Origin of the sequence: Prauserella sp. PE36 (genome assembly GCF_003311655.1) — a bacterium.
GTDB classification, from domain to species: domain Bacteria; phylum Actinomycetota; class Actinomycetes; order Mycobacteriales; family Pseudonocardiaceae; genus Prauserella_A; species Prauserella_A endophytica.
In genome coordinates this window covers 1-49,614 of record NZ_QEQT01000051.1, presented here as the reverse complement: position 1 = coordinate 49,614, position 49,614 = coordinate 1, and the positions used below count along the sequence as shown (strand labels likewise).

Annotated in this window: 42 protein-coding genes and 5 pseudogenes; 12 read left to right on the top strand and 35 right to left on the bottom strand. The window is 67.0% G+C overall.

Annotated elements, in window-relative coordinates:
* Nucleotides 1-162: 162 nt before the first annotated feature.
* The 3 genes and pseudogenes from ltrA to DI005_RS12695 all read right to left on the bottom strand — a co-directional run bounded on the left by ltrA (nucleotide 163) and on the right by DI005_RS12695 (nucleotide 3,452).
* Nucleotides 163-1,617: a group II intron reverse transcriptase/maturase gene (gene ltrA, locus DI005_RS12705; protein WP_199542766.1), complete on the bottom strand. Its 1,455-nt coding sequence runs from the start codon at nucleotides 1,615-1,617 to the stop codon at nucleotides 163-165.
* Nucleotides 1,618-2,190: 573 nt separating this feature from the next.
* A pseudogene (locus DI005_RS12700) lies at nucleotides 2,191-3,027 on the bottom strand (IS256 family transposase); the annotation flags it as partial.
* Nucleotides 3,028-3,062: 35 nt separating this feature from the next.
* A complete protein-coding gene (locus DI005_RS12695; RefSeq protein WP_199542763.1) occupies nucleotides 3,063-3,452 on the bottom strand; it encodes a hypothetical protein in 390 nt (129 codons plus the stop codon).
* Nucleotides 3,453-3,479: 27 nt separating this feature from the next.
* On the opposite strand from DI005_RS12695, the pseudogene DI005_RS39675 reads away from it, so the two are divergent.
* From DI005_RS39675 to DI005_RS38930, 6 genes and pseudogenes are all read left to right on the top strand, one after another.
* Nucleotides 3,480-3,779: pseudogene (locus DI005_RS39675) on the top strand (enoyl-CoA hydratase/isomerase family protein); the annotation flags it as partial.
* Between the two features lie 17 nt (nucleotides 3,780-3,796).
* Nucleotides 3,797-4,303: an enoyl-CoA hydratase-related protein gene (locus DI005_RS12685; RefSeq protein ID WP_146240088.1), complete on the top strand. Its 507-nt coding sequence runs from the start codon at nucleotides 3,797-3,799 to the stop codon at nucleotides 4,301-4,303.
* Nucleotides 4,304-4,308: 5 nt separating this feature from the next.
* Nucleotides 4,309-4,815 (top strand): annotated as a pseudogene (locus DI005_RS39670) (enoyl-CoA hydratase/isomerase family protein); the annotation flags it as partial.
* Between the two features lie 230 nt (nucleotides 4,816-5,045).
* Nucleotides 5,046-5,369, top strand: a complete 324-nt coding sequence (locus DI005_RS12675; RefSeq protein WP_255565695.1) for an enoyl-CoA hydratase/isomerase family protein — start codon at nucleotides 5,046-5,048, stop codon at nucleotides 5,367-5,369.
* 72 nt (nucleotides 5,370-5,441) lie between these two features.
* A pseudogene (locus DI005_RS39665) lies at nucleotides 5,442-5,989 on the top strand (CoA transferase); the annotation flags it as partial.
* Nucleotides 5,990-6,026: 37 nt separating this feature from the next.
* Nucleotides 6,027-6,416, top strand: coding sequence for a hypothetical protein (locus tag DI005_RS38930; RefSeq protein WP_112276304.1), 390 nt, complete (start codon nucleotides 6,027-6,029; stop codon nucleotides 6,414-6,416).
* Nucleotides 6,417-6,937: 521 nt separating this feature from the next.
* On the opposite strand, the gene DI005_RS12665 is transcribed toward DI005_RS38930, so the two are convergent.
* The 9 genes from DI005_RS12665 to DI005_RS12625 form a co-directional block, all read right to left on the bottom strand.
* Nucleotides 6,938-8,569 (bottom strand): long-chain fatty acid--CoA ligase, encoded by a 1,632-nt coding sequence (locus DI005_RS12665; protein WP_110341443.1) that lies wholly within the window; start codon nucleotides 8,567-8,569, stop codon nucleotides 6,938-6,940.
* An 11-nt stretch (nucleotides 8,570-8,580) separates the two neighbouring features.
* Nucleotides 8,581-8,988, bottom strand: a complete 408-nt coding sequence (locus DI005_RS12660; protein WP_110341445.1) for an SCP2 sterol-binding domain-containing protein — start codon at nucleotides 8,986-8,988, stop codon at nucleotides 8,581-8,583.
* Between the two features lie 46 nt (nucleotides 8,989-9,034).
* The gene (locus DI005_RS12655; protein ID WP_308191222.1) at nucleotides 9,035-10,525 is read right to left on the bottom strand and encodes an aldehyde dehydrogenase family protein; all 1,491 of its coding nucleotides are present in this window, start codon (nucleotides 10,523-10,525) and stop codon (nucleotides 9,035-9,037) included.
* Nucleotides 10,526-10,536: 11 nt separating this feature from the next.
* Nucleotides 10,537-11,208 carry a sigma-70 family RNA polymerase sigma factor gene (locus tag DI005_RS12650; protein WP_113642239.1) on the bottom strand — a complete coding sequence of 224 codons (672 nt, stop codon included), beginning with the start codon at nucleotides 11,206-11,208 and terminating at the stop codon, nucleotides 10,537-10,539.
* A 51-nt stretch (nucleotides 11,209-11,259) separates the two neighbouring features.
* Entirely contained in the window at nucleotides 11,260-11,580 is a 321-nt protein-coding gene (fdxA, locus tag DI005_RS12645) for a ferredoxin (RefSeq protein WP_110341451.1), read from the bottom strand.
* Complete coding sequence (locus DI005_RS12640) at nucleotides 11,568-12,641, bottom strand: NAD(P)/FAD-dependent oxidoreductase (RefSeq protein ID WP_110341453.1); 1,074 nt, start codon at nucleotides 12,639-12,641, stop codon at nucleotides 11,568-11,570. Before DI005_RS12640 ends, fdxA begins: the two co-directional genes overlap by 13 nt.
* Nucleotides 12,642-12,750: 109 nt before the next feature.
* On the bottom strand, nucleotides 12,751-13,734 hold the full coding sequence (locus tag DI005_RS12635; protein WP_110341455.1) for a R2-like ligand-binding oxidase: 984 nt from the start codon (nucleotides 13,732-13,734) through the stop codon (nucleotides 12,751-12,753).
* 81 nt (nucleotides 13,735-13,815) lie between these two features.
* On the bottom strand, nucleotides 13,816-14,922 hold the full coding sequence (locus DI005_RS12630; RefSeq protein ID WP_009156912.1) for an NDMA-dependent alcohol dehydrogenase: 1,107 nt from the start codon (nucleotides 14,920-14,922) through the stop codon (nucleotides 13,816-13,818).
* Between the two features lie 189 nt (nucleotides 14,923-15,111).
* Nucleotides 15,112-16,386, bottom strand: a complete 1,275-nt coding sequence (locus DI005_RS12625; RefSeq protein ID WP_233520113.1) for a sensor histidine kinase KdpD — start codon at nucleotides 16,384-16,386, stop codon at nucleotides 15,112-15,114.
* Between the two features lie 164 nt (nucleotides 16,387-16,550).
* Here DI005_RS12625 and DI005_RS12620 point away from each other — a divergent pair, with 164 nt between their 5' ends.
* Nucleotides 16,551-17,219, top strand: coding sequence for a response regulator transcription factor (locus tag DI005_RS12620; protein WP_110341457.1), 669 nt, complete (start codon nucleotides 16,551-16,553; stop codon nucleotides 17,217-17,219).
* Nucleotides 17,220-17,231: 12 nt separating this feature from the next.
* Here DI005_RS12620 and DI005_RS12615 read toward each other — a convergent pair whose 3' ends face one another.
* The 20 genes and pseudogenes from DI005_RS12615 to DI005_RS12520 form a co-directional block, all read right to left on the bottom strand.
* Complete coding sequence (locus DI005_RS12615) at nucleotides 17,232-17,444, bottom strand: hypothetical protein (RefSeq protein ID WP_110341459.1); 213 nt, start codon at nucleotides 17,442-17,444, stop codon at nucleotides 17,232-17,234.
* A complete protein-coding gene (locus DI005_RS12610) occupies nucleotides 17,441-18,796 on the bottom strand; it encodes a peptidyl-prolyl cis-trans isomerase (protein ID WP_110341460.1) in 1,356 nt (451 codons plus the stop codon). Before DI005_RS12610 ends, DI005_RS12615 begins: the two co-directional genes overlap by 4 nt.
* Nucleotides 18,793-21,009 (bottom strand): MMPL family transporter, encoded by a 2,217-nt coding sequence (locus tag DI005_RS12605; protein WP_233520112.1) that lies wholly within the window; start codon nucleotides 21,007-21,009, stop codon nucleotides 18,793-18,795. The genes DI005_RS12610 and DI005_RS12605 overlap by 4 nt, the downstream gene beginning before the upstream one ends.
* A 119-nt stretch (nucleotides 21,010-21,128) precedes the next feature.
* Nucleotides 21,129-22,424, bottom strand: a complete 1,296-nt coding sequence (locus tag DI005_RS12600) for an MlaD family protein (RefSeq protein ID WP_009156918.1) — start codon at nucleotides 22,422-22,424, stop codon at nucleotides 21,129-21,131.
* Between the two features lie 13 nt (nucleotides 22,425-22,437).
* Nucleotides 22,438-23,703: an MlaD family protein gene (locus tag DI005_RS12595; RefSeq protein ID WP_110341464.1), complete on the bottom strand. Its 1,266-nt coding sequence runs from the start codon at nucleotides 23,701-23,703 to the stop codon at nucleotides 22,438-22,440.
* The gene (locus tag DI005_RS12590) at nucleotides 23,700-25,019 is read right to left on the bottom strand and encodes an MlaD family protein (protein ID WP_009156920.1); all 1,320 of its coding nucleotides are present in this window, start codon (nucleotides 25,017-25,019) and stop codon (nucleotides 23,700-23,702) included. The genes DI005_RS12595 and DI005_RS12590 overlap by 4 nt, the downstream gene beginning before the upstream one ends.
* Nucleotides 25,020-25,024: 5 nt before the next feature.
* Entirely contained in the window at nucleotides 25,025-26,305 is a 1,281-nt protein-coding gene (locus DI005_RS12585; protein WP_110341466.1) for an MlaD family protein, read from the bottom strand.
* Nucleotides 26,305-27,735 carry an MlaD family protein gene (locus DI005_RS12580; RefSeq protein ID WP_110341468.1) on the bottom strand — a complete coding sequence of 477 codons (1,431 nt, stop codon included), beginning with the start codon at nucleotides 27,733-27,735 and terminating at the stop codon, nucleotides 26,305-26,307. Before DI005_RS12580 ends, DI005_RS12585 begins: the two co-directional genes overlap by 1 nt.
* Entirely contained in the window at nucleotides 27,732-28,961 is a 1,230-nt protein-coding gene (locus tag DI005_RS12575) for an MlaD family protein (protein WP_110341470.1), read from the bottom strand. Before DI005_RS12575 ends, DI005_RS12580 begins: the two co-directional genes overlap by 4 nt.
* 4 nt (nucleotides 28,962-28,965) lie before the next feature.
* Complete coding sequence (locus DI005_RS12570; RefSeq protein WP_009156924.1) at nucleotides 28,966-29,826, bottom strand: ABC transporter ATP-binding protein; 861 nt, start codon at nucleotides 29,824-29,826, stop codon at nucleotides 28,966-28,968.
* Nucleotides 29,827-29,862: 36 nt separating this feature from the next.
* Complete coding sequence (locus tag DI005_RS12565; RefSeq protein WP_009156925.1) at nucleotides 29,863-30,735, bottom strand: ABC transporter permease; 873 nt, start codon at nucleotides 30,733-30,735, stop codon at nucleotides 29,863-29,865.
* A 28-nt stretch (nucleotides 30,736-30,763) separates the two neighbouring features.
* A complete protein-coding gene (locus DI005_RS12560; protein WP_009156926.1) occupies nucleotides 30,764-31,627 on the bottom strand; it encodes an ABC transporter permease in 864 nt (287 codons plus the stop codon).
* A gap of 141 nt (nucleotides 31,628-31,768) precedes the next feature.
* Entirely contained in the window at nucleotides 31,769-32,104 is a 336-nt protein-coding gene (locus DI005_RS12555) for a hypothetical protein (RefSeq protein WP_233520111.1), read from the bottom strand.
* Between the two features lie 334 nt (nucleotides 32,105-32,438).
* A complete protein-coding gene (locus DI005_RS12550; RefSeq protein WP_110341472.1) occupies nucleotides 32,439-33,851 on the bottom strand; it encodes an NAD(P)/FAD-dependent oxidoreductase in 1,413 nt (470 codons plus the stop codon).
* Entirely contained in the window at nucleotides 33,848-35,638 is a 1,791-nt protein-coding gene (locus tag DI005_RS12545; protein ID WP_110341474.1) for a DUF3556 domain-containing protein, read from the bottom strand. Before DI005_RS12545 ends, DI005_RS12550 begins: the two co-directional genes overlap by 4 nt.
* Before the next feature lie 17 nt (nucleotides 35,639-35,655).
* On the bottom strand, nucleotides 35,656-37,122 hold the full coding sequence (locus DI005_RS12540; protein WP_110341476.1) for a class I adenylate-forming enzyme family protein: 1,467 nt from the start codon (nucleotides 37,120-37,122) through the stop codon (nucleotides 35,656-35,658).
* A gap of 165 nt (nucleotides 37,123-37,287) precedes the next feature.
* On the bottom strand, nucleotides 37,288-38,559 hold the full coding sequence (locus DI005_RS12535; protein WP_233520110.1) for a CdaR family transcriptional regulator: 1,272 nt from the start codon (nucleotides 38,557-38,559) through the stop codon (nucleotides 37,288-37,290).
* A 148-nt stretch (nucleotides 38,560-38,707) separates the two neighbouring features.
* Nucleotides 38,708-39,763, bottom strand: a complete 1,056-nt coding sequence (locus DI005_RS12530) for an IS256 family transposase (RefSeq protein ID WP_168214115.1) — start codon at nucleotides 39,761-39,763, stop codon at nucleotides 38,708-38,710.
* Nucleotides 39,764-39,895: 132 nt separating this feature from the next.
* Nucleotides 39,896-41,336 (bottom strand): annotated as a pseudogene (locus tag DI005_RS12525) (cytochrome P450); the annotation flags it as partial.
* A gap of 12 nt (nucleotides 41,337-41,348) precedes the next feature.
* Nucleotides 41,349-42,395, bottom strand: a complete 1,047-nt coding sequence (locus DI005_RS12520) for an LLM class flavin-dependent oxidoreductase (protein WP_162788649.1) — start codon at nucleotides 42,393-42,395, stop codon at nucleotides 41,349-41,351.
* A 167-nt stretch (nucleotides 42,396-42,562) separates the two neighbouring features.
* Between DI005_RS12520 and DI005_RS12515 the strand changes: the two genes are divergently transcribed.
* The 3 genes from DI005_RS12515 (at nucleotide 42,563) to DI005_RS12505 (ending at nucleotide 44,927) form a co-directional block, all read left to right on the top strand.
* Entirely contained in the window at nucleotides 42,563-43,249 is a 687-nt protein-coding gene (locus DI005_RS12515) for a TetR/AcrR family transcriptional regulator (RefSeq protein WP_110341482.1), read from the top strand.
* 103 nt (nucleotides 43,250-43,352) lie between these two features.
* On the top strand, nucleotides 43,353-43,727 hold the full coding sequence (locus DI005_RS12510) for a PaaI family thioesterase (RefSeq protein WP_233520109.1): 375 nt from the start codon (nucleotides 43,353-43,355) through the stop codon (nucleotides 43,725-43,727).
* A 54-nt stretch (nucleotides 43,728-43,781) separates the two neighbouring features.
* Nucleotides 43,782-44,927 carry an acyl-CoA dehydrogenase family protein gene (locus tag DI005_RS12505; RefSeq protein ID WP_110341486.1) on the top strand — a complete coding sequence of 382 codons (1,146 nt, stop codon included), beginning with the start codon at nucleotides 43,782-43,784 and terminating at the stop codon, nucleotides 44,925-44,927.
* Between the two features lie 236 nt (nucleotides 44,928-45,163).
* On the opposite strand, the gene DI005_RS12500 is transcribed toward DI005_RS12505, so the two are convergent.
* Both DI005_RS12500 and DI005_RS12495 read right to left on the bottom strand, forming a co-directional pair.
* Nucleotides 45,164-45,739: a TetR/AcrR family transcriptional regulator gene (locus tag DI005_RS12500; RefSeq protein WP_110341488.1), complete on the bottom strand. Its 576-nt coding sequence runs from the start codon at nucleotides 45,737-45,739 to the stop codon at nucleotides 45,164-45,166.
* A 64-nt stretch (nucleotides 45,740-45,803) separates the two neighbouring features.
* Nucleotides 45,804-46,178 (bottom strand): oxidoreductase C-terminal domain-containing protein, encoded by a 375-nt coding sequence (locus tag DI005_RS12495; RefSeq protein WP_369973573.1) that lies wholly within the window; start codon nucleotides 46,176-46,178, stop codon nucleotides 45,804-45,806.
* Nucleotides 46,179-46,252: 74 nt separating this feature from the next.
* Here DI005_RS12495 and DI005_RS12490 point away from each other — a divergent pair, with 74 nt between their 5' ends.
* A complete protein-coding gene (locus tag DI005_RS12490; RefSeq protein ID WP_110341490.1) occupies nucleotides 46,253-46,534 on the top strand; it encodes a hypothetical protein in 282 nt (93 codons plus the stop codon).
* Between the two features lie 390 nt (nucleotides 46,535-46,924).
* Here DI005_RS12490 and DI005_RS12485 read toward each other — a convergent pair whose 3' ends face one another.
* Nucleotides 46,925-47,818, bottom strand: a complete 894-nt coding sequence (locus DI005_RS12485) for an IS5 family transposase (RefSeq protein ID WP_183127900.1) — start codon at nucleotides 47,816-47,818, stop codon at nucleotides 46,925-46,927.
* 512 nt (nucleotides 47,819-48,330) lie between these two features.
* On the opposite strand from DI005_RS12485, the gene DI005_RS12480 reads away from it, so the two are divergent.
* On the top strand, nucleotides 48,331-49,575 hold the full coding sequence (locus DI005_RS12480; protein ID WP_110341587.1) for an IS256 family transposase: 1,245 nt from the start codon (nucleotides 48,331-48,333) through the stop codon (nucleotides 49,573-49,575).
* Nucleotides 49,576-49,614: the final 39 nt, after the last annotated feature.

Here is a 49,614-nt window from a genome sequence, read left to right as displayed (position 1 = left end):
CTTCAGACCTCGCACGATCGCATCCCGGTGTTGGCGTCCGGCATAGCGGAACGAGTGGGGTCGGCCCGCAGCGCGGTGCCGGTGTTGCCACCGGTCCGTTTGCGGGCCGCCCGCCGAACCCGGCGTGCCCGTTTCCGTGCACCGGGCTCTCCGCGAGTGCCGTTATGCCTTCTGGGCCGTCCACAGGTTCGGGATCTTCGCGCCCCGGAATCGGTAACGCTGGATGCTCACCGTTGCGGGTTGGAAGAGCCGGACGCCGTTGCTGGTGGGCCACCACTGGCCGGGGCCGTAGTAGCGGCGGATGATCCACCGCGCGTTCCGGTTCGGATGCTTGTTGCGCAGCCAGCGCCAGACCCTCCACCACAGATGGTGGTCGAGAGCGCCGAACGCCCGGCTGGACGCGCCGTGCCGGAAGTAGAAGGCCCAGCCGCGGGTTATCTGTCCTAAACGAACGAACAGCTTGTCCGCGGGGAGGCTGGTGGTCTGTCTGCCGGTGGCTGCGCTGACCTTGCGTCGAATCGTCGCCAGGGACGTCTTCGACGGATAGGTGTAGATCAGCCGCCGGTCGCTTCCTTTCTGCCGGTGTCGCTGGATTTGAAACCCGAGAAAGTCGACGCCCTCGTCGATGCCGGTCACCCGGGTCTTGTCGGGCGCCAGCCGCAACCCGACCTGGTCCAGGACCGTTTCGATCTCCCCGTAGAGGTTCTCGGCGTGCTGCCGGGTGCCGAAGACCATCACCACGAAGTCGTCCGCATAGCGGATCAGGCAGTAGGTCGCGGCCCCGCGCCGGGTGGCTCGCCAGCGTTGGATCTGGGTGCCCATCGCCTCCCACCGGGCGCGGAAATGCTCGTCGAGAACACTCAAAGCGAGATTGGCCAGCAGCGGCGAGAGGATGCCGCCCTGAGGAGTTCCGGTGGTGGTGTCCCGGAAGTCACGCAACTCGTCCAGCAGGCCCGCCTTCAGGAACGCCTTGATCAGCGCCAGGACACGCCGGTCTCCGACACGAGTCCGCAGCCGGTCCATCAGGGCCGGGTGCGAGATTTCGTCGAAGCAGGCGGCGATATCGACCTCGAAGACCTGCTCGTAGCCGCGTGCGGCGTGAAAGCGGATCTCCTCGATGGCGTCCTGGCATCGGCATTGCGGGCGGAACCCGTAGCTGCACGGGTCGAAATCGGCCTCCAGGATAGGTTCCAACACCAGTTTCAAGGACGCCTGCACGACGCGGTCGCGCACCGTTGGGATCCCCAGGCGGCGGATTTTGCCGCCCGTCTTGGGGATCTGCGCGGTGCGCACCGGGGCTGGCCGGAACGAACGATTCTTCACCGAGGACCGCAGTTCGGTCAGGAAACCGGCCACGCCGCGTTCGCTGTTCTCGATCGACCACGCGGTTGCCCCGTCGATCCCGGCCGTCTTGGCGCCCTTGTTCTCCCGGACTCGGGTCCACGCCATGACGAGGAACGCCGGGTCCACCACGAGGTTGAACAGATCATCAAAGCGACGGCCCCGGTCGGCCGTCGCCCAACGGTGCAGTTTGGTCTGAATCCCCAGTACCCGCTCCCGGACCACCAGTGGGCGGTCGAGCAGAGCACCAATATTCACCGGTGCGTCTTCCGGCATGACAGCATCCTTCCCGCTCACATCGCTGCCGCCCTTCGCCATGTGACCGGCTCTCCCGGCCTCGGACTACTACGGTGGCTCCGCCCCGTCCCGGCCCGATCGGCCGGCAGCGGACCCAGCCTCACGTCACCGCATCGGACACACGGTCGCGCAAGGCAGGACCGGGACGGTTCCCGTGTTCACCTGTTACCGATCAACGAGTTAGGCGCCCAGCTATACCCGGCGGCCCTCGGGACTACGCCGCAGACCTTCATCCCGAACTGTCACGACCGACGGCTTCGATCATGACGGGAGGCCCCATCGAAACAGTGGGGACCACGCACCACGCCCCGGCCCAGATCCACCAGGCTCGAGCCGGTTCCTGCTAACGAGGCTTCACCGCTGGTTTCTCACGTGCACCTTCTCGTCTCGCTCGCCGGGCCCGCACCATCTGGCGGTACTGGCACGTCCCGGCTTTGTCAGGGCCGCTTCCACCCTTCCCCGCCACTCCGCGGATCAGGCTGCCCTCAGCTTCACCAAACCGCTGCGACGGCCCGGCGTCGAAGGTCTCTCACCTCCGATCGAAATAACAGGCGCCTCACGGCGCACGTTGCGGATCAGGTGGATGACGCACGTCTGCACGACCGCCCGCTCCCACACCGTGATGATGGTCTCCGGCAGCCCTTTCAGCCCGTCGCAGACCGCGATGCACACATCGGCAACGCCGCGGTTCTTGATCTCGGTCAACACGCTGAGCCAGAACTTGGCGCCCTCGCCGCCGTCTCCGGCCCACAGGCCGAGGATGTCACGTTCGCCGTTGACGGTAACGCCGATGGCGACATAGATGGGCCGGTTGGTGACCTGCCCGTCGCGGATCTTGACGTGGATCGCGTCGATGAACAGCACCGGATACACGCGGTCCAGTGGCCGGTTTGCCCACTCGGTCATCTCCGCGACGACCTTGTCGGTGATCCGCGAGATGGTGTCTTTGGAAACCTTCGCGCCGTAGACATCGTCGAAGTGTGCGGCGATCTCACCGGTGGTCAGGCCCTTCGCCGATAGCGACAGCACGATCTCATCGACACCGGTCAACCGGCGTTGCCGCTTGCGCACGATCTGCGGATCGAACGAGGAGTCGGTGTCGCGCGGCACCTCGATCTCCACCGGCCCGATCTCGGTCAGTACCGTTTTCGATCTGGTGCCGTTGCGGGAGTTCCCGCTGTCGCGGCCGGCCGGGTCGTGCTTGTCGTATCCCAGGTGCTCGGTCATCTCCGCGTCCAGCGCGGTTTCGAGCACATTCTTCGTCAGTTGGTTCAGCAGCCCGTCCGGCCCCACCAGGTCGACGCCCTGTTCCTTGGCCTGCGCGAGCAGCTGCTCCGCCAGCCGCTGCTGATCCACATCATCGGTCACGAGGTCCAGTGTTTCGGTCATGATCGATCCTTCCCGCCAAGCTCACGCCCGGCGTGTCAGACCAAGATCAGATCCACCGTTGTTCGGACAGTCCCGGACGGCCCAGATCGCCGAGCTCGGCGACCAGTTGCGTAATGAGTTTCCTTGCTGGGCCTCGCTTCTGGCCCGAAGTGCAGTAGCGAGCCGAGGCCGAAGGCCAGCGACCGCGGCGACGAACTTGGTCGAGGAGCAGTCCTTGCTCGTTTGCGGGCGAGTTCGCTGGTGCCGGGCCACTCGACGTGACCGAGCGCGCAGTGCAGGACGGTGATGCGATCGAGGACTCCCACGGCCTCGGCGAGGGTACAGACCTCGTCGAGCATTGCTTGTGAGTCCTTGCCGCCGCTGCTGTTGACGAGGATGACGTCATAGGCGGCGAGATTCGGCATTTCGGTGGTTGACGCGTGCATGAGTCACCTCTTCATCAACGTGACGCGATGGCGATCCTTAGTGGACGATCAGTGGAGTCGTTCGGCGGTGCGCGAATGGCGCGAGCGCCGGCCGACGCTCGCGCGATCGGTGTGTCAGCCCTCGAACGTGACGTCGCCCTGGACGCAGATGCGCAGTGGAACCGTGCGGTCGCCCGTGCCGCCGAGGACGGCCAGGTGGGCGTGATCGTGTTGACCGGCGCAGGAGAGCGAGCCTTCTCCGCCGGCGGTGACGTCGCCACCGAGAGCGCGCGGACGATCTCCGCCGCGGCAGGAGCCGACGCCTTCGACGAGAGGTGCGAACGGCTGTACCAGGCGTTGCGAGATTGCCTGAAACCGGTGATCGCCCGGGTGGACGGATACGCGATCAGGGCGGACACTACATGGCGTACATGTGCGACTTCACGATCTCCTCGGACCGGTCAGTGTTCGGGCAGAACGGGCCGCGCGTGGCCAGCACGGCCGAGGGATGGATCGTCAGCCACCTCTGGTCCGTCGTCGGCATGAAACGGGCCAAGGAGATCTGGATGTTGTGTCGGCGCCACGACGCTCAGCAAGCTCTCCAGTGGAGCTTGGTCAACTCGGTCGTACCGGCGGATGAACTCGACACCGAGGTCCGGCGCTGGTGCGACGAACTGCTGGCGTTGAGCCCCACGGTACTGAAGCTGGTGAAGAAGTCGTTCGACGACTCCCTGGCACCGGTTCGCAAGGCGCAGGACCGGTTCAAGATCCTCGACCAGGTCAACCCCGGCTTCTGGACTTGGGGTGAGCAGACCGAGGGCGCATCGGCGTTCCTGGAGAAGCGCGCCCCCGGCTTCTCCCCGTGGCGGTGAGTACGATGGGAACGCCCACGGAGAACGGCTACGTTCGGGTCAAGGTCGAACGGGCGGTCGCGGTCCTGACTGTCGACCGGCCACCCGCCAACGCGCTCGACCGGCAACTCGTGGACCAGCTCAGCCGGGCGGCCACCTCACTTGTGCGGCGGGGAGACGTCGGTGCCGTCGTGATCACCAGCACCCGGTCCAGGTTCATCGCCGGCGCCGACATCAAGATGTTGCGCGGGCTCGATGACTCATTGTTTCCGAGGTTCGTCAGCGCGATCCAGCGCGGTTTCGACGACTTGCAGCGGCTGCCGATGCCGAGGATCGCGGCGGTCAACGGTCCGGCCGTGGGTGGCGGGCTGGAGCTGGCCCTGGCCTGCGACCCGCGGTTCGTGGCCGAAGGGACCCGGCTGGGCCTGCCCGAGGTGCGGTTGAGGCTGCTTCCCGGGGCGGGCGGCACGCAGCGACTGGTAGAGGCCGTCGGTAAGGGCCCGACGCTAGAGTTGCTCTACACCGGTAGGGCGGTCACCCCCGAAGAGGGGTTGCGTCTCGGGCTAGTCGATCAAATGGTGCCGGCGGAACATGCGATCGGCTGGCAGACCTGGGCGGAGCTGGACGCGGCCCTGTCGGAGGTCAGTGAGGACAGCACGATCCGCGCACTGGTGCTCACCGGAGCCGCAGGCTGTTTCTCGGCGGGCGGGGACGTGAAACCTCCCCGTCCCGAGGCGAAGGCATCGGCGCCCCATCCGCCAGGTTGTCTGTCGGGGACCGCGCCCTCACCAGGCTGGCGCGCCTGTCGATGCCCACGATCGCCGCGGTGGAGGGCTTCGCGGTCGGCGTCGCCTGGAGCCTGGTGCGCTGCTGTGACCTCGTCGTCACCGCCGAAGACGCCTTCTCCGCGGCCCCGTTCCCCCAACGCGGGATGGCGCCCGACGGCGGGTTGGCCTGGTTTCTCACCCGCAGTCTGGGCCCAACCCGCGCGGCTGAACTACTGATGCTCGGTGAACGGTTCCCGGCTCCTACCGCGGCCGCGGCCGGACTGGTCAACCGCGTGGTGCTTATGGAGAAGCATGGGTAAGCGCGGCGTACTGGACGGGGTGCGAGTGTTCGACGCGCATCCCAACTGCTGCCGGGACCGTGGGCGGCGCAGGTGCTCGGCGACCTCGGTGCCGAGGTGACCAAGGTGGAGCCGCCGGGCAGGGACGGCGGCCGGCTGATCCGCGGTGAGCTATTCGCCGCGGCAAACCGCAACAAACACGGCGTGGTCATCGACCTCAAGACCCTGGCAGGCCAGGCCGAGTTCCTCGACTTGGCGCGGGAGCACGACGTGCTCGTCGAGGGCTTCCGACCGGGCGTGATGAACGAGCTCGGCGTCGGCACGAACGCGTCGCCGAGATCAATCCCGGCATCGTGTACCGCTCCATCTCCGGCTACGGCAGCCGCGGCGAGCAACTGCCCGGCCACGACATCAACTACCTCGCTGCATCCGGCACACTGTCGTTCAGCGGGCGCTGGAGCCAGGAACCACGCCGAGGCGTGCCGATGGCCGACCTCGGCTCGTCGTGCTTCGCCTCATCGCGATCTTGTCGGCCCTGTACGAACGGGCCCCATACCAGCCTAGGCTGCCACCTCGACGTGAGCATGACCGACGTGATGACCGCGTGGGCCGCCGCGCGCGGCGGCCCACCGCTGGAGCGCGGCGCGGACGACCGGCGCCACCTCTACCCCACCAACGATGTCTCCGCGACCGCCGACGGGGCGCTGGCTCGCCCTCGGCGCCGTCGACGAGCGGTTCTGGGCGCCGACCCGCGCGGTGCTCGCGACCATCGAGCCTGCGTTCGCCGACACGCGGTTCCCAGGCCTGGGGAACCAGCTGCGACATGGCGACGAGCTACACGCGCTGCTGCACCGCACATTCGCCACCCGCGACCGGACACCCGGCTCGTGCTGTTCGCCGGAACCGACGCACCGGTCAGCCCGGTCCGCGCGCTCACCGAGGTGGCCGAGAACAGCGACCTGGGTGCGGACGTTGGACGGAGAACGGCACGTCGTGTTCCCGGTACGACGCGACGGTGAAGCCATGGGACAGCTACGGAACTCCGCGCCGACGTGGAAGGGAGTCTGATGTGGATTCCGCGTTGCCAGGAACCAGGAACGGATTAGCGAAGGCATCCGGTACGTCGCGAACTGGTTCGATGACTATTGGTCCGCTCGGGACCGGCTCGACGGATCAACCACCACGCGACCACACCGCGCACCACGTCGAGCGCCACTCCTGGCAGATCGCGGTGCAGCCAGCAAGCGGTGGCTGTGCCCCCGTTCCCGCTGAAGGAGCTGTCGCGTGTCATACTTCAGGTCGGGTTACGTGTCGCAGTCGTGGGGGACACCTGGGCGGTCCAGGGTCGTGCGCCGCGCCTCCGTATGTCGGCGCGGCGCACCCGGGCAGTGCGGGGCGAGCGGCTGTAACTCGGCTCTCTGCTTGGGTTGACGCTACTGGATATCAATCCTCGGTGCTACTTCGCGCCACGGTCGGGGTCTCATGGTCGATGCCCGGTGACATGCCGACAGGTAGCTCACACCTCATCGTTGGTGAGCTCCGCCAGCCGCAGCCGGAACCATCGACACTGCTCCTGATGACGAACGAAGCTATTCGTATACTTCGTTCACCGCCAGCCTGCCATCCGAGTGGATACGGCGTAGAGCCTTCTTGTCGAACTTGCCGACGCTCGTGCGCGGGACCTGGTCAACGAATGCCCATCGTTCCGGCAGCCACCACTTCGGAACCTTGTCGGCCAACCACGACCGCAGCTGGTCGGCAGTCGTCTCAGTGCCGTCTCGAAGCACCACGGCGGCAAGGGGTCGCTCCTGCCACTTGGGGTCGGATACGGCGATGACCGCTGCCTCGACGACGTCGGGATGGCCCATAAGCAGATTTTCCAGCTCAACCGAGGAGATCCACTCGCCACCGGACTTGATGACGTCCTTGGCCCGGTCGGTTAGGGTGAGGAACCCGTCCGGGCTGATGTTCCCGACATCGCCGGTTCGCAGCCAGCCGTCGTGGAACCTGTCCTCGGCTTCGACACGATAGTACGACCCGGTAACCCACGGACCACGCACCTCCAACTCGCCGACCGCCTTGCCGTCGCGCGGGAGCACCCTGTCGTCGTCGTCCACCAGCCTGAGTTCGACGCCGCAAACTGGCCGTCCTTGAGTGGCCCGGTACCGCATTCGGTCTTCCCCTTCGGCGGCGGCCGGGGGCGTCGCGATTGCGCCAAGCGGCGAAGTCTCGGTCATGCCCCATGCCTGCACGATCGTGACGCCGAACCTCTGCTCGAACGACTCCATCAACGCTCTCGGCACCGCCGAACCACCGCAAGCGACCAGGCGCAACGAGGAGAGGTCGATGTCCGGGTTTCGATCGACATGATGCAAGAGGTCATTCCAGATGGTGGGCACAGCGCCGGCAAGCGTCGGGCGCTGCGCCTGGATGATGTCCGCCAGAGGTTCTGCTTGCAGGAATCGGTCAGGTAGCAGCAGGTCCGCGCCAGCCATCAACGCCGCGTAAGGCAGGCCCCATGCGTTGGCGTGGAACATCGGAACCACCGGAAGCACTCGATCGGGTTCCGCGATGCCGAATGCGTTCCCGGAACACGCGGCCATCGAGTGTAGGTACATCGACCGGTGGCTGTACACGACGCCTTTGGGATCGCCGGTCGTGCCACTGGTGTAGCACATCGCCGCCGCCGCGTTCTCGTCACCGTCCAGCCAGGGAAACTCGGACGACTCGCCAGCCAGCACATCCTCGTAACGCAGCACCTCCTTGCCGCATCCCGCCAAGGAGGTGATGTCACCTTCTCCGGTCACGAGCACGAACCGCACGGTGTCGAGGCTGGGGAGAACCTTGGCCATCAGTGGGATGAGCGACGAGTCAACGATGACCGCCCGGTCTTCGGCGTGTGTGGCGATGAACCGAATCTGTTCGGGCGACAGCCGGATGTTGAGGGTGTGTAGCACGGCGCCCATTGATGGGATCGCCGCATAGGCCTCCAGGTGCTCCTGGTTGTTCCATTGGAACGTCGCGACCCGGTCGTCGTCGGCGACACCGAGGCGACGCAACGCGTTCGCCAGCTTGCCACACCGCTCGCCCAGTTCGCGGTAGGAAACCCGCCTGACGCCGTCACCGGTAGCCGTGAGGACTCCACGATCGCCGTGGTTCTGCACCACGTGCCGCAGGATCGAGGACACCGTCAGCGGTGTTGTCTGCATGGTGCTGAGCATGGTGACCTCCGTTACGCCGAAAGCAGGTCCTGTCGACCGTCCGCTTCCAGCATCTCACGATATGCCGGGAACAGGGACTTCGCGGCGGGCACAAGTTTCAGGACCTTCGAAGTCGGTCCCTTAGCGCGGACCTTGCCCTTCGCCAACGCGGTCGCGAGGTTGAGTTCGCCGAGCCAGAACCGGTTTCCGTCGTCGGCTGTCATGAACAGTTCCACAACGGGCTTGAGATCGGTGGCGCCCGCGTACACTTTGCCGTTCGGCATGTCGACCGTGACGACCGCGTCGGGATCGGTGTACGTGATCTGCAGGATCACCCCTGAGCCCGACAGTTTTGGGCCGATCTTGGGATCGGCGAGCCCCTTCTCGAAGACCCCTCCGATGTACTTGTGAACTTCCGCCTCGTCCTTGAACACGCCCATTGCGATTTCCTTTCTTGTGGTGTGAGCCTCTGCTTGGCTCTTGGGATCAGTCGAGGTTCAGCCACACAGACTTCGTCTGTGTGTAGCCGAGCAACGCTTCCTCGCCGAGATCGCGTCCGTAGCCGGACGCCTTGAAACCGCCGAAGGGCGCGGCGGGGTCGATCATGTTGTACATGTTCACCCATACCGTGCCCGCATCCAATTCCGCTGCGACGCGGTGGGCCCGCCTCACGTCGTTGGTCCACACGCCCGCGGCCAATCCGTAGGCGCTCGCGTTGGCACGCCGAACCGCCTCGTTCTCGTCGTCAAACGACAGCACCGACAGCACCGGCCCGAAGATTTCCTCAGCCGCGATGGACATGTCGTCGCGGACCTGGGTGAACACGGTCGGGCTCAGGAAATTGCCGTTAGCCAGTACACCATTCGGGCGGTCACCACCGCACACCAGCGTCGCGCCTTCGCGCAGCCCCGACTCGACATACCCCTGCACGCGCTCCAGCTGTTTCGGCGAGATGAGCGGGCCCATCTCGGTGTCGTCGGCCAGTCCATGACCCAGTTGGATCGCTTTCGCCGCCGAAGCCAGCTCCTGTACCAGCTCGTCGTGAACGTCGCGATGCACGAACAGCCGTGATCCGGCGCAGCACACCTGCCCTTGGTTCATGAAGATCCCGGTCAGCGCGCCTTGTGCCGCGGCGGCAAGGTCGGCGTCCGGAAAGACGATGTTCGCCGACTTCCCACCCAGTTCCAGCGTCAGCTTCTTCAGGTGTGGCGCGCTCGCGGTGACGATGCGCCTGCCGGTGTCCGTCGAACCAGTGAACGAGATCTTGGCCACGCCGGGGTGATCGATCAGCGCCTGTCCCGCCTCGGGCCCGTAGCCGGTGACCAGGTTCATCGCGCCGGGAGGCAGCCCAGCCTCGAGTGCCAACTCCACCATCCGCAGGGCGCTCAACGAGGTGAACTCGGACGGCTTGAGGACGACGGTGTTTCCGGCCGCCAGCGCCGGTGCCACCTTCCACGATGCGATGAGCAACGGGAAATTCCAGGGCACGATCGCGCCGACGACGCCGAGGGGTTCCCGCCGAGTATAAACCAGTGCCTCTCCGACCGGAGGAGAGACCGGCACGGTTTGCCCGGTCAGTTTCGTCGTCCAGCCACCGTAGTAGCGCCAGACCTGCGCCGCGAGCGCGACGTCGACGTACATCGACTCGGTGAACGGCTTTCCGTTGTCCAGGGTTTCGAGCGTCGCCAATTCCTCGGCATGGGCGTCCAGTATCGTCGCGATGTCGAGCAGAACATGCCCGCGGGCTGCCGCGCTCATCGCTCGCCATTCTCCGAAGGCCGACTGCGCCGAGGCGACCGCCTCGTCGACGTCGGGCTTCCCGCCGGCCGCAATGCTGGTCAACGTCGCACCGGTCGCGGGGTCCTGAGTCGTGATCTGGCCGTTCCCGGTCGCACTTCGCTGCTCCGCACCGACCACGATGCTGTCCGAAGCCCTGCCGAGAAATCGCTGGACGGATTCCGGAACGTCAACGGTCATTGTTGTCATCGTCAACTGCCTTTCTCTCCTCCGGACGGTGCCGGCTGCACGCGACGCCGCCCATCCGCAGATCCGCCAATCAACTCGCCAAGACGACGAATCGCCCGATACTGCAGAGCACGCGCCGCACCGGGTTCGCGGTCCAGCATTCTCGCGGTCTCGTTGACCGAAAGATCGCAGAAGAACCGCAGCACAAGACACGTCCGCTGGTCATCGGCGAGTAATCCCAGGCACCGGATCAGTTCCGCTCGCGCGATCCCGAGAATGACGAGCTCCTCCGGCGTCTCGTGACCGGAGGCGTCCGGAAGCTCGTCGACCGTGACCTCATGCCGCACGGACCCGGACTTCGTGTGGTCGAAGATGATATTGCGGGCGATGGTGAGGAACCACGCGCCCGCATCTCGTCCCCGGTACTCCAGCGAGTTGATTGCCCGCAGCGCCCGCGCGAACGTCTCGCTGGTGACGTCCTCGGCTAGGTGCCGATCGCGGACACGGGATAGGGCAAAGCGGTGAACGCTGGTCGCGAATCTGTCGTACAGCACGGCATACGCCGACGCGTCTCCTCGTTGAGCCGCACGAACAAGCACCCAGTTGTCAGCGGACAGGTCCACGACATCACCGCCGGCCTGTCCGTCATCGGCGGCGCTGCGTGCTCCTCGTTGAGCCACAGCGGTTGAGCCCACACTCACTCCTCGTGATGCGGCATCGCGATCGCGACGCACCTTCGACCTTGACTAGTCCTCCTTGGGAGGGAGCGTTTTCACGAACTCGGTGTCGGGTATCGGGGTATCCACTTTGGTCGATCCTCCCGGTGACCCGATCCCCGTAAACGCCTGCTGCGCCGACTCCTGGAATGGTTTCCATTCCTCGTCAACGTGTTGTGCGGGACGGATGGCCTCTACTGGGCATACCGGCTCGCAGGCCGCGCAGTCGATGCATTCCGTCGGGTGGATGTACAGCATCCGTTCGCCCTCGTAGATGCAATCGACCGGGCATTCCTCGATGCACGTCATGTCCTTGACGTCGACACACGGCTCGCCGATCACGAACGCCATCCTGCGACCTCCTTGCTTCGCGGCTGTGCAGAATTTCCCTCGGGCGCCAACGGTTCCGACGCGGGCACGAGATCACTCGAATGCCCGGGAGCAAGAGTCGCGTCCGGATTCAACTCGACGGCAGCGTTGTTCACGGCGAGCGCCACCTCGCCGAAACCGACGGCGATCAATTTCACCTTGCCCGGAAAGGTCGCCGCGTCCCCAGCGGCATAGACGCGCGGCAGATTCGTACGCATCCGGGTGTCGACGCGGATGGCCCGCCCCTCCATCTCAAGGCCCCACCCGGCGATCGGGCCGAGGTCCATCAGAAAACCCAGTGCGGCGACCACGACCTGAGCCTTCAGCTCCCGCGCGCCGTCCTCCCCGCGCACAGTGACGTCCACGCTCTCCACGCTGTCGTTACCACGAACCGCGGTAACGGTGGCGTCGAGCACCAGGTGGCACGGACTGTCCTTCACCTGCGCGACCGAATGTTCGTGCGCCCGGAACTGCTTGCGACGGTGCACGAGGGTGACCGACCGGGCACGCGGAACCGCGGCCAGTGCCCAGTCCAGCGCCGAGTCGCCACCGCCCACCACGACGACATCCTTGCCGTCGAACACCTCCAGCTGCGGGACGAAGTAGCAGAGCCCGCGCCCGAGAAGCTCCTCACCTGCTGGTAGCGGACGCGGGGTCACCGAACCCACTCCGGAGGTGACGATCACGGCTCTCGTGTTGACGACGACACCCGAGGAGGTCGTCACCCGCCAGCCATCGGCAACTTCCCGGATGTCGCTCGCCTGCTGAGACAACAGGAATCGGGGGCCGAACGGTTTCGCCTGCTCGAGGAGGTTGCGGATCAGCTGCTGCCCCTGAACAGCGGGCAGGCCTGCGATGTCGTAGATGTTCTTCTCGGGGTAGATCGCCTGTACCTGACCACCGGCCTCCGGTAGCGGATCCACCAACGCCGTGGTAAGCCCACGAAAACCCGCGTAGTAGGCACCGAACAAGCCCACGGGCCCGGCGCCGACGAACAACACGTCAACGGTGACCTCGCCAGCTGGCGCGGTTGTTGTGCCCATCTCTTGCTGCCTCGATTCTGGTGACCTTGCCGACGCGAACTGTTCGCCCGGGTCGGGTCTCCGCCCCCGGACGAACAGTTCCACGGAACAGTGCTCGGAGCGCGTCGGCTCAGGACACGGCCGCAAGCGACTTCGCCACGGCCTTCTCGTCCTCCTCGGCGAAGGTGTCCTCAAGCTGCATAGGCGAGTAGTCCTCGTCGATCTCCTCGACGGGGCGGCCCCGTGCCCCCTCGATCGACTCCAGCCGACGGTTGATCTTGTCCATGCCATAGTCGGTCATCTCGTCGAGATCGATACCGAACGGGGCCCGCGCAGCTTCGAACTGGTCGAACAGCTTCACGATCAAACTCATCGCTGGCTCGATTAGTTCCTGCATCCGCTCCTCAACGACCTCCCAGGTCCGCTCGTCCGCGGCGACGTGACGGCGGCACGTGAAGGTACCCCACGCCATGTGCCTGCGCTCGTCGTCGCCGATGTACTTGATGAGCTGCTGCATGCCCGGCAGGATGTTCCTGCTCGCGCATACCTTCGCCCATCCGAAGTAGCCGGTGAGGGCGAGACAACCCTCGACGACGTGGTTGTAGGTAATCGAGGCACGCACCTGCGCCGCGGGCGACGGGTCCTTCTCCAAGGCGTACAGGGACTTGGGCAGTTCCTCGGCGAAGATTGTCTGGTATGGCTGGCTGTACTCCACGTACTCATGCAGGTCCGTGCCGAGCCCGACGGCGTCGAACCACAGTCGGAAAGACTGCATGTGCTTGGCCTCTTCGAAGGTGAACTGGGTGAGGTAGGCCTCGTCGGCCAGCCGTCCCTCTGCCGCCATGGCCGCCATGAACGGCTGGAGGTCCTGAGCGACCGACTCCTCCCCGGCCATGAACTGTGAGGCAAGGATGCAGGTCAACTTCTTCTCGTCCGGCGACATCGCGGCGAAGTCCGCGGCGTCCTGCGAAAAGTCGATCGTTTCCGGGTCCCAGAATTTCTTGTTTCCCTTCCGGAACAGCCGCATAGGGAAGGATTCCATGCGTAGGCCGCCCTCACAGAGGCTGCCATACCCATTCCGCTTACCGTGCTGGATGACGCGGTCGATTGCCATGTCACATCCTCGATTCGAATACACGCCGGATAGGGCGGGAATAACTTGGCGACGATAACTGTTTCTGTCGACTTAGGAGTTTCAGAAGCGGATCATTCCGCGGATGTTCTTTCCGTCACGCATGTCCTGGTATCCCTGGTTGATGTCCTCCAGCTGATACTCAGCGGTCACCAGTTCGTCGAGCTTGAGTTGGCCGAGGTTGTACAACTCAAGCAGTCGCGGAATGTCATGCTGCGGATTCGAGGATCCGAACAGCGCGCCCCGGATCTGCTTCTCGTAGAGCGTGAGTTCGAAGAGGTTGCCGCTCATCGTGTGCTCGTCCGGATGGCCGATCGCGGTGACGATCACACGCCCACGCTTGCCCACCAGACTCAAAGCGGGCTCGATGTAGGAGCCCTCGGCGACGTCGGTGGTGAGCACGCATACGTCAGCGAGCTGCCCGCGGGTCAACTCGCTGACCACGTTCCACGCTTCGTCCATCGACTCGGCCGTGTGCGTGGCCCCGAACTCGCCCGCCTTGGCACGTTTGTACTCGACCGGATCAACGGCGACGATGGCACGCGCGCCGGCGGCCCGTGCTCCTTGGATGGCATTGACACCGATGCCACCGGCCCCGACCACGACGACCACGTCGCCGGCACGCACTTCGCCGGCCCGGGTGGCGCTACCGAATCCGGTCGTGACCCCACACCCGACAAGGGCGGCCTTCTCCAGCGGAAACCCTTCGTCGATCTTCACCACCGAGGCGGCGGGCACCACCGTGCGCTCGGAAAAGGTACCCAGCAGGCACATCTGGCCCGCGTCCTCGCCGCGAGTATGGAACCGGTAGGTGCCGTCCAGCTGCGGCCCGAGGATCACCGCGCCACCCAGATCGCAGAGGTTCGTCATGCCACGGGCGCAGTAGGAGCACTTGCCGCATGCCGGGAGAAAGCTCAAGACAACAGGATCGCCTTCGGCCACCTCGGTCACGTTCGCGCCCACCGCCTCAACGATGCCGGCGCCTTCATGTCCACCCACGACCGGGAACGGGATCGGGATGTCGCCGGTGACGAGGTGCTCGTCGGAATGACACAATCCGCTGGCGGCCAGTTTGACCTGGACCTCACCCTCGTTCGGCGGGTCGAGGTCGATCTCTTCGACCTGCCACTTCTCGTTGAGGCCCCACAAGACGGCGGCCTTGGTCTTCATCGACATCGTCTCCTTCGACTCTGAAGGGCTTCTTCCCCCAGCGTATGGGGAATGCGCACCCGGCAATACGGGCCATCCGTGCCGCGAGTGGCCCATGAAGGCCACGGACAGTGTGGGCCGCGCAAGATCGGTCGAGGCCCAGTTGGTCTGGGCGCACCATCGCCACCCCCTGGCGCTCGTGGTGCGGACCTATGGGTGAGGCGACTGGGTGGGTGGGCGACCAGCCAGCGTCCGCACGGGCAATGTCACGCGCACGGCCAACCCGCCTCCGGCGGCCTCCTGAAAGTCGATCGTGCCGTTCAGCGCCTGGATGATCTGGTCGACGATCCACAGGCCGAGACCTGCGGTGCCTCGTTCCTGCCCGGCCTGCGCGAACTTGGCGGTGAGCTCGACGGCGCGGTCAAGGGGCATTCCCGGCCCTCGGTCGGCGATCTCCAGTGACAGCGAGCCTTGGTCAAGGTTCGCGATGACACTGACCGGCTGGTCACGGCCGTGGCGGGATGCGTTCTCCAGCAGGTTTGTGACGACCCTGCGGACGAGCTGGGCATCAAGTTGGGCGTGGGCGTTCGATGGCGAGACGATCAATCGAAGTCGTTCACGCGGCAGGCCAGCAGCGTCAGCAGCCATGAGTATGAATTCGTGCACGTTCACCACCCGAAGGTGCCCTGTGCTGAAGGCTGGTCGCCGGCTGGCTGCGACGTCGGCCAGCGCGTTGAGCATGGCCGACAGGTGCTCGACGTGCGCGGTCAACAAAGCGAGGCGGGGGTCGGCGGACTGCGCCGTGCCACCGGTCTCCCGCGACAGATCACGGACCAGCGCATCCAAGGATGTTACAGGTGTGCGGAACTCGTGGAGGATCACGCGCAGCCCAGTCTGCTGCGCGTCGTAGGAGGCCGTCAGGCGAGTCCGGAGATCGCGCTCTTCGTCGGCCACGATGCGCGCGGCGGCGGTCTCCGCCTGAGCTAGGCCGCGGGCGCGTTCGGCGTGCTCGTTCAGCAAGACGAGCCCCGAGGCGAGCGCACCGGTGAAGAGCAGGTACAGCGCCCACCACACCCCGGCTAGGAGGCGATCGTGGGTTGGGCCGCTCGTGGGGTTCACCGTCAGCGCGATTGTGACGAAGCAGCCGCCGAGCAGCAGGGCCACTCCCAGCGTGCTGATAAAGGACAGTCGGGCAGCCGCGGCGACGATGACCAGAAACAGGATAGACACCGCTGGGCTTTGCGCGCCGCCGGATGACGCCACGATCCCCGACGCCAGCCCCGCGTCCAGGACGGTGATGATCGCAGCCGGCACTCGACCCTCGACCTCCCAGGTGGGATGTCCCAACATGACGGTCGAGTAGACCGTCGCGATGCCGACGAGATACCATGCCGCCGCCGTGTGCTGGACGAACGGGCTGGACCCCACCAGCAGGAGCACCGCCGCTGAGAGCACGACGCCGACCCGGACCCAGACGGTGATCAAACCGACCGGACGCAGCGTGTCGCCAGGATCCGGCTGCCCCGCCAGGTACCGGCGTGACCGAGGCGCTCGCCACCAGCTCATCGCGGTAGCGGGCACCTGCGTCGCGCCCACGTGGTCGTCTGGCATCTGAACCCCACTGGTTACAGTCGTATTAAGGTTAGGCCATGGATGGTGATAAGCTGGTGGTGGTCATCGTCGACGACCACGATCTGTTCACACAGGGCTTGGCTCTGTTGCTGGAGAGCCGGGTCGGCGATCGTATCTCGGTCGCAGGGTCGACCAGCCGGCCGGAGGAAGCGGCCGCGCTGGTCGGTTCGACTGGCGCCGGTCTGGCGATCGTCGATCTCGCCATGCCGCCGATCGGCGGCGTGGCGGCAGTCCGGCACATCAAGTCGCGCCATCCGGACACCAGGATCTTGGCGCTGTCGGGCACCACCGATCGGGGTTTGGCGGAGGAGGCATTGTTGGCGGGCGCCGACGGTTACCTGTCGAAGTCCGCGGACCCCGACACGCTCGTCGCCCCATTACTAAGCGTCGCGGCCGGTTTCCGAGTCGTCGAACCAGATCTGTTCACCGCGCTGCTGGATGGCATCCGCCGCCCGCCGGAAACGATTCTCCAGAGATTGGATACCGAGGAGATGCGCCTGTGGGGCTTGCTCGCGCGGGGCGCCGAGACCATCGAAATCGCCGAACGGATGCTGGTCTCCGAGCGTACGGCCAAACGCATGATCGCGGCCCTGTTACACAAGCTCGACGTCGGGAGCCGCGCGGAAGCCGCGGGACTGGCTGGATACTATGGGCTGATCGACCGGCCCAAGGATACGGGCGTCTGAGACATGCCGGCATCAAGGTCCCCACAAGGCCAGAACGGACAGGACGACGAAGGCAGCCGCCACCACCTGTGCGGCGACCGCACCCCGGCGCAGCACCCGCGCGCGGCGGGCGCGTTCCCGGGCACCGAGCGCCGCAGGTACCGCCGTGTCGGCATTCCGCAAGCCCCACCGGCCGAGCAACACGAGTAGTACCGCCAGCACGAGCAGGGGACCCGCCGTGCTCACCGGGGACCCCCTTGCCGGGGCGGCTGACCGGGTTCGGCTGGCTCCTGCCCTTGGGGAACCCCGAGCTCACCCGGCTGCACGCTCGGCGGAGCGTCCGGGGATGCGGGCAGGTAGGCATCGGCGTACTGGATGTCCGCGTCGCGGATTCGCTCGGCCAGCCAGTCGCGCCAGGTTTGGAGCTTTCGTTCCAGTTCGAGTTGCTGCTTCAGCGGGTCGCGCACCTGGTCGAACCTCGCGGGCTCGGCCGGGGTGATTCCGGTGACCATACCGACGTTCCAGCCGAACTTGTTCTGCACAGGGCCGAAGTGCTCACCCCGCCCAGCGGCGAAGGCTGCCTTGGCGTAGCCGGGCTGAAGCTGGTCCCGGGTCACGGTGCCAAGGTTTCCACCGTCGCTTCGGGTCGCGCTGTCAAGACTACGCTGTCGGGCAAGCGTGTCGAACGATGCCCCGCTGCGGAGTTCGGCAACGATCCGGTCTGCCTCGTCTTTGGTCCGAACGACGATGTTGGCCAGTTCCCGGCGCTCAGGAGTCCCCAGCTGATCTTTTCGTTTGCTGAATGCCTCACGGATTTCCTGGTCGCCGACCTCCGGTGTGTCCTTGGTGACCGTGTTGAACAGCTGGTCCATGGCCAACTGCTTCTTCACCTCGTCCAGGACGGCTCGTTCCGACGTGCCCGCGTTGCCCAGCGCCTGGACGAACTGGTCGCGACCTTGGGTGCCTTCGCCGAACTGCTGGGTGACGAACCGGCTCAACGTGTCCCGGGCCGCCTTGTCCGCCACCACGATGCCGTGGTCCCGCGCCGCCCTGTCGAGGAGCAGGCTCACCGCATAGGCCTTGGCGGCGTCGCGCCGGAAACGGTCCAGCCTGCCGGGCTCCTGCGGTGGCTCGATACCGTAGAGTGCACGCCATGTGTCGGTGACTTCGCCTAGGTCGTCAACGGTGACGACACGATCGTCGATCCGGAAGGCGGCATCGTCCGGCAGTTGCTCACCAACCCACCAGAGGTAGCCGCCCGCGCCACCGCCCGCGAGCAGCAGCGTCACGGCCGCGACTGTCCGCGCCTTCCGGGTCCGCGGGAGCCTGATTCGCCTGAGGAGGCCGCGCAGGCCGCCCGGCTCACCGTCGGCGTTCCGCTCGGCATCTACGCCGTCCGCACCGCTGTCGTCGTTGTTGGCGATGTCGCGGTCTTGGCCACCCGTGCCCTGGGTTCCTTGCTCTCGCCGCTGGTCCGGCGAGCAATCCTCGGCGACGTGGGTGTCCCGGTCCGTGCCCGAACGCTCTGCGTCGTTCTCACGCGTATCAGCATCCTGTTCCTTGGCATCCGTCACGTCGGATGTCTGCCGCTGCTTCATGATCCACCTCCTGGCGTGGTGACGGATACGGGCGGAGTGGTCGCGGTCGCTGGGCGACGATCGCTCCGCCGGAGGGGCTTCACGGTAAGCCAGACGACGCACGCCGCGGCTCCGAGGGCGAGCAGCACCGATGCGGCGAGCAGCAGACCGAACTCCCGGACCGCCTCGAGCTGGGACACGGCGAGCACCGCGTACCCGACGGCCGATGTCGCCGTGGCCAGCAACACGGAGGTGCGCAGCGCGGCGTTGCCCCGTCGCACCGCTTCGGCGAGCAGCACGGTGAACTCGCACCCGACGGCCGCTGTCAGGGAACCCAGCGCGGCGGTGATCGGGGTCAGCGGAACCCGTGCCACCCACAGGGCGGCGAGGCCGACCCCGGTTGCGAGGGTGGCGGCGGCGACGGCGCGCGCGGCGTCGCTCCTGCGGCGCAGGCCGATCAGGAGCACGCCCCCAGCGGCGAGGATCCCCGCCACATTGGTGATGACACGGTCGGAGGAGACAAGTTCATGCCCGCGGACCGCAGCCATCGGCAAGCCGGTCAACTCCACCCGGTACCCCGTCGGGGGCGGTGGCAGGTTCCTGGCGACGTCGTCGCGCAGCGTCCGCAGCTGGTCGAGGTCGTCCATGCGCACACCGAAGCTGAGCACAGCTGCCCGCCGGTCGTCGCGGAACACCGAGCCGGTGAGGTACGGCGGCAGCAGCCGGGTCGCGGCCTCGATCTGCGCGGCGGACGGCGACGACCCGAGGAAGGGAAGCAGGGTGGCGGGCGAGATGACCGGCCGGAGCTGGTCTCCGTGCCGTTCGACGATCATGCTCTGAGCGCTGTGGGACCAGCTGACGGCCTGGGGTGCGAGCACGTCGGGGCCGCGCAACACCACCGCCACCTCACCGGAGGAGCCGATGACCGATTCCACCTTACGCGCGTCCTCGAGGGTTTCCAGCCCTGCGGCGAAGTTGCGGAAGTCGCTGTCGAGTCTCAACTGCGGCAGCATGACCCAGCCCGTCGCCGCGACCGCGACGGCGAGCAGCGCGGCAGCAGCCCGGATCGGCCAGGACGCAGCGGTGCGGGTAGCGGGCCGACGGTCGCCGCGAGGCTCAGCGTCAGCCCGTGACACCGCGCGCACCAGCACCATACCCAGCGCGGCGGCGAGCAGAACGCCGAAGGCCAGCGTCAGGCCGAGGTCCCGGACGAGGGGTAACGGGGACAGCGCCAGGGTGGCGAATGCCGCCGCGGTCGCGCTGGCGACCACCAGCACGACGCGACGCCGGGCGTGCTGCGCGAAGTAGGTTGGATAGTAGCTGCCGATGCCCAAGAGCACGGGAAGGAAGGCGACCACGCCCAGGGACAGGGGCCGGTCTAGCCACCCGAACGTGGCGACCGTGAGCGCCACCGCCACGGTGGTCGTCACCACGGGCAGGAGCCGTCGTCGCACACCCCGGGTCCAGGGGATGAGCAGAAAGCACGCGGCGACCGCCACCACCGCGATCCCCCCGATCACAGGGATTTCCCAGCGCACCTGACTGGCCAGATCCGAGGTCACCGTGGGAACGCCGGAAACGATGGCACGCTCGGCACCCACGGTGTCGCGGGCCGCCGAGACGGCATTCCGGACGCTCTGCACGAGCCGGTCGGTGCCGTCCTGGTCCAGCCCCTCGCGTGGCCGGATCAGCACGGCGACGGCCCGGTCGGACGGGACCATGAACCGCCACTGTGGTTTGGGTTGCCCGTCCGGTGTGTGGAGGACCGTCTCAACGAAGCCGGGGTTGCGCAACGTGGGCAGCCCAGCCGGAAGCCCTTGCACCAGGAGTGCCCCGTACCGGGCGTCGAACTCGGCCGCCGTCGCGTCTCCGCCTCGGGCGCGGAGGGCGTCGCGTCGTCCCGCGAGCTCGGCGAGCAGGTCCTGCACCCGGCCGGCGATCTGGTTGAGCGTGGTCGCGGGGCCGTAGGTGGCGGCGACGTCGGGTAGGCGTGACAGCTGGCCCTCCAGCTGCAGCAGCGGCAGCAAATGTTGCTGGTCGAGCAGCTCACCCGGCTGGCGTGACTCGAGCAGGACCACGACGGGGTCCCCGCCGAAGTCGGACGCCGCCGCCTGCAGCTCCTGCAGCGCGGGGTCGTCGTGTGGCAGGAAGGACTCGACACTGGTCTCCAGGCGCACCTGTGCCAGCCCGCCGATCAGGAAGGCGACCACGAGCAGGGCGCCCAGGATGGTCACGGCGCCGCGTTTGGTCCGGTACCGCGACCACCGGGGGCGCCGCTTCTCCGCTGGCGCATGGGAGTGCCGACCCCAAGGCATGGGCAGTCGGAGCCGGAGGCGTGGAGGACGCGGCCTTCTCATTTGTTATCACGCTGCACGCGGGGGTACTCGCCGTCGAACGGGCCCGGGTTGGCCGCCTCCCCCGGTGCGGGGTACGGGTTGTACTTGTCCAGCAGGGGGATCTGGTTGAGGTTGAGCGGGTTGCCCCGGACGCTCTGCTCGTTGACCGGCGGGAACGTCCGCAGCCAGCGGCCGTTGGTGTCCCCCCGTGCCATCGACTGTGCCATGTTGGCGAACATGCTGGCGACATCGGGGCCGTAGGGCCGCAAGTAGGCCAGCATGGGGTTGACGTCGGCGAGCGCCACGTCGAGGGTCGGCAGCAGGCGCTGCGCGTCGGCCGCCACCGCGGGGACCCTCGTGAGGGTGTCCGGCGCGGTGTTCAGCACGCCGTCCAGGGAGGGCAGCAGGCCGCGCAGGTCGGCGGAGGTCCGCGGCAGTTCCCGCAGTGCGGCACTGAGGTCGGGGGCGGCCGTACGCAGGTTCTGGGCGATGGGTGCCAGGCTGGTGGAGAGCCGGTCCAGGTCGTCGGTGGCGGCGCTCGCGCTGTCCAGGACCGGTGGTAGTCGACGGAGCACCGCCTCGATCTGGCCGGCGCCGTCGGCGGTGGTACGAGTCAGGGTGTCGGCGTCGGCGACCAGCCGGGCAATCTGTCCTTGGCTGGTGTCGAGCGCGGCCAGCAGGGTCGCCGTCTTCCCCGTGAGTTTCGACAGATCGTCGCTCTGGGCGGACAGCGCGGCCAGGGCGCCCTGTCCCTCCCGGCCGAGGTAGCCGAGGCCGGTGAGCGCACGGGAGATGTTCTCGCGGCTGCCTTCCGTCGCCCCGCCGAGGGAACGCACCGCGCTTGCCAGCGCCTCACGGGTGGGCTGGTCGAGGCTGGCCAGAACATCGTTGAGCTGCACCGGCGGCTGGCCGGCTGAGTCCGGCAGGGTGGCGCCGCTGGGCACCGGCGCGCCGTCACCGTCGCTGATCTCCAGGAAGGTCTCCTCGACCAGGGTCTTGTTCCGGACCCGCACCGTGGCACCTTCGTGCACCGGATACTGGTTGTCCAGTTCCATCGTCACGCGTGCCCGCTCCCCGGCAGGGCGAACCTCGGCGACTTCGCCGACCCGGACGCCGGCGACCATCACGTCCGCGCCGGGCACCAGGTTCGCCACCCGGGGAAAGCTCGCCGACAACTGGTAGGCCGAGCGTTGGAAGGGAAGCCGCCCGCCCGAGTTGTCCCAGAGATAGCCGAAGATCACGGCGCACACGGCGACGAAGACGATCAGGACGGTGAGCCGGATGGCCGGCAGCACGGAATGCGAGATTCTCATGGTGGTCGACCGCCTAGCGTGGTGTCGGGCTGGACAGGATCTCGGCGCCCGGGAGCGGCAACGTGCTGGGCGTCACCTGGAGCAGGCCACGCAGGATGCCGCCATTGGCGTCGTGGAGGCTGGTCACCGAGTTGGTCTGGTACACGAAGGCTCCCAGGTCGTTGAGATAGGGGAGCAGGGAGGCGGTGATCGGCTCCAGCCGGCTGGTGGTGTGCCGCAGGTCGGGCAGGAGGGCGTTGACGTCAGTCACCAGGGGCCGCAGGTCGTTGACGACGGGCCTGGCCTTGGTCACCACCGGGTTGGCCACGTCCACGGTCTCGCCGACGCGATCGACGGTGGCGGTCAGCCTGCGCAAGGAATCCGGGAGCGTGCCGGAGGCCTGCCGCAGGCTGTCCAGGACCGGATCGAGCTGGTCGCTCAGGGCCTGCACGCTGCCGGTGGCGCGGCCTAGCTCGTCGGTCACGTCGGGCAGCTGGGCGAGCGCCTCGTCGATGGCGTCACTCTGCTCTCCGGCCGCGGCCAGCGTGTGCTGCAGGTTCCTCGCGAGCTCGGCCAGGCGCTGGTCGTTCTCACCGACGGCGCTGGACACCTGAGCGAGTGCGGTGACCAGTTGCGCGAGCTTGTCCTTGCGGGTCTGCAGCTCGACGACGACGGGTTTGAGGTCACGCACGACGCGGTCGGTGGCGGACAGCCCGCCCGGCAGTGCCTCCGGCGCGTGGGCCAGTGCCGTGTCGGACTCGGTGAGCAGCGCGGTCAGGGCGCTGCGGGTATTCGTGTCGAGGTGCGCGAGGACCTCGTCCGCTTGGATGGGCCGCTGCGACTGCGTTGCCGGGATCATGTCCCCTTCGGCGAGCGGCTTGCCGGGCGGGCCACCGGGATCGATCTCCACGTACATCTCGTTCATCGGGCTCTTGGGCCGCAGCACCGTCCGGGCGTTGTCGTAGACGGTGTGACCGGGTTCGATCGAGAGTGTCAGCTCCGCCTTGCCGTCGTCGGAGACCGAAGCGGACTCGATCTGCCCGACCTGCACACCGGCGATGCGGACCTCCTGTCCGTTGCCGGGGCTCACGGCGGGCGCGTTGTCGAACTCGGCTGTGAAGACGAACTGATCCTGCCACGGCCAGGTCGTGGTCCCCGATCCCTGCTGACTCAGGATGTATCCGCCGGCGCCGAGGCCGAGGGCCACCAGAACGGCCAGCGTGAGCACGTTGCGTCCCAGGCGCGGCTCGTTGCGCACCCGCTGCCACGTCTTGCGCAGGCGGTGCCGTGTGCCGCTCATCGTGGCTCTCCCTTCCCGATGCCGGTGAGGTTGCGGAACAGCTGTTCCAGGCTGATCGGCAGGCCGGCGAGCGTGCCTGGGGCGACTCCAGGATGGAACGCGATCGAGGCGCCGTTGGCGTCGGTCATGGAGGAGGCCCGGTCGACATTGGCGAACATGTACGCCAGCTCCTGGTACAGCGGCCTGTCTCCGCCGGTGTCCGAGTAGGGCCCGGTGCCGTGGTAGGGCGAAAGGACCGTGGCTTTGACCGGACCGTTGAGGCGGTCCAGCACCGGGCCACGCACGTCGTCGAGCACGGGCGTGGCGTCGCGGGCGGTGGGCACCAGCCGCTCCACGACGGGCCTGGCATCGACCAGCAGGTTCTTCAGGTCGGTCACCAACGGGCGGGCCTTCGCCAGTACGGGATCGGCATGCGCCAGCGCGGTGTCGAGTTCCGCCGCGACGGGGCGCGCCGGGTCAGCGGTGTCCCGCAGCCGGATCAGCGTGCCGTCCAGGCGGCGCAGCCCAGCGTTCGTCGAGTCCAGGGTCCGGGGCAACGTCGCGAGCGCGTCCGCCAGGTCGGCCGAGCGCCGCCCCAGCACGGTGCCCAGGGTGTCCAGGTCACGCACGATGGCGTCCAGTTGCCCTGGCTGCTCGGTCAGCGTCCGCGCCGTCGACTCCAAGCCCCCCACGACGTGAGTGAGGTCCGTTGCCGGGCGCGTGCCCCGGGCGGCGTCGAGTACGGTGGCCGCCGGGTCCAACGTGCCTGGGGCATCGGCGAGGAGCCGGTCCAGCGCGGCGCGGCCACGTTCGTCCAACGTGCGATCCAGCGAATCAACGGCCGACGTCGCGGACTCCAGCGTGTCGGGTGGCAACGCCCGGGTGACCTTGTCGAGCTCCACTGGGACCTCCGTTCGCGCGACCGGGATGGTGCCGCCGAAGTCCCCGGGCTGCCCTCCGGGTACGAGATCGAGGTAGTACTTGCCACCCAGGAGTGTGGCGGGGCGGATCACCGCGGACGGCGCGGAGCGGAGCTTGCCCGGAATGTCGCCGTCGACCTTGACCTCGACTCGCGCGGAGCCGTCGGACCCCGGTTCGACGGCGGTGACCTTGCCGACCGGGACCCCGGCGACCTTGACCTCCGTGACGTAGGGACGAAGATGGTAGTCCCGGGCGAAGTGGATCGCGAATGTCGTGCCCGGCTTCAACGTGGTGAGAATGGGGTCCTTGTTGAACAGGCCGACGCCGACCACCAACGCTACGACGATGAAGACCAGGCCGAGTCGGAACGGGGAGCGCCGGGCCCGTGCGAGCCTCTTCCGCGGATTCGATTCCATCTGTGTCACCTCGGTCCCAGCAGTGTGCTCTTGTCTCGTGCGGCCTCGCCGGGTGCCGGGTACGGGTTGCGCGCAGTCAGCGGGTCACGCAGGCCCCGCACGATGCCGGTCGCGGTGCTCGTCCCGACCGGCGGTGAGAAGCGCAGCCAGTGGCCAGCCGCGTCACCCTGATGCAGGGCGTCGGTGGCGTGGGTGAACCACAGCGAGATCTCCGGGGCGTAGGGCGCCAGAACGGCCAGGGGTTGCTGCGCCGAGCCGACCGCCTCCCGGATACGCGGCGCCACCGGGCGCGCATCGGTGAACGTCCGGGTCAGGCCGTCCACCGCGGGCATCGCCTGCCCCGCGACACCGGGCACCTTGTTCAACGGCGGAATCCCTTCTCGCAGCACGCCGCGCACATCGGGGGTTGCCTGGCCGAGCGCCTGTGCTCCGGGCCGCAATGCCGCCGCGGCGGCCTCGGTGTCGGCCAGCGGCCGCCGCAGGGCCTCGAGGCTGCCGCGGACCTTGGTCAGCGTGTCCGGCGCCTTGGTCAGCGCGTCGGACACCGGCCTGGCGTTGTCGACGGCGACCGAGCGTAGGGTGGTGTCGAGCTGGCGCACAAGGTTGCTGAGTTGCTGCTCCCGGCCCTGGAAGCGGCCGCTGAAGCGATCCACGGCCTGCAGTGTCTGGACAAGGTCGGCACCCCCCTCCGTGGTCAGCGCGCGCGACACGGTCGCCAGGTCGGGCAGCTCGGTCGGCAGAGCGGCCAGCGTGTCTCGCAGGTCCTGCGTATGGCCTGCGACACCGCCGCCTGTTTCCCGGAGCGTCGAGCCCAGCGCCTTGCGGGTGGGCTCGTCCAGCACGGCGAGCAGGTCCGACAGTTCCTGGGCTCCGGTCGTTTCCGAGGCCGGGATGACCTCCCCGGGGTCGACCGCGCCGGCTTGTGGTGAACCGGGGTTGAAGGCGACGTACTTCTGGCCGAGCGCGGAGCGCGCCCCCACCGATGCGGTGACGGCCGTCGCGTTGCGGTAGATGGACCGGTGGCCATCGAACCTCAGCTCGACGACTGGCTTGCCGTCCACCAGGGTGATCTCGCCGACCTGCCCGACGCGCACGTCGTTGATCCGCACGTCATCCCCGCTGCGCAAGCCTCCGACCTCAACGAACTCGGCGCGCACCACGGTGCGCGGCAGACCGGGTATGCCCTTGTTCGCAGTGATCGCGACGCCAACGGAGGCCACGAACACCACGAGCACCACGATTCCGGTGAGCACCGAACGCCGGCGGCGCTTGCTGTTGCTTGCCATCATCGACTTCCTCCCCCGATGAGGAACTGGACGAGTCCCTGCTCCTGCTGTGGGTCGAGCCCGGTCACACCTGCCTTGGGGTCCTGTTCGGTGGAGAGCAGCCCACCGAGGATGCCGCCGTCCCCGGTAAGGCCGGGTACCTGCGGCAGGGGCAACGGCGCACGGTCAGGCTGGGGTGGTGTTTCCGGCGGTCGTTCGGAGGGCGGACCTTGCTGCTGCGCGGGTGGCGCGCCGTTGGGCGTGGGCACGGCCGCGCCGAGCAGATCCGGACTGACGACCAGCATCGCGCGGAAGTAGTGTGAGATGCCATCCCGGCCGTTGGTGGTCAGTGCCCAGTTACGGATGAAGCCGAGCACGTTGCCGAGGTTGGCGGTCAGTTCACCGACGACCGGACGCAGGTCGCCCACCGCCGACCGCAGGTCCGGACCGGCCTGCCGAAGCTGGTCCACCACCGGCCTGGCCTCGTCCAGCAGGCGCTGAGCGTGCTCGAGGACGGGGTTGGCGTGCGCCAGGGCGGGATCGGCGGCGTCGGCGAAGCGCTGGATTTCGGCGCTGATCGCGGCGAGGTCGTCGGTGGTGGGCCGGATCGCCGCGAGGGTCGGCGTGGTCTCGGCGGCGGTGCCGGTGAGCTGGGCGAGCGTCGCGCGGGCCGTCGCGAGGGTCTCTGGCAGACGCCGCAACGTCTCGGTCAGTTCCCGCCGTTTCGTGGCGGTGGCCGCGGTGAGCTTTCGCGCCGAGGCGACCAGCCGGTCGAGGTTGGCTCCCTGGTCGGCGGCGAGAGCGCTCGCGACAGGCTGCAGCTTGTCCACCAGGCTGCCGAGCAGCTGGTTCTGGTCCCGCAGGACACCGGACAGGGCCGTGGTGTCGTTCATCGACGACTCGAGGGCCCGGATGGTGGCGTCGACATTTCCGCCGTTGCCACGGATACCTTCCCCGAGCATGGTCACCAGCGCGGCCAGCGACCGTCCGGTGGGGTCGTCGACCGTGTTGAGCACCTCATCGAGGTCGGCCTGCGCGCCGGTTTGCCGCATCGGGAGGACATCGCCATCGCCGAGTACCGGCGCGTCGGGGCTTCCCCGATCCAGCTCGACGTAGCGCTCGCCGAGCAGGCTCACTGGACGGATGGTGGCCCTGGCGTCCGTGTGCACGGGAAGGGCCTCGCTCTCCAGGCTCAGCACCACGGAGGCCTTGCCGCCCCGCACATCCATCGCCGCCACCTGGCCGACCTTCACGCCACTGACCTTCACCTCGTTGCCGACCAGCAGAGGACTCGCATCGGCGAAGCGCGCGACGATCGTGGTCTGGCCCGGCTCGCTCTCCTGGTCAATGCCGACTGTTCCCGCTGTCACCCCGAGCACGGCCACCGCGACGACGGCGAGAATCCGGCCACGCGGTAGCCGACGAGGCACCTGGTTGGGCTGCTTGCTCATCGCACTCCACCTCCGGCGGCATCCACCCAGGGCTGGTCGACCAGCGAACCGGGCGCCGGTGTCAGGTCCTTCTTGTAGCCGGGGGGGACGATGCCCGGATTGACGTTGACGCTGCCGAGCCCGGCCTGAACGTAGATCCGGGCGTAATGGCCGTTGGTGTCATAGTTGGCGTTCGCGGAGCCCCAGTTCGCGGCCCATCCGGCGATCTCCGGGGTGTAGGGCCGGAGAAAACTCAACGCGGGAGTGAGGTCCCCGACTAGTGAGTTGGCGCCCGGCAGTACCCCATGAGCGCTGTCCAGCAACCCCGGGGTGTAGCGAAGCAGATCCCGCGCCACCGCCAGTGTTGGCCGCAGTTCCGCGACGAGCGGGCGCAGGTCAGCCAGCACCGGCCTCAGGTTCCGGGCCACCGACGGCAACTTGTCGGTAGCGGGTTTCAGATCCTCGAGCAGCGGAACCGCCTTGTCCGCGACGGAAGGGACCCGGTCCAGTGTCGTCTTCGCCGTGTCCAACGTGCCCGGAAGTTTGTCCAACGCCTCCGCCACCGCGTGCTTTTGCTGTGCGGTGAGACGGGTCGTGGTCGAAACCTGCTCGATGATATTGCGGATGGCCTGCTCGCGGTTGACGAGCGTGGACACGATGCCATCCAGTTGGGTGATCAGTTGCTTGATCGCCGGACCGTCACTGCCGACCGCCCGCAGAACCTCACCCAGGGCCTCCAGCGCCGGCCCCGCCGACCGCAACGTGTCACGGAGGTCCTCTTCGTTGCCGTCCACGGACTTGTCAAGCCGCCGGATCAGGGAGGACAGGTGCTCTCGCGTGGGCTCATCCAGTGCCGCGAGGACCTGGTCGACCTCCATCGGCGTAGGCATTTCCCCTCGAATCATTCCTCCGTCCGGGATGACGGCGTTCCCGGCGGGCCCGTCCGCGACGGCGACGATACGTTCACCCAGCGCCGCCTTCCACTCGATGGTCACGACCGCACCGTCGTGCAGCGGAGCGTGGTCGTTGTTCATCGCCAACGTGACCCGGGCCTTGCCGTCCTGCACCGCGATGTTCTCTACCCTGCCCGCCTCGAAACCCTTGACGTGAACTGAGCCGCCTTCGACGACGTTGGTGGCTGATGCGAGCACGACGTCGACTCGATAACCGTCGTCCCTCCCCAGCACGAAGCCAGCAACTCCGAGAACGACGACGGCGACGACGCCGAAAGCCAAGATGCGTCGCATCGAGTCAGTCCATTCCCAACGGTCCAGCGGAATCTCCGGAGAGAAACTGCCGGACAAACGGGTCCTCGGACGCGAATGCCTCCTCGGCCTCGCCGTAATGCACCACCTGTCCCTGCCAGATCAGGCCAACATAGTCACTGACCTTCCGCGCGGTCCTAATGTCATGCGTGACGAGAAGGTAGGTCCCCTTGTGCTCGTTGTGCATTTTGAGGATGAGGTCGTTGAGCAGGCTGGTACGCACCGGATCGAGACCGGAATCCGGTTCGTCGAACAGCACGACCTCGGGATCCAGCACGAGCGCCCTCGCGAATCCGGCCCGCTTGCGCATCCCACCCGAAACCTCACTGGGTAGTTTCGCCATTGCCTTCTCCAGCCCGACCTCCTGGAGCCGACTCACCACAATTTCCTCGATATCCGACTCGTCGAGATCGGTGTGCTTACGCAGCGGGAAGGCGGTGTTGTCATAAATATTCATCGATCCGAAAAGTGCACCGTCCTGAAACAGGACGCCAAACTTCTTGCGCAGGTCGTAGCGTTCCTTCTCGCTGATTTGCCAGATGTTCTTGCCGAACACGACGATCTCTCCGTCATCCGGCTCCAGCAGTCCTACGAGGTGCTTCAAAAGTACGCTTTTGCCGGTCCCTGAAGGTCCCAGGACGGTCGTGATCGCGTCATCGACGAAGTCGATGCTCATTCCGTTCATCACCCGGAAGCTGCCGAACGACTTGACGACATTCCGCACTTCCATCGAGTGCCGCAGCTGTCCGTTGCCGTCTCGACGCACCTGATCGCCGGCAGGCAGGTTCCCCGCATGGGGAAGTTGCGTCGTCGGCTCTGTCGCCGTCGAGGGTGACACAAAGGACATCGTCAACTCCTTGCCGTAGAGGGACCTGGCTCAAGATCAGTTCGCGATCGGCGCGTTGGGACTGAGGCCCCAGAACAGTTGGGTGCCCAGCACTCCGATCACATGCACCAGCACCATGTTCAGCATCATGGACTTCGCCGTACTTCGGCCCACACCGACGGACCCGCCACTGGCCGTGTAGCCGTAGTAGCATCCCACGAACACGACGGCTGTTCCCATCGCCATCACTTTGACAAGGGAATACAGCAGATCGGCGGGATTTTGATAGAGCCAGAAAATGAAGCTGTATCCGCCTTCGGACACCCCGCCCAGCATCTTCACCGTCGTGAGATACTCACCGATGTACATGATGCCGAGTCCGACGATGTAGAGAAACGGAAGCGCGAGCCACGCCGCGACCACCCTGGCTCCGACCAGGTAACTGCGCGATTTCACGCCCATGACTTCCATCGCATCGATCTCGTCCGAGATACGCATGGACCCGATTTCGGCTACAAGGCCGCATCCGACCTTCGCGGAGATGATGTATCCCCACATGTAGGGCGCCATCTCGCGGATGCCACACCAGGCGTTGAAAATACCAGAGTATAACGGCGCGCCGATTTGTTTCAGCGTGTAGTTGCCCTCCAAGCCGCACTCGTATCCCATGACGAACTGCATCATCCAGATGATCAATCCGCTTGACAGGATGAGCACGCCACATTGGTGGAACACCTCGGTCGGGTAATGACGCAAGTCAGGTAACGCGCGAACCACCTGCCAGGAGAACCGCGCGATGTCACCACCGGTCGTCACCGCCTCCTTGATGGACTTGACGATACTGCCCGGGGAGACGATGACATCGGCCGGCTTCGGAGGACGGGCTCGTGAACGGCCAGCCTGCGTGCCGGTCTCTGTCGGTCGTGGCATTCCGCTACTCACAGGGTCCACCGCCTCATCACTTGAAGACAATCATGTCCGGGTTCACACCGAGGATGATCGCGGTGAACACGGCATTGACGATCCAGATGGTCGCGAATGCGATGACGACCGCCTGGTTCACCGCCTTGCCGACACCGATGGGGCCGCTCCCCGGGTTCATCCCCTTGTAGCAGCAGACGACGCCTATGATCATGCCGAACAGCGACGTCTTGACCACGCTCGCCCAGATATCGGTCGTTGTCGCATTGTCGAAAAAGCTCGCCACGAAGGCGCTCGGATTCGCCTCGAGAATAGGGACGGCCGCGATGTATCCACCGACGACGCCGAATACCAACGCCACGATGTCCATCAATCCCGTGATGAGCGTCAGCGCGACAACTCGAGGCACCACAAGCGTCCGGATCGGATCGACGCCGAGCACTTCCATGGCGTCGATCTCTTCCCGAATACGGCGCGCACCGAGGTCGGCGGTGATGGCGGTGCCCATGACTCCGGCGATGATCATCGCGTTGATCCACGGCGCGAACTCGCGCACGCTCGCCATGATGAAGAACGAACCCAGACGCTCGGGAATGCCGAACAGATAGAAGATGTTGCCACCTTGGAGGCCAGGTGCGCCAAGTCCGAATGCGATCGTGGAAATGATCATCGGAATTGAGCACAACCTCAGCGTGAGGAACATCTGGTCCCGGACCTCGCCCCAGTAGCCCATCGGGTGGCGAATCGCCGAGTACAGAACGACACCGAGTAGCCGCACCATCTCGCCGGCCTGCTCGAACGGCTTCGCTACCGACGAACCCAGACCACCAAGTGTGCGCGTTTTGGCTTCGGGCTCGCGCGACGGCCGCCGCGATGACACCGAGATGTCGGTGGAAGTCAAAGCCGCTCCTATGATTCAGACGTGTGCCGATGCTGACGACTTGGGCAGCAGACATGGCCGGAGCTGCCCGGCGGCGGGGGGCTTGCCAGGCCGTCAACCCGTACAGGATCGACGAACGCGAGGCTCACATGAGGTAGCCGACTACCTTCGGCTGCCCTGCAGAAAGCCGACGGCAGCTCCGGTGATCAGCGAGGCCGCCACCGTCAGAGCGATCTGCGCCGGATCACCGCCGGCGGGGCCGAGCAACACCAGCGGCAACATCAGTAAATAGCTGCTCATCGCGGCCACCGCGCCGTGCACGATGGGAATGCGCGCCCTGCCGACGCGGCGCGCCGCCACCACGAAAGCAACCAATGCCACGAGTGGAAGCCACAGCTGAGACAATGCTGGAGTCCAAGCGGCGACGAGCGGATGCGCAAGACTTCCCAGCAGCAGGACGGTGAATCCCGTAGACGCGCCACGTACCGCGAGCGGCATGTCGATGACGTCCCCAGGCGCTCGCTGCCCGGCTCCTCCTTGACCGGAGCCGCTTCGGCGGGTCCGCTCCGCATGCTGGCGGCGAACCGACGTCACACCCATGTGATCAAACCTCTCTGTCGCGCGGCGCTGCGCAGTTCCCGTTCGACGCCGCAGGCACGACCCGAACGCGGTGAGAGTATGCCGTGGATCACACGGCACGTGTGGGCCAACACTGGTCCGAACGGGCCAACGAACGAAACGGAGAGCCCGCCTGGGGTGCCAGACCAAAGGCCCCGTCACTGGCCTGGGGACTGTTCCAAAATCTTGTTGCTCGCACGTATCGCGAACCGCCTCAACTGAGTCGCCGCAGCGCCGAGCGTGCGGCGTTATAGCCGCACATCCCGTGCACGCCGCCACCCGGCGGGGTCGCCGCCGAGCAGATGTACACGCCGGGTATCCCGGTGTAGTAAGGATCGAGCGCCACTGTGGGACGAAAGGCGACCTGCAGCGGTGTGTTCTCACCGGTGATGATGTCGCCACCGACGTAGTTGGCGTTGTAGGTCGGCCACGCGGTCGTGGCCGTCACCGACCGGCCGACGATCCGGTCGCCCAGGCCTGGTGCGAACCGTTCGATCTGAGCGAGGATCGACTCGGTCGCGTCGCCCGAATAGCCGTGCGGTACGTGCGCGTACGCCCAGACCGGATGCACGTCCCCGGCCGATCTGGTTGGATCGGCGAGGTATTGCTGCCCCACGAGCACGAACGGGCGGACCGGCATCCGCCCGCGGCCGACGTCGCTCTCGGCGTCGGCCATCTCCTCGAAAGACCCTCCGACGTGGACGGTCCCAGCCCGGCGGCAGTCCGGGTTCGCCCATGGGATCCCCCCCTCGACCGCAAGATCGATCTTGAACGCCCCGGGCCCGTGGCGGTACCGCTCGTAGGCCCGCCGCACTCGTGCGGGCAGCTGGTCGCCCGCGACCTCGACGACGCCCCTCGGCGCCAGGTCGAGGAGAACGGCATCCGCTCGCGGCAACTCGGCCAGGGAGGCCACGCGCACCCCAGTCTCGATCTTGCCACCGAGGTCCGTTAGCAGCATCGCCATGGCATCGGTAATCACTCGTGAGCCGCCCTCGGCGACCGGCCAGCCGAACCGGTGCCCTGCCGCGATCAGCATCAACCCGATCGCCGACGTAGTCGGCCTGCCGAGCGGGTGGAAACCGTGTGCCGCGACCCCGCCGAACAGCGCCCTGGCCTCGGCACCGTCCCAGCGGCCAGCGGTCCAAGCCGCGGGCAGCAGTGCGCGCGTCCCGAACCGGGCGAGCCGAATCGGGTGCCGGGGCACATGGACAACCGGGCGCATGACGTCCTCGACCAGCTCGTCGAACCCTTCGGCCAGCGGGCCGAACAGCCGCCGCCACGCCCCGCCGTCGGTGCCGAGGCGCGCCGCCGTGTCGTCCAACGACCGCAGCAACACTCCGGCACGGCCACCATCCAGTGGGTGCGCTACCTCGATCTCCGGCCACCTCCAAGCGACGCCGTACCGGTCGAGGCTGAGTCCGCGCAGAAACGGCGACCCCAGCCCCATGGGATGGAATGCGGAGCAGTGGTCGTGCAGCACGCCGGGCACCGTCAGCTCGCTCGTGCGAGTGCCGCCGCCAATCCGGTCCGCGGCCTCCAGCACGGTCACGTCGATGCCCTCACCAGCCAGGGCGAGCGCGGCGGCCAGACCGTTCGGGCCGGCCCCCACCACGATCGCCTCGGTCATACCGCCCTCGGATCTTGGCGTGCCGCCTGGCTTGCGGGCGGGTTCGATCCCGCATTCGCGGCCGCGCGCGACCATGTGATGTGCGCTGGGATGTCACAGTCCCAGGGCTGGCGGGCCAGCATATCGGAGACGGCGACATAGCCGCGCTCGAACTCACCGATAGCCGCGTCGACAAGTCGGTAGCGCTGCCGCTGCCGCTGGATCGGCTGCGCGTCCAGGACAACGACGCGCACCTCGCCCTCCTCGAAGTGGCATCGCTCCTGCAGCGCGGCGACCAGCTGCTCGTTGTGCAGATGCCCATCGCCGAAGTTCCAGCCCAGGATCGGCCCCGCGATGAACTCCCCGTCGATCACAACGTAGCCCGTCTCGTGCTCAGGTCCTGCCGCCCGCGGGATCAACCCAAACAGAGCCCTGCCGTGCGTGTGCATGGCACGGAACGTATAGCCCTTGTGTGCGAGCAGGTCGGCCACTCGCTCGCCGTAGAGCTTTACGAGTTGCCTCCGCGGGAGCGTCGCGGCCTTCTTGACGTGCGTGTCCAGCTTCGCCACCGCGCTCGGCTTGAGCAACCACATCGAGGTGTCCCAGTTGCCCGCGTAGTAGCGCATTCCGATCAGGAAGGAGATCTTGTTCGGAAAAAGGTTACCGAGGACGACCCCGGCCGCCAGCGCGCATATCACCAGCGCCACCGGAAGTGGGTTGCTGATGTCGGCGAGCCCGTATTGCGCCTTGTCCACGAACAGGAACGCGATTCCGAACATCATGTATACGTTCCACTCGAGTGGCACACCCATCGGAATGCTGGTGAGGATAAGCAGGTGGAACGCGACCATGATCGCGGCTGCAACCAGCGTGACCGTACCGCCGTCGGAGACGAACAGGACGAGCGGCACCAGGTACTCGACTGCGGTACCGAAGTGCGCGAGGAATCGGCTGACGGCACCGGGTCGGAGGTCTTCCGGGTATCCCCGGTGCAGCCTGCGCTTGATCGCCTTACTGCGCACCAACGGCGTGTTGCTCAGCATCACAGCGACGACGTTTGGGAAGTGCCGGTTGAGCTTGGACGTCGCCGCACCCCACCAGATCGCGACCAGCACGAGCTTCGCGGCCACGATCATGTCGATCCCAGGCAGCAGGAACACGACGACGGCGGACAAGTAAACCTCGGACCGCGCCGCGAGGAAGATCATCTTGTCCCGCAACCCGAGCAGCGGCAGCAGCACCAGCAGCGGCACAAACCGGCTCGGCTCGATCATTCCGACCTGCGCATCGAGCCCGCCCGCGGAGCGATTCGCCGGGGCCAACAGGATCCAGAGCGTGGCGGCCAGCACTACGGCATAGAGCAACACGTCGACAACCGAACGCCGGGACCCGCTGGTGAACGGGACCTTGCCCGGCCACGGCGGCATCCGGATCGTGCCCGGTCGCAACCAGTGCAGAAACGCGCCGAGCGGTGGCAGGAATCGCAAGGTCAGCGGCCCGAACCCGCAGCCGAAGCCGAGCACTTCGAACAGGAGTGTCCACACGACGACCTTCTGGAACACCACGGGCTCGTCCCACCAGTCCGGGAAGTCCCAAAAGGCCCCAATGCCCGGAGTGAGCGAGGCGAAGAACAACCCGCCCGCGATGTAGCCGATTATCTTCGCGATATACAGCAGATACACGCCGTCTGGTGCACCGAACCCCGCGACCCCCCAATGCTGCACCATCGGCTTAATCCGCTCGGCGCGGGTCTTCGTGCGCCACTCGCCGTAGTCGACGTCAGGCAGGACTGGATTGATGAATCCCATGTCGGTCCTCCTCGCGGTCAGGCGGGCCGGCTGGCCATGGCAGCGAGCCGCTCGCGCAGTTGCGGTTTGTCGATCTTGCCGACCGGGTTCTTGGGCAAGGCGTCGATCAGATGAATCTCGGTGGGCAGCTTGTACTTGGACAGCCCGGCACGGCAGTGTTCGTGCAGCTCGGCTACGTCGACCGTCGCGTTCGGACGGGTAGCGACGAAAGCTGTCGGCACCTCGCCGAGCACCGGGTGTGGAGTTCCCACGACGGCGGCCTCCAGGACCTGGGTGTGCCCGTAGAGGACGGACTCGATCTCTTTGGGGTAGATGTTCTCGCCACCGCGGATGATCATGTCCTTGATGCGGTCGACGAGCACGAGGTACCCGTCCTCGTCGAAGCGGCCCACGTCCCCGGTGTGCAGCCAGCCGTCCACAATAGCCTTCGAGGTGTCATCCGGTCGGTTGACGTAGCCACGCATGACGTTGGGTCCGCGAACCACGACCTCGCCCGTCTCCCCCTTGGGGAGGACGTTCCCGGAGCGGTCCATGATCGCGACATCCTGGCCCTCAATAGGAAGTCCAACGGTTCCAGGCTTGCGGATACCGCCGACCGGGTTGATGGTCGATGCACATGTGCCCTCGGACAGGCCGTAACCCTCGACGACTGGGATGCCGAATCGGTTCTCGAACCGCTCGATGAGCGCCGCGGGCATCGGCGCGGCACCGCACACCGCCAGCCGCATCGAAGACAGGTCTGGTCGCTCCTCCTCCGGCCGTGCCAACAGCATCGCGTAGATCGCCGGGACCGCAGAGAAGTACGTCGGCCGGACCCGTTCCACCCGGCTGAAGAAGGTCTCCGGGTCGAACCGCCCCGCGATGGTCGACCGGCCGTCTACCAGCAACGGGGACAGAATGCTCACGACGATCCCGTTAACGTGGAACAGCGGTAGGATCAGTAGGCTGTGGTCGTCCTCCGAAAGCTCGACGGCCTTGATCGCCATGTCGCACATCGCCTGTAGATTGGCGTGGTCGAGCATGACACCTTTCGGCTTACCGGTAGTTCCGCTCGTGTAGATCAGCAGCGCGAGCGCCTCGCTCTCCTGCCTCACGGGTGGCTCGTCCCGGGGTTCCGCGGCGGCACACAGCTCGCGTGCGCCGATCGTGTCGACTCGCATCCCTGGGATGTCACTGATCAGCAACTTCGCTCCAGAGTCAGCGAGCTGGTACTCCGCCTCGGTGAGCGTCAGGTTCGGATTGATCGGCGTCACGGTGGCTCCGAGCCGCCATGCGGAAAACAATGCGATGACGAACTCGACCCGGTTCGGGAGCATGGCGGCAACGACGTCACCGGCAGCGACGCCACGCCCGCGCAGGAGCGCGGCGGCTGCCCGCACGTGCGCCAGGAACTGCGAATTGTTCAGCGAGAGGTCATCGTCGGACACACACAGGGCCTCGGGCGACCGCGCTGCGCGCGAGTCGGGCAGCACCGCAAGATGCATTTCGCTCCTCAGTCACAACGTTGTGATCCTGTAGAGGGCAACCGTAGAAGCGTTTCCCCTGGCCGCACATGGGCACGGCATACGAATCTTCCCAGGACGTTCGTGCGGACCGCACGAACGCGACGAGGCGGGCCGCCCGGCGGCCACCGGACGAGTGGCGGCTTGTCAAGCCTGTTCGGTGAGCACGCTCGTGCCGAGCCAGTGGCAGGCCTTCAGGGCGATCTCGATGTCCAGCTGGTCGGCGTCGATCGGCCTGCCGAGCTCCTCCTCGGCCTTGCGCACCCGGTAGTACACCGAGTTCCGATGCAGGGCCAGCATGGCTGCCGCAGACTGGTAACTGCCCCCAGTGGCGAGGAAGACGCGCAGGGTCTCGCGCAGCCGCGCGTGCTGGTCGTCGTCGAAGGCCAGCCTGCCGAGCGTGTCCTGGACCCAGTGCCTTGTCGCGCGTAGGTCCGCGCACATCAGCGCGATCGGGCCGACCTCGCGGAAGGCCGTGACGACCGGTGCACTCTCCCCCGCCGCCACGGCAACCGCCTGTGCCTGGCGCGCCTGCAGGTGTGTGCGGCGGAAGCCCCACACGTCGGTGCCGGGTTCGCCAACGGCGACCGAGATCCCCGGATGGCTCGGGCACATGGTCGAGCGGATGGTATCCACGTCCGGAGCCTCCCGACCGAGTTGCAGCCACGCCCATGCGGTGACTTGATCGTGCGGCAGGAACAACGGCAGCGCCCGGCAACCGAGGCACTCGGCCAGCTCCCGGGCGAACCGCTCGAAAGTCGACATGGCGCCGTCAGGCGGCACCGACCCGGTCGCCCACACGACGACGGCGAGGTGGCGCGAGCCCACCAGCCGGTAGCCGAGCGCCGCCTCGGCGGCGGCGATGTCCACGCGCTCCCCGTCGAGCAGCTCCCGGATGCGCGCCGCCCGCACAGTGTTGCGATCCTGCAGCCAGCGCTCGCGCTCGTCCTCATAGACCGCGAGCACCTGCTCGGTCACCCGGTCGATATACCCGAACGTGAGCGCCACAAGATGCCGCGCGGCCGCGCTGAGTAGCGACGCTTCGCCGCCCTGCCGGTCGAGTTCCTGCAGGCCATGCCGGAGGAATGTGTCGTGACCTAGACGGTAGGCACGCGCCAAGGCGTTCACCGCTACTCCGTGCTGGGCAAGCCGCCGAGCATACTCCGTCGCCGCAGGCGGCGCCTCGACCAGATCGAGGTCGATGCCGTGCTGCAGCACGTGCAGGGCACTGTCGACGTTGCCCTCGACACTGGCGCCGAGTAGCTGCACGAGACGCTCGTCTCCGCGCAGCGGTTCGATGTCGCTGGCCAGCCTGCTGCGGATCTCGAGCGTAAGCGAGCTCAGCCGGCGGTTGAGTGCCGCACCCACCGCGGCGACCCGCTCCGTGACCAGATTCGCGTCGCCGGTCGTGATGTCCACCTCCTTAAGTAATGTAATTCACCCGCCGAGCGTAAACCTCATCCCCACAGGGCTCGGGAGTGCTGCGGTGGGTGGAAGTACACGCGACACCCTCGAGCCCTGGGTTCGGCGGGGAGCGTCCGGCCGCCTGTGTAAGTGATCGTGGCGGTCATGGGGCGGGGATCCGCCCTTCGAAATAGATGGTGAACGCTTGCAGTACTTGTTTCCAGCCCGATGTTCGGATGCCGATGTTCGGCGTGCGGTAGTCCTCGAGGTTGCGGACGGCGAGGTAGAGCACCTTCAGCGCGGCCTGCTCGGACGGGAACTGGCCACGGTTGCGGGTGACCTTCCGCAGTCGGGCATTGAGCGACTCGATCAGATTCGTCGTATAGATCGCCCGCCTGACCTCGGGCGGGAACGCCAGGAATGGCGTGAACTCCTGCCAGTGGGTTCGCCAGAGCCGCACGATCGCCGGGTAGCGGGCCTCCCACTGCTCGGCGAAGGCCTCCAGCGCGGCGGCGGCCGCGGCCTCGTCGCTGGCGGTGTAGATCGCCTTGAGGTCCTTGGCCAACGCCGGCCAGTACTTGCGAGACGCGTAGCGCAGCGAGGCGCGGATCAGGTGCACCACGCACAACTGCACGGTCACCTGGGGCCACACGGTGGTCGCCGCTTCCGGCAGCCCGGATAGCCCGTCGCAGCACAGGATGCACACGTCCCGCACCCCGCGGTTACGCAACTCCGCGAGCACCGACATCCAGAACTTCGCCGACTCACCGGTGGAGGCACCCACCCACATGCCCAGCACCTGCTTGGCGCCCTCGCAGTCGATCCCGATGGCCAGGTCGTTGAACCCGTCCAGGCGGGTCTGGCCCTTGCGCACGATCTTCGGTTCGAAGCTGCCCCGCCAGTCTCGCGGCACCTGCAGGTCGACCGCGCCGGCCTCGGTCAGCAGCCTCTTCCCCGTGGCGCCGTTGCGGGAGTTGCCAGACCCGCGACCGGCCGGGTCGTGCTTCTCGTAGCCCAGGTGCTCGGTGAGCTCCTCGCCCAGGGCCCGCTCCAGCACGGCCTTGGTCACCTGGGACAGCAGGCCGTCCGGGCCGAGCAATTCGACCCCTTCGGCTTCGGCCTTCGCCAGCAGCTGATCAGCCAGCGCACCGTCGATCAACGACTCTTCCGCAGCCGGTCGAGCAGCCCTGCCCGCCGGCGCTGAATCGGAATTCGTCATCACGTGGTCCCTTCCCGAACCGCTTCCGCAGTTCAGAGTCGAGCCACGTCACTTACACAGCCGGTAGGACACGCCCGCGGCGAGGCCTTTGGCCGGGTCGGCTTGGTGTTTCCCGGGCAGGTCAACGGGGTGCAGGCGGACGGGGAGCCCGTCGGCGGGTACGGGAAGTGAGGTGTTATCCCAGCGGGCCTGGTAGCCGTGGGAGATGGTCCAGCGGGTGGTGCGGAGCATCTCGTGCAGGATGGTTTTGACTACGAGGGTGCCGAAGTGCATGCCGATGCATTTGTGCACGCCGCCGCCGAAGGGGACCCAGGCGAAGCGATGACTGTGGTTTTCGCGGCGGTGGGGGGCGAAGCGATCGGGGTCGAAGGTGTCCGGGTCGGTCCAGCATTCCGGCACGAAGTGGTTGAGGCGGGGGCGAGGGCGACGAGGGTGTCGGCGGGCAGGTAGTGGCCGAGGATGTCGGTGTCGGTGACCGTTTTGCGCATCACGAGGGGCACGGGAGCCAGTAGCGGAGGGATTCGTTGATGATCCGGTCGAGGGTGTCGAGGGTGTCCAGGGCGTCGATGTCGAGGGGGGCGTCGCCGAGGGCGAGGGATTCCTGCCGGGCTCGGTCTTGTCAGTCGGGGTGGGTGGCGAGGTAGTAGGCGGTGGTGGTGATGGTGGCGGTGTCGTGGGCCGCCATCATCAGAAAGATCATGTGGTTGATGACGTCGTCATCGCTGAAGTGCTCTCCTTCGGGGGTGGTGGCCTGGCACAGCGCGGCGAGGAGGTCCTCCCCGCTGCTGGCACGGGCGGCGGGCAGCTGCTGGGCGAAGTAGGCTTCGAGAACCCTGCGGCCGCGTACGCCGGCGCGCCAGCGGGTGCCGGGCAGCGGGGCGCGCACCAGCGCGCTGGCGGCGCGGACCGTGGCGACGAACGCCTGGTTGATCCGTTCGGTGTCGGTGGTGCCGCCGCGGCCGCCCATGAACACCTGGGTTGCGATGTCCAGCGTGAGGCGCTTGAGCAGCCAGTACAGCCGCACCGGCCGTTGGGTCGGCCAGGTGGGGATGGTGGCGCGCACGCAGGGGCTGACCTGGTGAGTGTCAGCCGGCGAGGCGGTCGCGAGTAAAGGCGTGCTGCATGATGCGGCGGTGCATCTTGTGCTCGTCGATGTCGAGCAGCATCAGCCCGCGGTGGAAGAACCGGTCGATGAGGAATCGCCAGCCGGCTTGGGAGAAGGCCTTGTCGGCGTTGGTGAACACGCGCTGGGTGGCCTCGGGACCGGCGATCACGGCGATGCGGGTGCCGAACGCGCCCATCCAGGTGACCGGGCCGTAGCGGTCGTAGCGTTCACGGCCGAACTCGGTGCCGAAGCGGATGTAGTCGAGCAGATGCCCGACCACCGGGGTGCCGTAGTCACCGCGGACCGGCCGCAGTCCGCTGCCCGCGGGCGGGGTGGCCAGGTCAGTGGTGGGCCAGCGGCGGCTGAACCGACGCCACGCCTGGTCGACGGCTGGGGTGCGGGTGCCAGCAGTACCGAGGACAGGCGCTGCCGCGCCGCCTGGGTGGTACGTTCAATGACGGGGACCATGACGGCTCTCCCTTATCTGGTAGGTGTGCTGGCGAGTGGGGCGAAGGCGTCGAGCACGGCGGTGGTGGCCGACGGGCCGGCGAAGGAAGGCGGATACAGCAGCGTCCGTTCGTACAGTCCCGCCCATCGCGCGGTGAATTGGCTGCGGACCTGCTCAGGTGTGCCGGACACGGCGATCGTGTCGATCATCCCGTCCGACACCGCGTCCACCATCGCCTCCAGGTCACCGGCGCGACGCGCCGCCCGGATGGCGCGCGCCTCGTCGGTGAAGCCGTGCAGGGTGAGGATGGGGTCGTAGGTTTTCACCGAGGCGTAGAACGCGATCTGCGCGGCGGCCATCCGCCGGGCGTGGTGTTCGTCGGGATGCACCGCGCAGATCACATACCCGGCCACAGGCACTGGCCCGGCGCGTCCGGCGCGATCGACGCCCGCCTGCAGCGCGGGCCGCACGATGTAGCGCAGGTATTCCGGGGTGAACAGCGGATGGCCCACCAGTCCGTCGGCCACTGCCCCGGCGGCGCGCACCATGCGCGTGTTCACCCCGGCCACATACACCGGCATCGTCGGCCGCGTGGGGGTTGCCACGGGCGCGGTGGGGATCACGTGTGAGCGGTAGAACCGGCCCTCGTGCCGCACCGGGCCCTCGTCCAGCCGCGACAACCTGCGCAGCAACGGCACCAGCTCCTCAATCCGGGGTGCGGAATGTTCCCCGGACAAGCTGTGCCAGTCCTGCTGCATGCGACGCGTGCCCGTGCCCAGTCCGAGGATCAGCCGGCCGCCGCAGAGCGCGTCCAGATCCCGCGCCTCGGTGGCCAGCACCAGCGGGCTGCGCCCGAACGCGTAGGCGATCCCGGTACCCAGGGTGATCGACTCGGTCACCGCGGCCATCGCCGCCACCGCGACCACGGCCGAGCGGTCGTAGAACTCCGCCGCCCACGCCGACTCGAACCCCGCTCGTTCGGCGTCCGCGGCCATCGCCGCCACTTCGTGCACATCTCGGCCGGTGCACACCAGGGATAGTCCCTTGCCGAACCCCGGGATGTCCGCAGGCCCAGCCACGGACGAGCGGTCAGCTGCCATGGACCGCACGACGTGACCAGAGCCATCCGCGGCCAGCTGGCCATCCTTCGACTGTCGCACCGGCATCGCCTCCGCCGCCGCTCGAACTTCTGACATAGGTCACAGTCAGAATGATTCTGACTGGAGGCTATGTCAAGATGACAGCTATGTCGGTGCCGAAGCGAAGCTATCGAGGGATCAGCGCCCAGCAGCGCCGTGACGATCGACGCCAGCAGTTGTTGGAGGCCGGGTTGGATCTGCTGGGCACCCAGGGGTGGCGGCAGACCACGATGACGGCCGTCTGTTCGCGGGCGGGTCTGACCGAGCGCTACTTCTACGAGAGCTTCTCCGACCGTGACGCGCTGTTGCTGGCGGTACTGGATCGGATCGCGTCTCAGATCCGTGACGTCGCGCTGCACGCTTTGGCTACCACCGATGGTGATCCCCACAGAAAAGCCACAGCGGCGATCAGCGCGTTCGTCGACCTGCTCACAAGTGATCCGCGTATCGGCCGCGTGGCCATGCTGGAATCCGCCGCCGCCGACCCGTTGCGCACCCGGCGGCACGAACTGCTGCGGGAGTTCGCCCAGCTGATCGCCAGGCAGGCCCACGCCCTGCACGGCGCCGACGCGCTCTCGGCACCCCATGACCAGATCGCCGGCCTCTTGCTCACCGGTGGCCTCGCCGAACTGCTCATGGCCTGGCTGGCCGGGGAGTTGCCGGTCAGTCGCCAGGACATCATCGAGGTCGCCGCCACCCAGTTCGCCGCCGCCACCCGGCGAAACCCAACCTCAACCCCTCACACGACTGCCTTGCTGGCCTCTAGTTCCGAAGGACCGACACGCGATGGCTGACCCCTCCCTCATCTCGCTGCCGCCGCACCACTCCCAGTGCCTGGGATGCGGTCCGGACAACCCGGCCGGCCTGCATCTGAAGGTCTACCGTGACGGGGACACCGTGGCCACCGACGTGGCCTTCGACGCCCGGCACCGGGGTGCCCCTGGCCTGGCACACGGTGGCGCGATCTCCGCGGCCTGCGACGACCTGTTCGGCTTCGTGCTCTATCTTGTGCAGGAGATCGCCGTCACCCGCACGTTGACGGTCAACTATCTGGCACCGGTGCCGCTAGGTCAGCCACACCGCATCACCGCACGCCTGCAGCGCCGCCAGGGCCGACGGCTCCACCTGGAAGCCACCGGTACCGGCCACGACGACGTGACCCGGTTCACCGCCGAAGCCCTGTTTCTCGTCGTCGACCGCGAACACTTCACGCCACACGGCGCCGACGCCGATGTTCTGGCCATGTTCAACCGACCGCCCGAACACCGCTGACAAGCACACGTGCCCGCACCCGTTGGGGAATGAGCAACAGCGAAGGAGCATGCCATGAGCGAGTACCGCAGCCGGTGGACGACCGCTGATCTTGACGAGTTCCGTGATCTGGCCCGTCAGTTCTGCCGGAAAGAACTGGCCCCGAACCAGCAGCGCTGGGCCGAGCAGAAAAGCGTCGACCGGGAGCTGTGGACCAAGGCTGGAGAGATTGGGCTGCTGTGCCTGTCCATCCCGGAGGAGTACGGCGGAGGTGGTGGTTCGTTCGCGCACGAGGCCGTGCTGCTGGAAGAGCAGGCCGCCAGCGGCGACAGTTGCTGGGGTGTGGGGCTGCACAACGCGATCGTGGCGCACTACCTGCTCGCCTACGGCACCGAGGACCAGAAGCGGGCGTGGCTGCCTAAACTCGCCACCGGCGAATGGGTGGGCGCCATCGCCATGACCGAACCGGGAACCGGCTCCGACCTGCAAAACGTGGCGACGAAAGCGATCCGTGACGGCGATGGCTATGTGGTCAACGGCGCCAAGACCTTCATCACCAACGGCGGCCAGGCCGACGTGGTGATCGTGGTCGCCAAGACCGATCCAACCCTGGGTGCGGAGGGCATTTCGCTGGTCGTGGTGGAAACCGACCGCGCGGGATTCCGGCGCGGACGGGTACTGGACAAGGTCGGCCTGCACGGCCAGGACACCGCGGAGTTGTTCTTCGACGACGTCCGCGTCCCGGCCACCAACCTCCTCGGCACCACCGAGGGTCAGGGCTTCCTCCAGCTGATGCAGCAACTCCCGCAGGAACGGCTGCTCATCGGCATCACCTCGGTCGCCGCCCTGGAAGCCGCGCTGGAAGACACACTGTCTTACACCAAAACCCGGCAGGCCTTCGGCCGGCAGATCTTCTCCTTCCAGAACACCAAGTTCACCCTTGCCGAGGCCGCAACCGAGGCCCGAGTGTGCCGGGTGTTCCTCGACGACTGCATCAGCCGGCACCTCGACGGCGGCCTGGACGTGGCCACCGCAGCCATGCTCAAGTGGTGGTGCAGCGACCGAGCGATGCGGGTGATCGACAACTGTCTCCAACTCCACGGCGGCTACGGGTACATGAGCGAGTACCGCATCGCCCGCGCCTGGACCGACCAGCGAGTCCAGAAGATCTACGGCGGCACCAACGAGATCATGAAGGAGATCATCGCCCGCACGCTGTAACTCGACGTTCCCCGGGACCAGGTGCGCTGAAGCCGCAGCCGCCAGGGCTTCGGCGGCCAGTGGTCGGCGTCCTGCGGACACGTGAGCGACGACCCGCCCGCACGCTCGCCAACCCGTTTCGGCTCAGCGCGACAGCGCACCCGAGCTCCGAATGCTCCGTGACCGGCTGGTGCGATGGCACACAACGCGACTGGCCGGGTTAACCGCGGCGTCTGGCCCCCGGCTCTGGTCCGTCGTCAGCGGTAGCGTAGGGGTGTGCGGGTCCGGGAGGGTTGGCCGCCGAGCACTCGGGCGGCCAGCCAGGCGAGGCGGTCGGCAGTATGGGCCGGGGACTGTGCGGGTTGCATGACGTGGCTGAGGACTGTCCGGACGATCACATCGATCACCACGCTGACCTGCTCGTGTGTGAGGTCGGGCTGGTAGGTCGTCACACGCTGCGTGAGCATCGCTGTGGTCCGGGTGATCAAGGTGTTCGCCTGGGTGGTGAGCAGCGGGAGCAGTTCGGTGTCCGCGCCGTAGGTGGCGGAGGCGATCGCACGGAGCAGGAGGTTGCCGGCGGCGAGGTCCAGCACGTCGCGCACTGCGTCGTGGATCGCTTCGACGAGGTCGGTGGGGTGGCGGTCGAAGGCGTCCCGGACAACGGCGAGGAACTGGTCGAGGTGGTGGTCCACCATGGCGTCGGCCAGCGCGGCCTTGGAGCCGATCTCGTTGTAGACGGTCTGGCGGCTGACACCGACGTGGTCGGCCAGCCGCGCCATGGTAACCGCTGACCAGCCGCTGCGAGCCGTCAGCTCGATCGCCGCAGCGATGATCGGCTGGCGGTACTGGCCGCCGACCGTCGGTTAGGTGGAGAGGGTTCTGCCCATGGCCGCCATGTTAGGCGGCTGTGGTCGTGGTGGCCGCGAACGCGACCGCTTCCGCCCACGAGCCCCGGGCCGCGACGCGTCGCCGGTACTTCATGATCTCGCGTGGCCGGTCCACGGTGAACGCGCCGACGATCCGGTCACCGCGCCGGTACAGCGCGGTGAACCCCGCCTCAGCGGGCACGGCGACCACGACCTCCTCAGCGCGTGGGGTGCCGACGAACTGGATGCGGTGGCCGTACCAGTCGGACCAGAAGTACGGCACCGGTACCAGCGGGCGTGCGGCCGCTGGGTCGAGGGCGTGGCGGGCGGCGGCCGCGCCTTGCGCCACATCGCCCGCCGCATACACACCGGGCAGGCCGGTCGCCAAAGTGGCGTCACAGATCACTGTTGCCGTCTACAGTGTGATACAACATGTCGCTAGGTCAGCTTGGCAACACGACCCGGAAAAGAGGCAAGGAAGTGGACAAGGAACAGCACTTCGAGCTGCTCCGGGAGAGTGCGGCCAAGGTCAAGGAGCTCCAGGATCGGCTCCAGAGCATTCGTGATCAAGAGGCGGCGCTACAAGCCCAGCGAGTCACAACGCTCGAAGAGCTCAAGAAGGCCCGTGACGCGCGGTTCGAACGCATGACTGCGGCGATCGAAGACAACGTCCCGAAGGCGCAGGTCGCCCGCGAACTCGGCATGGACCGCACCAACCTCTACAAGCTGCTTGAAGGCAAGGACGACAACGCCGACGCGTGACCGCGTCGCATAATCGTCTGCGCAATGCTGGCTCGCGCAGGTCAGGATCGAGGCACCCGCCTTCATGCGTAGCCATGCCACTTGCTCGGTCGACTGGCGTCGTTGAGCGCGAGGAGGCTTGCGACAGCTGGCGAAGTTCAGCGACCGATAAGGAGGCCATCCTTGAATCTGTGGCTGCAAACCGCAACAGCGTTGGTCGCGGCGATCGGTGCGTTCGTCGGCGTGAAGCTGTCGGTTCGAGGCAACGACCGTGCGACGATCCAGCGGGAGATCGCCCGCACGTCGCGAGGAGTGGTGGCGTCGCTTCACATGGGCGGCCGAGTTGACCCTCGACGAGGCGGCGGTCAAGCGCGCAGCTGGACTCCGAGTGCTCACTCAGCTAGGAGCTGTTTAGGAATTGGTCTTGGTGAGGTTGCGTAGCCAGATGTCGATGGTGGCGACGTGGAGGGTGGCTTCGTAGCGGACGGCGAGTTTGTCGTAGCGGCTGGCGATGGCGCGGTGGTGTTTGAGCTGGTTGATGCCGCATTCGACGGCGTGGCGTTGCCGGTAGTGGTGGGGGTTGAAGGCGGGTGGGCGGCCACCGGCTGATCCGCGGGCGCGGCGGTGGGCAGTTTGATCTTTGGGGGTCGGGATCGTGGCCGCGATCCCGCGTGTGCGCAGGTAGGCCCGGTTCGAGCGGGAGGAGTAGGCCTTGTCGGCCAGCACGCGCCGTGGGCGTGTGCGCGCTCGTCCAGGTCCGGGCCGGGGCACCCGGATCGCGTCCAGCACGCTGGTCATCTGAGGGCTGTCACCGCGTTGACCGGCGGTGATCACCAGTGACAACGGTTTGCGTCCTTGTTCGCAGGCCAGGTGGATCTTCGTGGTGAACCCGCCCCGGGACCGACCGAGCGCGTGGTCGCCCGGCTCGTCGCCGGGCGGTTCGACCTGCTCATCGGGTCGGCGGCGGGCCCCGGACGCGTGCTGGTGGGCCCGATTGATCGTGGAATCCACCGACACCTGCCAGTCGATCAGCCCTGCCCGGTCGGCCCATGCCCACAGCATCGTGAGAATCCAGGGCCACACGCCCTCCCGTTGCCAGCGACGGAACAACTGATAGATCGACTGCCAGTGCCCGTACCGTTCCGGCACGTCCCGCCAGGGAGCACCGACTCGTACCCGCCACCGGATCCCGTCCAGCAACTGACGCCACGTCCACTTCGGCCGACGACCTGCCACGGGTCGAGGCGGCAACACACGCTGCAACGCCTGCCACTGCCGGTCCGTCAAGTCTTTACGCGCGCCCACCGATACGCTTCCCACCGAGGTCTCCGGATAGATGCTGATCTTCTTCGTCGTTGATCCATCTACCGGAGACCTCGCTACACCCACACACCAGGGCCCCTTCTTAAACAGCTCCTAGCCCTCTCTGAACTCTCGCAGCGGGATGAGCACTTGGTCCTCGACGCCTTTCCGGCGCGCGTGCTAGGCGAAACCGAACCTGACATGCCACCCGGTACAGCGGAAGAGCAAGTTGCGGCAGCACAACTGAGACTCGTACTCGACCGTGTACTTGGCGATACCACGCCTGACTACGTGCGCCGCTTGGCCGGCGAAAGCCACACCCTTAGATCCGCGGCCAGGCGGAACCGTCGGATCCACACTGCTATTCAGCTAAGCACACTCGCCAGTTCCATCGTCAGACTCAGCCTCATCGGCACTAGGCGGGGGACTGTAATTTCGTTGGTGTAACTCCTGAGGTGAAGGAGACATCTGTGACTGATGGGACGGGCAACGGCGGCGAGGCGAAGGCTCCGGCGATGGCGGATGGAGTGGACGATCAGCTGGTGCAGCAGCTGGCGGATCGGGCGCGGGCCGAGGGTCTGCAGTTGACCGGTGAGGGCGGCCTGCTGGCGATGCTGACCAAGAAGGTGGTGGAGTCGGCGTTGGAAGGCGAGATGGACGACCATCTCGGCTATTCCAAGCATGACCCGGCCGGCCGCAACGGCGGGAACTCTCGCAACGGCCGGCGCGGCAAGAAGGTGCTGACCGAGGCCGGCCCGGTGGAGATCGCTACCCCGCGGGATCGCGACGGCAGTTTCGAGCCGCAACTGGTGGGCAAGGGCCAGCGCCGGCTGACCGGGCTGGATGATCTGGTGATCTCGTTGTCCGCCAAGGGGCTCACGCATGGTGAGATCGCCGCGCACCTGGCCGAGGTGTACGACGCCGAGGTGTCCAAGCAGACCATCACCACCATCACCGACCGCGTGATGGACGGCATGGCCGAGTGGCAGAACCGGCCGCTGGATGCGGTGTATCCGGTGGTGTTCATTGACTGTGTGAATGTCAAGATCCGTGAGGGCAACGTCGCGAACCGGCCGATCTATCTGGCGCTCGGCGTCACCGTGGAGGGCACCCGCGACATCCTCGGGCTGTGGGCTGGCGAACACGGCGACGGCGAGGGAGCCAAGTACTGGCTGCGGGTCCTCTCGGAGATCAAGAACCGCGGCACAGCCGACGTGTGTATCGTCGTGTGCGACGGACTCAAGGGCCTGCCCGAGGCCATCGAAACCGTGTGGCCGCAAGCGATCACCCAGACCTGCGTCGTCCACCTCCTGCGCAACAGCTTCCGCTACGCCTCCAAGCGGGACTGGGCGGCGATCGCGAAGGACCTCAAGCCCCTCTACACCGCGCCCAGCGAGTCGGCGGCACTGGACGCGCTGGCTGCCTTCGGTGACAAGTGGGAGGCCCGCTACCCGGCGATCATCAAGCTATGGGAGAACAGCTGGGCGGAGTTCGTGCCGTTTTTGCAGTTCGACGCCGAGATCCGCACCGTGGTGTGTACCACGAACGCCATCGAGTCGATCAACGCGCGGATCCGACGGGCGGTCAAGGCCCGTGGCCACTTCCCGACCGAGGCCGCCGCGCTCAAGTGCGTCTACCTAGCGTTGATGAGCCTCGATCCCACCGGCACTGGGCGCAAACGCTGGGTCGCCCGTTGGAAGGCGCCGTTGAACGCTTTCGAGCTCACCTTCCCCGGACGCCTGACCACGAACAAGAAGTAGAACCGACAAGATCAGTTACACCAGCTTCTTGACAGACCC

Coding starts and splice junctions, on each gene's coding strand:
- ltrA (WP_199542766.1), bottom strand. CDS start 1,617: ATGCCGGAAGACGCACCGGTGAATATTGGTGCTCTGCTCGACCGCCCA.
- DI005_RS12695 (WP_199542763.1), bottom strand. CDS start 3,452: ATGCACGCGTCAACCACCGAAATGCCGAATCTCGCCGCCTATGACGTC.
- DI005_RS38930 (WP_112276304.1), top strand. CDS start 6,027: ATGTCTCCGCGACCGCCGACGGGGCGCTGGCTCGCCCTCGGCGCCGTC.
- DI005_RS12665 (WP_110341443.1), bottom strand. CDS start 8,569: ATGCTCAGCACCATGCAGACAACACCGCTGACGGTGTCCTCGATCCTG.
- DI005_RS12660 (WP_110341445.1), bottom strand. CDS start 8,988: ATGGGCGTGTTCAAGGACGAGGCGGAAGTTCACAAGTACATCGGAGGG.
- DI005_RS12655 (WP_308191222.1), bottom strand. CDS start 10,525: ATGACCGTTGACGTTCCGGAATCCGTCCAGCGATTTCTCGGCAGGGCT.
- fdxA (WP_110341451.1), bottom strand. CDS start 11,580: ATGGCGTTCGTGATCGGCGAGCCGTGTGTCGACGTCAAGGACATGACG.
- DI005_RS12640 (WP_110341453.1), bottom strand. CDS start 12,641: ATGGGCACAACAACCGCGCCAGCTGGCGAGGTCACCGTTGACGTGTTG.
- DI005_RS12635 (WP_110341455.1), bottom strand. CDS start 13,734: ATGGCAATCGACCGCGTCATCCAGCACGGTAAGCGGAATGGGTATGGC.
- DI005_RS12630 (WP_009156912.1), bottom strand. CDS start 14,922: ATGAAGACCAAGGCCGCCGTCTTGTGGGGCCTCAACGAGAAGTGGCAG.
- DI005_RS12620 (WP_110341457.1), top strand. CDS start 16,551: ATGGATGGTGATAAGCTGGTGGTGGTCATCGTCGACGACCACGATCTG.
- DI005_RS12610 (WP_110341460.1), bottom strand. CDS start 18,796: ATGAAGCAGCGGCAGACATCCGACGTGACGGATGCCAAGGAACAGGAT.
- DI005_RS12600 (WP_009156918.1), bottom strand. CDS start 22,424: ATGAGAATCTCGCATTCCGTGCTGCCGGCCATCCGGCTCACCGTCCTG.
- DI005_RS12595 (WP_110341464.1), bottom strand. CDS start 23,703: ATGAGCGGCACACGGCACCGCCTGCGCAAGACGTGGCAGCGGGTGCGC.
- DI005_RS12590 (WP_009156920.1), bottom strand. CDS start 25,019: ATGGAATCGAATCCGCGGAAGAGGCTCGCACGGGCCCGGCGCTCCCCG.
- DI005_RS12585 (WP_110341466.1), bottom strand. CDS start 26,305: ATGGCAAGCAACAGCAAGCGCCGCCGGCGTTCGGTGCTCACCGGAATC.
- DI005_RS12580 (WP_110341468.1), bottom strand. CDS start 27,735: ATGAGCAAGCAGCCCAACCAGGTGCCTCGTCGGCTACCGCGTGGCCGG.
- DI005_RS12575 (WP_110341470.1), bottom strand. CDS start 28,961: ATGCGACGCATCTTGGCTTTCGGCGTCGTCGCCGTCGTCGTTCTCGGA.
- DI005_RS12570 (WP_009156924.1), bottom strand. CDS start 29,826: ATGTCCTTTGTGTCACCCTCGACGGCGACAGAGCCGACGACGCAACTT.
- DI005_RS12565 (WP_009156925.1), bottom strand. CDS start 30,735: ATGCCACGACCGACAGAGACCGGCACGCAGGCTGGCCGTTCACGAGCC.
- DI005_RS12555 (WP_233520111.1), bottom strand. CDS start 32,104: ATGCCGCTCGCGGTACGTGGCGCGTCTACGGGATTCACCGTCCTGCTG.
- DI005_RS12550 (WP_110341472.1), bottom strand. CDS start 33,851: ATGACCGAGGCGATCGTGGTGGGGGCCGGCCCGAACGGTCTGGCCGCC.
- DI005_RS12545 (WP_110341474.1), bottom strand. CDS start 35,638: ATGGGATTCATCAATCCAGTCCTGCCTGACGTCGACTACGGCGAGTGG.
- DI005_RS12540 (WP_110341476.1), bottom strand. CDS start 37,122: ATGCATCTTGCGGTGCTGCCCGACTCGCGCGCAGCGCGGTCGCCCGAG.
- DI005_RS12530 (WP_168214115.1), bottom strand. CDS start 39,763: ATGACGAATTCCGATTCAGCGCCGGCGGGCAGGGCTGCTCGACCGGCT.
- DI005_RS12515 (WP_110341482.1), top strand. CDS start 42,563: ATGTCGGTGCCGAAGCGAAGCTATCGAGGGATCAGCGCCCAGCAGCGC.
- DI005_RS12505 (WP_110341486.1), top strand. CDS start 43,782: ATGAGCGAGTACCGCAGCCGGTGGACGACCGCTGATCTTGACGAGTTC.
- DI005_RS12480 (WP_110341587.1), top strand. CDS start 48,331: ATGGCGGATGGAGTGGACGATCAGCTGGTGCAGCAGCTGGCGGATCGG.